55 protein-coding genes, 3 tRNA genes and 1 pseudogene (1 of these 59 cut by a window edge) are annotated in these 56,461 nt (G+C 70.5%); 28 read left to right on the forward strand and 31 right to left on the reverse strand.

The window, feature by feature from the left end:
• Positions 1-418 (reverse strand): single-stranded DNA-binding protein (locus RS86_RS01930; RefSeq protein ID WP_152642037.1); only part of this gene is annotated, 418 nt, incomplete at its 3' end.
• 154 nt (positions 419-572) lie between these two features.
• A complete protein-coding gene (locus RS86_RS01935) occupies positions 573-1,199 on the reverse strand; it encodes a LysE family transporter (protein ID WP_045270576.1) in 627 nt (208 codons plus the stop codon).
• Between the two features lie 94 nt (positions 1,200-1,293).
• Here RS86_RS01935 and RS86_RS01940 point away from each other — a divergent pair, with 94 nt between their 5' ends.
• Together RS86_RS01940 and RS86_RS01945 are read left to right on the forward strand one after the other, a co-directional pair.
• The gene (locus tag RS86_RS01940; RefSeq protein WP_052680011.1) at positions 1,294-1,557 is read left to right on the forward strand and encodes a hypothetical protein; all 264 of its coding nucleotides are present in this window, start codon (positions 1,294-1,296) and stop codon (positions 1,555-1,557) included.
• Between the two features lie 148 nt (positions 1,558-1,705).
• Positions 1,706-2,401, forward strand: a complete 696-nt coding sequence (locus tag RS86_RS01945; protein WP_045270533.1) for a phosphatase PAP2 family protein — start codon at positions 1,706-1,708, stop codon at positions 2,399-2,401.
• Positions 2,402-2,417: 16 nt separating this feature from the next.
• Here RS86_RS01945 and RS86_RS01950 read toward each other — a convergent pair.
• Positions 2,418-2,490: transfer RNA gene (locus RS86_RS01950), tRNA-Arg, on the reverse strand.
• A gap of 45 nt (positions 2,491-2,535) precedes the next feature.
• On the opposite strand from RS86_RS01950, the gene orn reads away from it, so the two are divergent.
• On the forward strand, positions 2,536-3,162 hold the full coding sequence (gene orn / locus RS86_RS01955) for an oligoribonuclease (protein WP_045270534.1): 627 nt from the start codon (positions 2,536-2,538) through the stop codon (positions 3,160-3,162).
• 36 nt (positions 3,163-3,198) lie between these two features.
• A tRNA-His gene (locus tag RS86_RS01960) sits at positions 3,199-3,274 on the forward strand.
• Positions 3,275-3,377: 103 nt separating this feature from the next.
• On the opposite strand, the gene RS86_RS01965 is transcribed toward RS86_RS01960, so the two are convergent.
• On the reverse strand, positions 3,378-3,782 hold the full coding sequence (locus RS86_RS01965; RefSeq protein WP_045270535.1) for a carboxymuconolactone decarboxylase family protein: 405 nt from the start codon (positions 3,780-3,782) through the stop codon (positions 3,378-3,380).
• Between the two features lie 55 nt (positions 3,783-3,837).
• Between RS86_RS01965 and RS86_RS01970 the strand changes: the two genes are divergently transcribed.
• Together RS86_RS01970 and RS86_RS01975 are read left to right on the forward strand one after the other, a co-directional pair.
• Positions 3,838-4,395: a TetR/AcrR family transcriptional regulator gene (locus RS86_RS01970; protein ID WP_045270536.1), complete on the forward strand. Its 558-nt coding sequence runs from the start codon at positions 3,838-3,840 to the stop codon at positions 4,393-4,395.
• A 105-nt stretch (positions 4,396-4,500) separates the two neighbouring features.
• Entirely contained in the window at positions 4,501-5,877 is a 1,377-nt protein-coding gene (locus tag RS86_RS01975; RefSeq protein ID WP_045270537.1) for a PLP-dependent aminotransferase family protein, read from the forward strand.
• Positions 5,878-5,893: 16 nt separating this feature from the next.
• Here RS86_RS01975 and RS86_RS01980 read toward each other — a convergent pair whose 3' ends face one another.
• Positions 5,894-6,523: a LysE family translocator gene (locus RS86_RS01980; RefSeq protein ID WP_045270538.1), complete on the reverse strand. Its 630-nt coding sequence runs from the start codon at positions 6,521-6,523 to the stop codon at positions 5,894-5,896.
• 245 nt (positions 6,524-6,768) lie between these two features.
• On the opposite strand from RS86_RS01980, the pseudogene RS86_RS20885 reads away from it, so the two are divergent.
• From RS86_RS20885 to RS86_RS02000, 4 genes and pseudogenes are all read left to right on the forward strand, one after another.
• Positions 6,769-7,167: pseudogene (locus tag RS86_RS20885) on the forward strand (GNAT family N-acetyltransferase); the annotation flags it as partial.
• 114 nt (positions 7,168-7,281) lie between these two features.
• A complete protein-coding gene (locus RS86_RS20890; RefSeq protein WP_045270579.1) occupies positions 7,282-7,629 on the forward strand; it encodes a metallopeptidase family protein in 348 nt (115 codons plus the stop codon).
• Positions 7,626-7,922, forward strand: coding sequence for an ATP-dependent Clp protease adapter ClpS (gene clpS / locus RS86_RS01995; protein WP_082076505.1), 297 nt, complete (start codon positions 7,626-7,628; stop codon positions 7,920-7,922). Before RS86_RS20890 ends, clpS begins: the two co-directional genes overlap by 4 nt.
• A gap of 5 nt (positions 7,923-7,927) precedes the next feature.
• Positions 7,928-8,401 carry a DUF2017 family protein gene (locus tag RS86_RS02000; RefSeq protein WP_045270540.1) on the forward strand — a complete coding sequence of 158 codons (474 nt, stop codon included), beginning with the start codon at positions 7,928-7,930 and terminating at the stop codon, positions 8,399-8,401.
• Positions 8,402-8,405: 4 nt separating this feature from the next.
• Here RS86_RS02000 and RS86_RS02005 read toward each other — a convergent pair whose 3' ends face one another.
• From RS86_RS02005 to dinB, 3 genes are all read right to left on the reverse strand, one after another.
• Positions 8,406-8,987, reverse strand: a complete 582-nt coding sequence (locus tag RS86_RS02005) for an aminobenzoate synthetase (protein ID WP_052680012.1) — start codon at positions 8,985-8,987, stop codon at positions 8,406-8,408.
• Positions 8,971-9,303 carry a hypothetical protein gene (locus tag RS86_RS02010; protein ID WP_045270541.1) on the reverse strand — a complete coding sequence of 111 codons (333 nt, stop codon included), beginning with the start codon at positions 9,301-9,303 and terminating at the stop codon, positions 8,971-8,973. The genes RS86_RS02005 and RS86_RS02010 overlap by 17 nt, the downstream gene beginning before the upstream one ends.
• A gap of 79 nt (positions 9,304-9,382) precedes the next feature.
• Complete coding sequence (gene dinB / locus RS86_RS02015; RefSeq protein ID WP_045270542.1) at positions 9,383-10,636, reverse strand: DNA polymerase IV; 1,254 nt, start codon at positions 10,634-10,636, stop codon at positions 9,383-9,385.
• Positions 10,637-10,760: 124 nt separating this feature from the next.
• Between dinB and RS86_RS02020 the strand changes: the two genes are divergently transcribed.
• On the forward strand, positions 10,761-11,135 hold the full coding sequence (locus tag RS86_RS02020; protein ID WP_045270543.1) for an SPW repeat protein: 375 nt from the start codon (positions 10,761-10,763) through the stop codon (positions 11,133-11,135).
• A 67-nt stretch (positions 11,136-11,202) separates the two neighbouring features.
• Entirely contained in the window at positions 11,203-11,823 is a 621-nt protein-coding gene (locus RS86_RS02025) for a TetR/AcrR family transcriptional regulator (protein ID WP_045270544.1), read from the forward strand.
• A 37-nt stretch (positions 11,824-11,860) separates the two neighbouring features.
• Here the strand turns inward: RS86_RS02025 and gatB are convergent, their stop codons facing one another.
• The 5 genes from gatB to RS86_RS02050 form a co-directional block, all read right to left on the reverse strand.
• Positions 11,861-13,375, reverse strand: coding sequence for an Asp-tRNA(Asn)/Glu-tRNA(Gln) amidotransferase subunit GatB (gene gatB, locus RS86_RS02030; RefSeq protein ID WP_045270545.1), 1,515 nt, complete (start codon positions 13,373-13,375; stop codon positions 11,861-11,863).
• On the reverse strand, positions 13,375-14,910 hold the full coding sequence (gatA, locus tag RS86_RS02035; RefSeq protein WP_045270546.1) for an Asp-tRNA(Asn)/Glu-tRNA(Gln) amidotransferase subunit GatA: 1,536 nt from the start codon (positions 14,908-14,910) through the stop codon (positions 13,375-13,377). The genes gatB and gatA overlap by 1 nt, the downstream gene beginning before the upstream one ends.
• Positions 14,907-15,206, reverse strand: a complete 300-nt coding sequence (gene gatC, locus RS86_RS02040; protein WP_045270547.1) for an Asp-tRNA(Asn)/Glu-tRNA(Gln) amidotransferase subunit GatC — start codon at positions 15,204-15,206, stop codon at positions 14,907-14,909. Before gatC ends, gatA begins: the two co-directional genes overlap by 4 nt.
• 65 nt (positions 15,207-15,271) lie before the next feature.
• On the reverse strand, positions 15,272-16,060 hold the full coding sequence (locus RS86_RS02045) for a hypothetical protein (RefSeq protein WP_052680013.1): 789 nt from the start codon (positions 16,058-16,060) through the stop codon (positions 15,272-15,274).
• 26 nt (positions 16,061-16,086) lie between these two features.
• Entirely contained in the window at positions 16,087-16,863 is a 777-nt protein-coding gene (locus tag RS86_RS02050; RefSeq protein WP_052680014.1) for a FadR/GntR family transcriptional regulator, read from the reverse strand.
• A 120-nt stretch (positions 16,864-16,983) separates the two neighbouring features.
• Between RS86_RS02050 and RS86_RS02055 the strand changes: the two genes are divergently transcribed.
• The 6 genes from RS86_RS02055 to RS86_RS02080 all read left to right on the forward strand — a co-directional run bounded on the left by RS86_RS02055 (position 16,984) and on the right by RS86_RS02080 (position 24,926).
• Positions 16,984-18,066, forward strand: coding sequence for an ABC transporter ATP-binding protein (locus RS86_RS02055; protein WP_045270548.1), 1,083 nt, complete (start codon positions 16,984-16,986; stop codon positions 18,064-18,066).
• A 47-nt stretch (positions 18,067-18,113) separates the two neighbouring features.
• Positions 18,114-19,292 carry an ABC transporter substrate-binding protein gene (locus tag RS86_RS02060; RefSeq protein WP_045270549.1) on the forward strand — a complete coding sequence of 393 codons (1,179 nt, stop codon included), beginning with the start codon at positions 18,114-18,116 and terminating at the stop codon, positions 19,290-19,292.
• 64 nt (positions 19,293-19,356) lie between these two features.
• Positions 19,357-20,283: an ABC transporter permease gene (locus tag RS86_RS02065; protein WP_082076500.1), complete on the forward strand. Its 927-nt coding sequence runs from the start codon at positions 19,357-19,359 to the stop codon at positions 20,281-20,283.
• An 8-nt stretch (positions 20,284-20,291) separates the two neighbouring features.
• Positions 20,292-21,092 carry an ABC transporter permease gene (locus RS86_RS02070; protein ID WP_045270550.1) on the forward strand — a complete coding sequence of 267 codons (801 nt, stop codon included), beginning with the start codon at positions 20,292-20,294 and terminating at the stop codon, positions 21,090-21,092.
• A 75-nt stretch (positions 21,093-21,167) separates the two neighbouring features.
• On the forward strand, positions 21,168-22,868 hold the full coding sequence (locus tag RS86_RS02075) for a long-chain-fatty-acid--CoA ligase (protein ID WP_045270551.1): 1,701 nt from the start codon (positions 21,168-21,170) through the stop codon (positions 22,866-22,868).
• Positions 22,869-23,012: 144 nt separating this feature from the next.
• Positions 23,013-24,926, forward strand: coding sequence for a DEAD/DEAH box helicase (locus RS86_RS02080; RefSeq protein ID WP_045270584.1), 1,914 nt, complete (start codon positions 23,013-23,015; stop codon positions 24,924-24,926).
• A gap of 486 nt (positions 24,927-25,412) precedes the next feature.
• Here the strand turns inward: RS86_RS02080 and RS86_RS02085 are convergent, their stop codons facing one another.
• Genes RS86_RS02085 through RS86_RS02105 form a run of 5 tightly spaced genes read right to left on the reverse strand, consistent with a single transcriptional unit; the run spans position 25,413 to position 31,167 of the window.
• A complete protein-coding gene (locus RS86_RS02085) occupies positions 25,413-25,820 on the reverse strand; it encodes a YybH family protein (RefSeq protein ID WP_045270552.1) in 408 nt (135 codons plus the stop codon).
• Between the two features lie 49 nt (positions 25,821-25,869).
• On the reverse strand, positions 25,870-26,619 hold the full coding sequence (locus tag RS86_RS02090) for an ABC transporter permease (RefSeq protein ID WP_045270553.1): 750 nt from the start codon (positions 26,617-26,619) through the stop codon (positions 25,870-25,872).
• Positions 26,620-26,647: 28 nt separating this feature from the next.
• A complete protein-coding gene (gene ligA, locus RS86_RS02095) occupies positions 26,648-28,966 on the reverse strand; it encodes an NAD-dependent DNA ligase LigA (protein ID WP_045270554.1) in 2,319 nt (772 codons plus the stop codon).
• A gap of 54 nt (positions 28,967-29,020) precedes the next feature.
• Complete coding sequence (locus RS86_RS02100; RefSeq protein WP_045270555.1) at positions 29,021-30,391, reverse strand: FtsX-like permease family protein; 1,371 nt, start codon at positions 30,389-30,391, stop codon at positions 29,021-29,023.
• Positions 30,388-31,167: an ABC transporter ATP-binding protein gene (locus tag RS86_RS02105; protein WP_045270556.1), complete on the reverse strand. Its 780-nt coding sequence runs from the start codon at positions 31,165-31,167 to the stop codon at positions 30,388-30,390. The genes RS86_RS02100 and RS86_RS02105 overlap by 4 nt, the downstream gene beginning before the upstream one ends.
• Positions 31,168-31,291: 124 nt before the next feature.
• Here RS86_RS02105 and RS86_RS02110 point away from each other — a divergent pair, with 124 nt between their 5' ends.
• Together RS86_RS02110 and RS86_RS02115 are read left to right on the forward strand one after the other, a co-directional pair.
• Positions 31,292-32,590 (forward strand): sensor histidine kinase, encoded by a 1,299-nt coding sequence (locus RS86_RS02110; RefSeq protein WP_045270557.1) that lies wholly within the window; start codon positions 31,292-31,294, stop codon positions 32,588-32,590.
• Positions 32,571-33,215: a response regulator transcription factor gene (locus tag RS86_RS02115; RefSeq protein WP_045270558.1), complete on the forward strand. Its 645-nt coding sequence runs from the start codon at positions 32,571-32,573 to the stop codon at positions 33,213-33,215. Before RS86_RS02110 ends, RS86_RS02115 begins: the two co-directional genes overlap by 20 nt.
• A gap of 63 nt (positions 33,216-33,278) precedes the next feature.
• On the opposite strand, the gene RS86_RS02120 is transcribed toward RS86_RS02115, so the two are convergent.
• From RS86_RS02120 to RS86_RS02130, 3 genes are all read right to left on the reverse strand, one after another.
• On the reverse strand, positions 33,279-34,550 hold the full coding sequence (locus RS86_RS02120) for an ATP-binding protein (RefSeq protein ID WP_045270559.1): 1,272 nt from the start codon (positions 34,548-34,550) through the stop codon (positions 33,279-33,281).
• A gap of 85 nt (positions 34,551-34,635) precedes the next feature.
• Positions 34,636-35,733: a tRNA 2-thiouridine(34) synthase MnmA gene (mnmA, locus tag RS86_RS02125; protein ID WP_082076501.1), complete on the reverse strand. Its 1,098-nt coding sequence runs from the start codon at positions 35,731-35,733 to the stop codon at positions 34,636-34,638.
• A 43-nt stretch (positions 35,734-35,776) separates the two neighbouring features.
• Positions 35,777-36,949 (reverse strand): cysteine desulfurase family protein, encoded by a 1,173-nt coding sequence (locus tag RS86_RS02130; protein ID WP_045270560.1) that lies wholly within the window; start codon positions 36,947-36,949, stop codon positions 35,777-35,779.
• Between the two features lie 100 nt (positions 36,950-37,049).
• On the opposite strand from RS86_RS02130, the gene glgX reads away from it, so the two are divergent.
• The 5 genes from glgX to RS86_RS02155 all read left to right on the forward strand — a co-directional run bounded on the left by glgX (position 37,050) and on the right by RS86_RS02155 (position 45,215).
• Positions 37,050-39,149, forward strand: a complete 2,100-nt coding sequence (glgX, locus tag RS86_RS02135) for a glycogen debranching protein GlgX (RefSeq protein WP_082076503.1) — start codon at positions 37,050-37,052, stop codon at positions 39,147-39,149.
• Positions 39,150-39,258: 109 nt separating this feature from the next.
• Positions 39,259-41,277, forward strand: a complete 2,019-nt coding sequence (locus tag RS86_RS02140) for a maltotransferase domain-containing protein (protein WP_082076506.1) — start codon at positions 39,259-39,261, stop codon at positions 41,275-41,277.
• Entirely contained in the window at positions 41,274-43,472 is a 2,199-nt protein-coding gene (glgB, locus tag RS86_RS02145) for a 1,4-alpha-glucan branching protein GlgB (RefSeq protein WP_045270561.1), read from the forward strand. Before RS86_RS02140 ends, glgB begins: the two co-directional genes overlap by 4 nt.
• Positions 43,473-43,527: 55 nt before the next feature.
• Positions 43,528-44,088, forward strand: a complete 561-nt coding sequence (locus tag RS86_RS02150; protein WP_045270562.1) for an RNA polymerase sigma factor — start codon at positions 43,528-43,530, stop codon at positions 44,086-44,088.
• The gene (locus tag RS86_RS02155) at positions 44,085-45,215 is read left to right on the forward strand and encodes a DUF4349 domain-containing protein (RefSeq protein WP_045270563.1); all 1,131 of its coding nucleotides are present in this window, start codon (positions 44,085-44,087) and stop codon (positions 45,213-45,215) included. The genes RS86_RS02150 and RS86_RS02155 overlap by 4 nt, the downstream gene beginning before the upstream one ends.
• Here RS86_RS02155 and trpS read toward each other — a convergent pair.
• A complete protein-coding gene (gene trpS, locus RS86_RS02160) occupies positions 45,203-46,243 on the reverse strand; it encodes a tryptophan--tRNA ligase (protein ID WP_045270564.1) in 1,041 nt (346 codons plus the stop codon). The two genes, RS86_RS02155 and trpS, sit on opposite strands and share 13 nt — an antisense overlap.
• A 230-nt stretch (positions 46,244-46,473) precedes the next feature.
• Between trpS and RS86_RS02165 the strand changes: the two genes are divergently transcribed.
• Entirely contained in the window at positions 46,474-47,814 is a 1,341-nt protein-coding gene (locus RS86_RS02165) for an acyltransferase family protein (protein ID WP_045270565.1), read from the forward strand.
• On the opposite strand, the gene RS86_RS02170 is transcribed toward RS86_RS02165, so the two are convergent.
• The 7 genes from RS86_RS02170 to RS86_RS02200 form a co-directional block, all read right to left on the reverse strand.
• The gene (locus tag RS86_RS02170; protein ID WP_045270566.1) at positions 47,780-48,577 is read right to left on the reverse strand and encodes an ABC transporter ATP-binding protein; all 798 of its coding nucleotides are present in this window, start codon (positions 48,575-48,577) and stop codon (positions 47,780-47,782) included. The two genes, RS86_RS02165 and RS86_RS02170, sit on opposite strands and share 35 nt — an antisense overlap.
• Positions 48,574-49,404: an ABC transporter ATP-binding protein gene (locus RS86_RS02175; RefSeq protein ID WP_045270567.1), complete on the reverse strand. Its 831-nt coding sequence runs from the start codon at positions 49,402-49,404 to the stop codon at positions 48,574-48,576. The genes RS86_RS02170 and RS86_RS02175 overlap by 4 nt, the downstream gene beginning before the upstream one ends.
• Positions 49,404-50,231, reverse strand: coding sequence for an ABC transporter permease (locus tag RS86_RS02180; protein WP_045270568.1), 828 nt, complete (start codon positions 50,229-50,231; stop codon positions 49,404-49,406). The genes RS86_RS02175 and RS86_RS02180 overlap by 1 nt, the downstream gene beginning before the upstream one ends.
• On the reverse strand, positions 50,228-51,199 hold the full coding sequence (locus RS86_RS02185) for an ABC transporter permease (RefSeq protein ID WP_105688775.1): 972 nt from the start codon (positions 51,197-51,199) through the stop codon (positions 50,228-50,230). Before RS86_RS02185 ends, RS86_RS02180 begins: the two co-directional genes overlap by 4 nt.
• A 37-nt stretch (positions 51,200-51,236) precedes the next feature.
• Positions 51,237-52,742, reverse strand: a complete 1,506-nt coding sequence (locus RS86_RS02190) for an ABC transporter substrate-binding protein (RefSeq protein WP_045270569.1) — start codon at positions 52,740-52,742, stop codon at positions 51,237-51,239.
• 46 nt (positions 52,743-52,788) lie between these two features.
• Positions 52,789-53,529 carry a DUF1684 domain-containing protein gene (locus tag RS86_RS02195; RefSeq protein WP_045270570.1) on the reverse strand — a complete coding sequence of 247 codons (741 nt, stop codon included), beginning with the start codon at positions 53,527-53,529 and terminating at the stop codon, positions 52,789-52,791.
• 147 nt (positions 53,530-53,676) lie between these two features.
• Positions 53,677-53,749, reverse strand: a tRNA-Glu gene (locus RS86_RS02200).
• A 128-nt stretch (positions 53,750-53,877) separates the two neighbouring features.
• Between RS86_RS02200 and RS86_RS02205 the strand changes: the two genes are divergently transcribed.
• Both RS86_RS02205 and RS86_RS02210 read left to right on the forward strand, forming a co-directional pair.
• Positions 53,878-54,516 (forward strand): MBL fold metallo-hydrolase, encoded by a 639-nt coding sequence (locus RS86_RS02205; RefSeq protein ID WP_045270571.1) that lies wholly within the window; start codon positions 53,878-53,880, stop codon positions 54,514-54,516.
• 1 nt (position 54,517) lies between these two features.
• On the forward strand, positions 54,518-55,045 hold the full coding sequence (locus tag RS86_RS02210) for a GNAT family N-acetyltransferase (RefSeq protein ID WP_235281566.1): 528 nt from the start codon (positions 54,518-54,520) through the stop codon (positions 55,043-55,045).
• Here the strand turns inward: RS86_RS02210 and RS86_RS02215 are convergent.
• Complete coding sequence (locus RS86_RS02215; RefSeq protein WP_045270572.1) at positions 55,014-56,183, reverse strand: cation:proton antiporter; 1,170 nt, start codon at positions 56,181-56,183, stop codon at positions 55,014-55,016. The genes RS86_RS02210 and RS86_RS02215 overlap by 32 nt on opposite strands.
• 79 nt (positions 56,184-56,262) lie before the next feature.
• Positions 56,263-56,461, reverse strand: partial view of an aminopeptidase N gene (gene pepN, locus RS86_RS02220; protein WP_045270573.1) — the 3' portion only. Its footprint extends 2,297 nt past the window's final position; only the last 199 of its 2,496 coding nucleotides appear in the window; its start codon lies beyond the right edge, outside the window; its stop codon occupies positions 56,263-56,265.

Genomic DNA, 56,461 nt, shown 5'->3' on the forward strand with positions numbered 1-56,461 from the left:
CTCCCCCTCCGCCCACCGCGCCGTCTCCGCGGGGCGGTGTCTGATGCGACACCCGGTGATACACGCTGCGCCCGCGCCGCAGATCAGGCCCGATGCTCTCGGCCTCGATCTCCACGTTCATCCGCTTGCCGTCCTTGGCGTCCCACTCGCGCAGCTTCAACCGCCCCACGACCACCACAGCATCGCCCTTCGCGAGAGAGGCCTCGGCGTTCTCGGCCAGAGCGCGGTACGCCCTGATCTCGAACCAGTTCGTCCCCGCGTCGATCCAGCCGCCCGCACCATCCGGGCGGCGATGGTTGGTGGCCATCCGGAAGCTCAGCGTGGGGATGCCGGTCGCCGTCGCGCCCCGATCCGGGTCGGACGCGACGTTGCCCAGCACGGTGATGGTGTCGGCCATGATCTGCTCTTCTCTGCTCATGTGGAGCTCGAATCGGCTCCGTTCCTGCAGACAGCGTCATGCCCCGGCCCCGACCGTGGAGACGGCGATGCGCAATCGGTGCCGAAACCGTCCGTCGGTCCGTCTGTGGAGGAGGATCGCGTGCCGGCGTGAAGAGGGCCCCAGAACAGCGGGATCAGTGCACGAAGAGCAGAAGCGCCGCGACGGCGATGAACAGTGCGCCGAAGACGATGTTGAGGGTGCGCTGGCCTCGCGTGCTGGACGTGAGCCGTCGGAAGCTCTGCGCCGTCGCGGCGAACACGAACCACATCACGATCACGTCGATGACCACCGTCGTCCCGATGAGGATCAGATACTGCGGCCAGGGATCGCGGTCCAGGCGGATGAACTGCGGCACGAACGCGAGGAAGAACACGATCGCCTTCGGGTTGAGCAGATTGACCCAGAATCCTCGACGCAGCATCGGCCACCGCCCCTCGGCGGGACGCAGGGCCTCGGCTTCCGCGACGGCTTCGGGGACCCGCGCGATGATCAGCCGGATCCCGAGGTAGACGAGGTACGCGGCTCCGACGTACCGGACCGTCTCGAACAGCCACGGAACCCGTGCCACGAGCAGGCCCACCCCCGCAGCGACGATCGCGACGTGCACGACCAGCGCGAGCTGCTGCCCGACGATCCCCCAGATCGAGCGCCGCCATCCCTCGTTCAGAGAGTTGGTCATGGTGTTGATCGCGCCCGCGCCCGGCGTGAGGCTGATCACCAGGCACGCCACCACCAGCGAGAGCCATACAGTCACGGTCACCAGCACAGTGTAGGGACTATCCGGGCGCACGGAATTCCGGCCTCTCGGACGAATGTCGGTGGCCGTCCTTATGTTCGAAGGAGAAGGAGGAACAATGACCACGAACACCACCCCCGCGCCGACCATCCGCTGGGCGACACCCGTTCTCACCCGCTCCATCGAGACGCTGCAGCCGGCCGGCGAATGCCTCTGGCGCGTGCTGGATCGCCGCGGCGCGATCCGCGGGCACCTGCGGATCATGCCGCACGACCTCGGCCTGCGCTACCGCGCAGAGCGCCTGCACCTCCCCTCCGGCGTGTTCCGCATCGTCGGCGACTTCTGGAGCGCCGACGACGCCGTCGCCGCGCTGCGCTTCTGACCCCGCCGGCGCAACACGAGCCGACGGAACCCGCGTTTCTTGGCCAATCCTTAGGCGATGCATCGGAACATGGATCCGGCGCGCGTGAACCCGCGGGTGCCCGCCTCCGATGCCGCCATCGCGAGGAACGCGACGGATGAGGATCCCCATGACTGAGCTGCGACGCACCCGTACCCGGCCGCTCACCGGCATCGAGCGCACCACCCGGCGTCCCCTGGTCGCCGTGGCCGTCGCGGTCATCGGCGCCGTCGCCGTGATCGCCCTCGGGTTCGCGATGAAGGCGACACAGGCCGATCAGAGCCTCGTCGTCGCCCTCAACAAGACCCACACGGGCCTCTGGGGCACGATCGGCAACGCGATCTATCGCGGCATCGAGCCGGTCCCCGCCGTGGTGATCACGCTCGTGATCGCCGGAATCGTGTGGGCGGTCTCCCGCTCGCTGCGCACCGCGATCCTGTTCGGGCTCACCGTCGCGCTCACCTGGCTGCCCGTCGCGGCCGTCAAGATCCTGGTGGACCGACCGCGCCCCGACGCATCGCTGCTCGTCCACCCGTTCTCGCCGCTGCAGACCGACGGCTCGTTCCCCAGCGGTCACACCGCCTACGTCGTCGCCCTGGCGATCGCGTTCTGGTTCCTGCTCCGCGACACCCGGCACGCATGGCTGCCCATCGTGCTCGGTGTCGTCGCCACCGCGGTGATCGGCCTCGCCGTGGTCAGCGACGGCCTGCACTTCCCCACCGACGTGCTCGGATCCGTCGTCTGGGCGCTGACCACGGCCGCCGCCGTGCGCTGGCTCATCGTCGACGTGGTCGCCTCGCGGATCGGGCGGCGATCCGCCGCCTGAACCGGCGCAGAACAAGTGCCCCCTGCAGGATTCGAACCTGCGACCGACGGATTAGAAGGCCGTTGCTCTATCCACTGAGCTAAGGAGGCGCTCCTCCAGGCTAGCGCGTCGGTGCCGCTCAGTAGGATGGCCGCATGGTTTCTTCGTCCGAGAACGATCGTCTGGTCTGGATCGACTGCGAGATGACGGGGCTCGATCTCGCGATCGATGAACTCGTGGAGATCGCCGTCGTGATCACCGACTTCGAGTTGCGCCTGGTGGATCCCGGGTTCCAGGTGGTCATCCGCGCGAGCGACGCCGCACTGGAGCAGATGAACGATTTCGTCACGAACATGCACCGCACCTCTGGCCTGTACGAGGAGATCCCGACCGGCGTCTCCCTCGCTGAGGCGCAGGAGCAGACGCTCGCCTACATCCGGCGATTCGTGCCGCAGGAGCGCAAGGCGCCGCTCGCCGGCAACACGATCGGCACCGACCGCATGTTCCTCGCGAAGTACATGCCGGATGTCGACCACTACCTGCACTACCGCAACGTCGACGTCTCGAGCATCAAAGAGCTGTCGCGCCGCTGGTATCCGCGCGTCTTCTTCCACGCCCCGTCGAAGGACGGCGGTCACCGCGCCCTCGCGGACATCCTGGAGTCGATCCGCGAGCTGGAGTACTACCGCCGCGCGGTGTTCATCGACCAGCCCGGACCGACGACCGAAGAGGTCCAGGCGACGTCGGACGCCGTCGTGTCAGAGTTCGCCTCAAACCTGTAATACACTTGTCAGGTTGCCCGCTCCGGCAGGCACATGGTGGCTATAGCTCAGTTGGTAGAGCACCGCGTTGTGGTCGCGGGGGCCGCGGGTTCAAGTCCCGTTAGCCACCCCAAGCAGCGAGGCCCGGATTCAGTCTTCGGACAGAATCCGGGCCTCGCTTTTCTCTTCGCATGGGTGGGCGGTCATGGGCCTGAACCTGCGGACCGCAGATCACGTCATCGCGGCTCGTCCTCGTCCGAGCGCTGTCCGAGAACCTCACGAGCGACCGCCAGCCCATTGCCCGCGCGCGGGTGGCCCGCATAGAGGGCTGTGTGGAAGACCGTCTCGACGATCTTCTCCGCCGTGACACCTACGTTCAGCGCCGCCCGCATGTGCAAGGCGAGCTGTGGTTCCGCACCGCCGATCGCCGTCAGGACTGCGATGTTGATCAGCTGCCGTTCGGGCAGCGACAGCCCCTCCCGTCCGTAGACGTCGGCGAAGCCCGCTTCGACCACGTACTTTCCGAAGTCCGAGCTGATCTCATCGAATCCTGCCAGCGTCCGTTCCGCGGTCTCCGGACCGAGAATCCGATCCATCAGTTCACGGCCGCGTTCGTACCGTTCGCCCTCGTGTGCTGCCATGAGCGTGACGCTACGCTACGTAGCGTCGTCAGACAACTCCCGATACTCTGTTGCGATGCCGGAATCGCCACGCACCCGCACCTCCGCCCGGATCCAAGATGCGGCCTGGGAGATCTTCTCCGAGCGCGGGCTGCCGGGAGTGACGATGGAGGCGATCGCGATCCGGGCCGGTGTCGCGAAGACCACGGTGTACCGTCGGTGGCCCACCAAGTCCGCCATCCTGATCGATGCCTTGAAGGAGAGACTCGCACCGCTGGTGAAGTTCCCGCAGGAAGGGACCGTCCGCGACGATGTCGTTGCGCAGATCGAGGCAGTCATCGATCTGTTCGGCAGCAGGACAGGCCGGGCCTACCTCGCCTTGATCGCGGAGAGCGTGCACGATCCCGACGTGGGCACAGCGCTGCGCGAGCGATACATCGCGGACCAGCGGGAAGCCGCCATCCTTCGACTCCGCATCGGCATCGACCACGGGGAGCTGGCATCCCGCACCGACCCCGAGATCCTCATCGACAGCCTCTACGGCGCCCTCTATTACCGGGTGCTGGTGGCGCACGTTCCGCTCGACCGGGCCTACGCGACACGACTGGTCGACAGCATCTGGCCGGTCGCCTGACCGCCCCTTCCGCTGCGGCCGCGCCGCTGAGACGTTGTTCTACCGGTCGCGGTCGAGACATCCGCATCGCGGGTCGCGGGGACGCCCGATAGGCTCCCCAGTCAGATGACCGGATCCGATTTCCTCCGACTGGACCCGCGCGACGCGCCGTCCCGCGGTCGCACCGCGTGGCTCACCGCGCAGATCCGCGCCGCGGTCGCCGACGCGACCCTCGGTGCCGGCACGCGGGTGCCGCCGAGCCGCGAACTCGCCGAGGAGCTCTCGTTCTCCCGTGGCGTCGTGGTCGAGGCCTACCGTCGCCTGACCGAGGAGGGGCTACTCGTCACGAATCGCGGAGCGGGCACGCGGATCGCGGAGGTGGCTCCTCCTGCCGCTCGTCCACGCCGGCTCGCCGAGCCGCTCGAGGCGGTGGAGCCGCTCCAGATCTCGGAGGGAGCCCCCGATCTGAGCGCGTTCCCCCGCGCCGCCTGGCTGCAGGCCGAGCGCCGGGTCCTCGCGACCGCGACCGCTCGTGACCTCGGCTACGCGGATCCCCAGGGCGTACCCGCGCTGCGCGGGGCGCTGGCGGGATGGCTGGCACGCCGGCGCGGCATCGTCGCGCCCCCGGATCGCATCATCGTCACGGCGGGCGTGACGGGCGCTCTCAGCCTGATCGCCCAGACCATGCGTGAACGCGGCGCGACCACGTGCGGCATCGAAGACCCGAGCGCGGATGGGAACCGTCGCATCCTCGGGTACTGGCTGGACGAACTGCGCCCCGTTCCGGTGGACCGCGAAGGCATCGACGTGACCGCGCTCGATGCGACCGGCGTCCGAGTCGTCCTGACCACACCGGCGCATCAGTTCCCCACCGGCGTGGTGCTCTCCCCCACGCGCCGCCGGGAGCTCATCGCCTGGGCGGAGCGCACGGACGGCGTGATCGTCGAGGACGACTACGACTCCGAGTATCGCTACGACCGCGCGCCCATCCCCGCCCTGCAGGCGAGTGCGCCGGAGCGGATCCTGCACATCTCGAGCCTGTCCAAGGTGCTCGCCCCTGCGCTGCGGATCGGCTGGATGATCGCTCCCGAGGGCTGGTCCGACGATCTCATCCGCAGGCGCTGGGCCACCGATCTCGGCTCGCCCGCCCTGCCGCAGCTCGTCCTGGCCGAGCTCATCGGAACCGGCGTTCTCGAGCGACAGGTGCGACGTCTGCGGCTGCGACACCGCCAGCGCCGAGATGACGCGGTCGCAGCGATCCGAGAGCACATGCCGGGGTGTCACGTCGAAGGCATCGCCGCCGGACTCCACATCCAGGTGATGCTGCCGAACGGCATGGACGACGCAGACCTCGCGCGGCGGGCCGCCTCCGAAGGCATCTCGGTCAAGCCGCTTTCGGACTACCGCTTCTCCCCCGGCCCGCCGGGCCTCGTGATCGGCTACGGCCCCCACTCGAGCGCCCGGCTCGCCGGCGCGATCGCGACGCTCGGCCGCCTCCTCTGATCCCGCCGGATCGCTCTCACCGCGGAGTGATCGCGAGGAGCACCGCGAGCACGACGAAGGTCAGCGCGAATCCTCGGCCGAGGAGCCGGTTCACCGCGGGACGCGCACGCGCGAAGTCCCGCACCCGTGCGGCCCCCGCGCCATAGGCCGCGAAGATGACGAACGTGATCCCCATGAAGGCCGCACCCAGGCCCGCCATCCTCAGCACGCCGTCGGCCGCCTCGACGTCCACGAACATCGGCAGGAACACGAGGAAGAAGATCGTGAGCTTCGGATTCAGCAGATTGACGAGCACCGCATCGCGGATCACCCGGCCGAAAGACATCCTCGGTACGGGAGAACCGTCCTGCGTCTCCGCGTCCGCGGCGAACCCGCGTTCGTCGCTCCACATGCCCCAGGCCATGAACAGGAGATACGCCACGCCCATCCAGCGGATGACGTCGAACAGGACGGGATTCGCCGCCATCACGGCGGCGGCGCCCGACAACGCCAGCGCCAGGTGCGGCAGGACCCCCAGCGTGCACCCGACGGCCGCGACGATCCCCGCGCGGACGCCCCGCGACAGCCCCGCGGCGATCGTGAACAGGGCGCCGCTGCCAGGGGTCGCCGTGATCACGATCGATGTCACCAGGAAGCTCGTATCCATGCCTCCAGGCTGGATGGCTTCTGGATCGCACAGAAGATCCAAGAACGCACGGCTGTCGGGGACCAATCGTCGATCCTGCTGCTGGGCCTCGCCCCCGCACCGGATGCAGCGACGGCCTCCGCGCATGCGCGCGAAGCGCTGCGCAGTCTCGGCCTCGGCACCCCGGGGCGCTGACCGCTCCGAGGCCGGATCCAAGAGCCGCACCGCCGCAGCCGCCCCTTCCGCAGGCCGGATAGCATCGAGGCATGGCTTCTTTCGTCCGCACCGCGACCGATGCCGACCTCGCGAAGCTGGCCGGGATCGAGGACGAGGCCGACGCGCTCTTCACCCCGCTGTTCGGCGCCGCGCTCGCCGGCGAGACCCCCTCGGGCGCCTCCCGCGCGGCGGAGCCGGGCTTCGTCCTCGTCATCGCGGAGGAGGAGGGCGGCGCGCCCGTGGGCTTCGTGCATGTGCTCGAGGAGGACGGCCACGCGCACCTCGAACAGCTCTCCGTGCTGCCCTCGCACGCGCGCCGCGGGCACGGACGCGAACTGGTCGAGGCGGCTCTCGACGAGGCGGCCGACCGCGGCTACCGCGCCGTCACCCTGCGCACCTTCGCCGACGTGCCGTGGAACGCGCCGTTCTACGCGACGCTCGGTTTCACGGAGGAGGACTCCCCCGACCATCCGTTCTATCGCACGCTCCTCGACACCGAGCGGCGGATCGGGCTGAACGACCTCGGACGCCGTGTGCACATGACGTTCGAGCTCTCCGGTGGCATGGAGATGGATCCGGGGCCGTTCGAAGAGCTCGTCGCGGACGAACTGGACCGTCTGCCGGACGAGATGGTCGAGGGCCTCGAGAACCTGGTCTTCGTCGTCGAGGACCGTCCGGAGGACGGCTCGCTCGACCTGCTCGGGCTCTACGACGGCCTCGCAGTCACGGAGCGCGGGAACTACGGCATGGGAGAACTTCCCGACCGGATCATCGTCTACCGCGAGCCGCACCTGGCCCAGTGCGCCGACGAGGAGGAGCTCCGTGCCGAGGTGCACACCACCCTCGTGCACGAGATCGCGCACTATTACGGGATCGACGATGCGCAGCTGCACGAGCTGGGGTGGGCATGAGCTCTCCTCTCCTCACCCCCGACGTCGACGAGCAGCTCGACCTGCAGGCCGCGCCCGCCGTGCCGTGGGAGCTCGTCGTCTGGGACGACCCGGTCAACCTGATGAGCTACGTGGTGCGCGTCTTCCGAACCTACTTCGGCTATCCGAAGGATCGGGCGACCCGCCTCATGATGGCGGTGCACAACGAGGGTCACGCGGTCGTCGCGATCGGCCCGCGCGAGACCATGGAGGTGCACGCCCAGGCGATGCACGACTACGGGCTGTGGGCGACCGTGCGCCGGGCGGGAGAGTGAGCAGGATGACCGGATCCGGGATCCACGTGCCGATGCAGTCGATCGAGGCCCAGCATCTCGCCGAGCTCGTCGAGCAGTTCCTCGACCTGCTCCGTGAGACCGAGATCGGCGCGGACGCCGCCCTGAGCCGCCTCACCCCCGCGGTGTACCCGGAGGACGCCGACGCGTCGGCCGAGTTCGCGGATGCGACGAGCGCCGATCTGCTCGACCGGCGCGCCGCCGACGCCCGCGTGGTGCAGACCGGCCTCGGCTCTGTGGGCGAGGGCACGGAGGCGCCGGAAGAACTGGTGCTCGCCCCCTCCGAGGTGGACGCATGGCTGCGCACACTCGCCGCACTGCGGCTCGTCATCGCCTCGCGGCTCGGCATCGAGGACGACCCCGCTCCCGATCCGGAGGATCCCCGGCTCGGCGTCTACGAATGGCTGGGCTACCGGCTGGATCTGCTCGTCGAGGCCGCGGACGAGCTCGACGGCGTCTGAGCGGTCACGGGATCGAGACCACCAGCGTGGCGAAACCGATCGGGTCGTCCCGTCGGATGTGCACCACCTCCTGCTTGGCCCAGCGCTCCCAGTGCGGCCGGAAGAGCTCGCCGTCCCGATCCAGCGCACGGCGCTTGCGGCTCGGTTCGGGCGACTCCACCCACACCCGCACGTCGGCGATGCGCGCCGCCCTGGGCGTGAGCGCGCCGCAGCCTTCGAGGATCACGCCGCGCGAGGGATCCACCGCATAGCTCTCCGCGTACTCGCCGGCGTCCCAGTCGTAGCGCTGCCACGTGCCGACCAGGTCGCGTCCGTGCGGGCGGAGGATCTGCTCATAGGCGCGCTCGGCGCCGGCGTCCATGCCGTCCCAGCCCGGATAGATCGAGTCCAGTGCGATCAGCTGAGGATCCGTGCGCAGCGGCCAGTGCTCCGCGAGCAGCCGAGCGAGCGTGGACTTCCCCGCGCCGCTGCGGCCGTCCACGAGCACGACCGGATTCGACGCCTGCACGGCGCGCACGGCGTCCGCGATCCGGGAGACCGCCTCGCTCAGCGCGCGTGCGACCGGATCGTCACTTCTTGAGGGCACGGATGATGCGGGAGATCGCGCGCCCGGCCACCCACACGAAGGGCACGGCCACGGCCAGCAGCGAGACCAGGTTCGGCTCGAACCGCAGCCCCTCCTCGCGCCGCACGTACACGCCGAGCGGGATCGCGATGCCGCCGCCACCGCCGCCCTCACCCTCGGCCGTGCCCTCGGCACCGCCGGAGCCTCCGCCGAAGCCGGAGAAGGTCAGGGCGACCGGAGTGAAGGACGCGCCGTCCACCTCCTGCGTCTCGCCGAAGGCGCTCTTGACGCCGAAGGACGCGGAATTCTTGCCAAGCTCGAGTGCGATGTGCGGCATGCGTCCACGCTAGCCCACCCGCGCGAGCTCGACCACCGGCCGCTGCCGCTCAGGGGGTCCGCCCGGCATCGCGCCGGGATCAGTCCAGCCCGTGCGCGCGGGGATGCGGTGCCGCTCCTCGTCCGGCCCGCGCGCCCAGATGCCGGGCGCGCGTGACCATCCCGGATCCGAACTTCGCCTGCGCGCTGTCGAGCGCATCCTCCACCCGACGCCACTCGGCGTCGTCGTCCCACAGCCCCAGCGCGCCGCCGGCATCCGTCAGCCGCTCGGCGCGCACGCCCACCAGCCGCACCGGGTCCCGCCGGTCGATCGCCTCGAAGAGCGTACGAGCCACCTCGCCGATGCGCTGGCCGACCGAGGTCGGCTCAGGAAGAGTCTGGGACCGGCTCAGGGTCGTGAAGTCCGAGAAGCGGATCTTGATCGCCACGGTCCCGGCCTCCCAGCCCGCCCTCCGCAGTCGCGCGGCGACCCGGTCGGCGAGGCGCAGCAGTTCGGAGCGGAGCGCCTCGCGGTCGGAGACGTCGATGTCGAACGTCTCCTCGTGCCCGACGCTCTTCTCCACGCGGTTCGTCTCGATGCCCCGCGGATCCCGCCCCTCGGCGAGGTCGCCCAGGCGCTGCGCGAGCGCTGGACCGACCGCCCGCTCGAGGGCGGACGCGGGAGTGGCGCGGATGTCTCGGATCAGCCGGATGCCGCGCGATTCCAGGGCCTCCGCCGTCTTCGGTCCGACGCCCCACATCGCGCGCACCGGCTTGGTGGCGAGGAAGTCGAGCGTGTCGGCCGCGGCGACGATGAGCAGTCCGTCGGGCTTGGACATGGTCGAGGCCATCTTGGCGACGTGCTTGGTGGCGGCGACCCCCACGCTGCAGCTGATCCCCACCTCATCCTGCACGCGCTCGCGGATCATGGCGCCGATGCGCCCTGGGCTCCCCCAGAGCCGCCGGACGCCCCGCACATCGAGGAAGGCCTCGTCGATCGAGAGCGGCTCGACGAGAGGGGTGACCTGCTCGAAGATCGACATGACCTTCTGCGACACGTCGCGGTACTTCGTGAAGTCGGGCGGAACGATCCGCGCCGTCGGGCAGAGCCGGATCGCCTGCGCCACCGGCATCGCGGAGCGCACGCCGTAGCGCCGCGCCTCGTAAGAGGCGCTGGAGACCACCGAGCGCCCATCCGGGGCACCGATGATCAGCGGGAGTCCGCGCAGCGAAGGATCGTGCAGCACCTCGACGGCGGCGTAGAACGCGTCCATGTCGACGTGCAGGATCCCCGTCCCGCTGTCATCGGCGCCGGGCGCCGAGACGATCCGCCCTGACCCGTCGCCTCGTCCCATGCATCCATTCTCGCGGAGGCCGCCGACATCGGATTCGCACACTTTGACCGGTCGGTCAATCAAAGCGGTAGAATCGTGGCGACCCCCATTCGGGAGCCATCTGACTGCAAGGAGGATGAGTTCTATGAAGAAGTGGACACGCTGGCAGGACTGGGTGGCCGTCGCCGCCGGACTGGTCGCGGTCGTGGCGGGCATCATGATGACGCCCGGCATGGGCATGTCGATGACCATGATGATCGTCCTGGGCGTCTTGATGATCGCTGCCGGGGTATGGAGCCTCGCAGCTCCCGGTCTCGTGTCGATGGAGTGGATCCTCGCCGCGATCGGCGCGCTGCTTTTCATCTCCCCATGGATCGGCTCCTACGCCGGAGATGCGGGGCCCGCCTGGACCTCGTGGATCTGCGGAGCCGTCTGTGCGGCCGCAGGGCTCTGGGCACTGGTGCCCGCTGAGAAGGCCCACCGCGCTTCGCACGGCGGCCCCACGGCGGCTCACGCGTGACCTGCACGGTCGCACAGGGTGCGGGACGCGGGGAAACCCCCGTCCCGCACCGTCGCGAGGGGGCACGATGACCGAGAACTCCGATGCCGGCGACACCCGCACCCGGATCCTCGATGCCGCCGAGACCCTGTTCGCCCGCCTCGGCTTCGACGGCACATCCACGGCCAGGATCGCGCACGCCGCCGCGGTGCCCAAGGGCCTGCTCTTCTACTACTTCCCGGCCAAGCCCGACATCCTCGCCGCCCTCATCGATGAGCGCCTCCGCACCGCCGCCCTCGATGCGGGACCGCTCGCGGTGCGCGGAGACCCCGTTCAGACGCTGATGAACGTGGGCGAGCGGGTTCTGCGCGACCGGGAGGCGTCGGATGTGCTGCGCGAGATCCTCTGGCACGAGTCCCATGTGCGCCCCGAGGTCGCAAAAGCACTCTCCCGCTACCGCCGCGCGCTGCACGACACGGTCGAGCGCGCGCTGACGGCGTGCCTGCCCGCCGGAACGGATCGCGGCGCCGTCCGGGCCGCCGCCGACGCCTGGTCGGCGACGATCACCGCCCGGCCCCTCGATGCCGCCTCCGACGAGAGCCCGGAGGAACAGCGCCGCAGGCTGCACGAACCGGCCAGTCTGCGGGCGATCGCCCGCGTGCTCGGCGCCGGCCTTCAGGCCGCAACGCTCAAGGGCGCCGCACTCTGAGTGCGGCGCCCTTGAGCGTGTACTGGGCGGGTCGTCGCTACTGCGCGGCGCGCTCCAGGATGAGCTCGCGCACGCGGGCGGCATCCGCCTGCCCCTTCATCGCCTTCATCACGGCGCCGATCACGGCGCCGGCGGCCTGCACCTTGCCGTCCTTGATCTTGGCCATCACGTCGGGCTGGGCGGCGAGGGCCTCGTCGATCGCGGCGATGAGCGCGCCGTCGTCGGAGACGACCGCGAGCCCACGGGCGTCGACGACCTGCTGCGGGGTGCCCTCGCCGGCGATGACGCCCTCGAGCACCTGGCGCGCGAGCTTGTCCGTCAGCGTGCCGGCGTCGACGAGCTGCTGGAGCGCGGCGACCGATGCCGGGGCGATCAGCGATCCGGCGTCGACCTCGCGCTCGTTGGCGATACGGCTGATCTCACCCGTCCACCACTTCCGCGCGGCGTCGGCGGTCGTGCCCGCGGCGATGGTCGCCTCGACCTCGTCGAGCAGGCCGGCGTTCACCACTCCCTGGAACTCGATGTCGCCGAAGCCCCAGTCGGCCTTCAGGCGACGGCGACGCGCGACGGGCTGCTCTGGCAGCACGGCACGCAGCTCCTCGACGAGAGCAGGGTCCGGTCGGACCGGAAGCAGATCGGGCTCCGGGAAGTACCGGTAGTCATCCGCGTCGGACTTGGGGCGTCCCGGCGACGTGGTGCCGGTGTCCTCGTGCCAGTGCCGGGTCTCCTGCGTGATCGTGCCGCCGTCGGCGAGGATCGCCGCCTGCCGCTGGATCTCGTAGCGCACGGCGCGTTCGACGGAGCGCATCGAGTTGACGTTCTTCGTCTCGGTGCGGGTGCCGAGCTTCTCCTGGCCGCGAGGACGCAGGGACACGTTCGCATCGCAGCGCAGGTTGCCGCGCTCGAGGCGCGCCTCGGAGATGCCGAGGCCCCGCACGATGTCGCGGATCGTGGCGACGTACGCCTTCGCGATCTCGGGGGCGCGGTGCTCGGCGCCGAAGATCGGCTTGGTCACGATCTCGACGAGCGGCACGCCGGCGCGGTTGTAATCGACGAGCGAGTACTCCGCGCCCTGGATGCGACCGGTCGCGCCGCCCATGTGCGTGAGCTTGCCGGCGTCCTCCTCCATGTGCGCGCGCTCGATCGGGATCGTCACGAGCGTCCCGTCCTCGAGCTCGACCTCGACGGATCCCTCGAACGCGATCGGCTCGTCGTACTGCGAGATCTGATAGTTCTTGCCGAGGTCGGGGTAGAAGTAGTTCTTCCGCGCGAACCGGCAGGACTCGGCGATCGAGCAGCCGAGCGCGAGGCCCAGGCTGATCGACGAGCGCACGGCCGTCTCGTTCACGACAGGGAGGGATCCGGGAAGTCCCAGATCCACCGGCGCGATGAGCGTGTTCGGCTCCGCGTCGTGGTTGCGCTCGTTCGCCGGGTTCGGGGCGTCGGAGAACATCTTGGTCTCGGTGTTGAGCTCGACGTGCACCTCGAAGCCGAGCACCGGCTCGAACAGCTCGAGCGCCTTGTCGAAGTCCATGAGCTTCACGGCGGCCATCAGATGCCCTCTCCCATCGGTCCCTGAGCTTGTCGAAGGGTCGGGGCACGGTCGAGCAGCGGCCCGCCCCAGGCGTCGACGAGCAATGTCTCCAGTGCGGCGCCGACCCGGTACAGGCGGGCGTCCTCGCGGGCGGGGGCGAGGAACTGGATGCCGACCGGCAGGCCGTCCTCCTCCGCCAGGCCCGACGGGATCGAGATCCCGGGCACGCCGGCGAGGTTCGCCGGGATCGTGGTGAGGTCGTTGAGGTACATCTGCAGCGGGTCGTCGATCTTCTCGCCGAGCTTGAACGCCGTGGTCGGCGCGGACGGCGTCGCGATGACGTCGACCTGCGCGAACGCGGCGTCGAAGTCCTGCTGGATGAGCGTGCGCACCTTCTGCGCGCTCCCGTAGTAGGCGTCGTAGTAGCCGGCCGACAGGGCGTAGGTGCCGAGGATGATGCGGCGCTTCACCTCGGGACCGAAGCCGACCTCGCGGGTGAGCGACATGACGTCCTCGACCGTGCCGCCGCCGTCGGGCGTGACGCGGAGGCCGAAGCGCACCGAGTCGAACTTCGCCAGGTTGCTGGAGGCCTCGGCGGGCAGGATCAGGTAGTAGGCGGCGACGCCGTACTCGAAGTGCGGGGCCGAGATCTCGACGATCTCCGCACCCTGCGCCTCCATCTGCTTCAGCGCGGCGTGGAACGAGCTCGCGACTCCCGCCTGGAAGCCGGAGTCGGGCAACTCCTTGATGACGCCGACCTTGAGTCCCTTGAGGACCTGCCCGGTCGCGCCCTCGCGCGCCGCCTCGGCGAACGACGGCCACGCGTCGGGGAGGGACGTCGAGTCCTTCGGGTCGTGACCGCCGATCACGTCGTGCAGCAGGCCGGCGTCGAGGACGGTGCGGCTCACGGGGCCGACCTGGTCGAGGCTCGACGCGAGGGCGATCGCGCCGTACCGGCTGACGCCGCCGTAGGTCGGCTTGATGCCGACCGTGCCGGTGACGTGCGCGGGCTGGCGGATGGAACCGCCGGTGTCGGAGCCGAGGGCGATCGGCGCCTCGAAGGCGGCGACGGCCGCAGCCGAGCCTCCGCCGGATCCGCCGGGGATCCGGTCCAGGTCCCACGGGTTGTGCGTGGGACCGTACGCGGAGTGCTCGGTGGAGGATCCCATCGCGAACTCGTCCATGTTGGTCTTGCCGATGCCGACCAGGCCGGCGGCGCGCGCCCGGGCGACGACCGTCGCGTCGAACGGCGAGCGGTAGCCCTCGAGGATCCGGGAGCCGCTCGTGGAGGGCTGGTCGGTCGTGACGAGCACGTCCTTGATGGCGAGCGGCACGCCGGCCAGTTCGCCCAGGCTCTCCCCCGCCGCGCGGCGGCGGTCGATGTCGGCGGCCGCGTCGAGCGCGTGCTCGTTGATGTGCAGGAAGGCGTGCACATCGCCGTCGACGGCGGCGATGCGGTCGAGGTGGGCCTGCGTCGCCTCGACGCTCGACACCTCGCCCGCGGCCAGCTTGGCGCCGAGTTCGGCGGCGGTCCAGCGGATGATCTCGCTCACTGCTCTTCTCCCAGGATCGCGGTCACGCGGAAGCGGTCGCCGTCGGCGTCCGGCGCGTTCTGCAGCGCCTGCGCGGTGGTGAGGGTCTGACCCACGACGTCCTCGCGGAAGACGTTGTGCATCGCGATCGGGTGGCTCGTCGCGGCGATGTCGGGCGTCGCCACCTCCGAGACCTTCGCGATGTTGTCGACGATGGCGTCCAGCTGACCGGTCAGCTGCGTCACCTCGTCGTCGGAGAGCTGGATGCGCGCGAGCACGCCGAGATGGCGTACGAGATCAGGGGTGATTTCAGACACCAGGACAGTCTAGCCAGCGGGCTGTCGCTCCCCGCCCGCTGAGCCGCTGCCCTGCCGCCAGGGCCTCAGCCCTGCAGCACGAGGATCAGGGCGGTGTCGCCGCAGCGCGAGACGCGCACCCCCTCAGCGCCGCTTGCGGGCTCGGCCCCCGAGCGCAGGGCGGCGAGCGCGCTCTGCACGTCGTCGCCGCGCAGCAGCGTCCCCGTCACGCGGTGCGAATCGCTCGAGGCCACCACTCGGCCCGACGCGTTCACGATGGTTCCGGTGCCGGCGGCATCACGCAGGATCGGCAGGATCACGCGCTCCAGGCGCGACACGTGCACGTCGATGCCGACCACGCCGACCATGCGCCCCTCGTGCACGACCGGCGTCGTCACCGTGACCGTGTAGTCGTCGGTGCACAGGTAGTCGACGTAGGGGCCTGTGACGTGACGCTGGCCGGTGCGCTCCGGCACCTTCCACCACTCCAGCTGGCGGTAGTCGCGGAACTGGTCGGAATCCGGATCGTTCACCGCCTCCAACCGGCGCACGCCGCCGCGGTCGCCGCGGTCGAGGCCGTGGATCTCCCGGAGCCACCAGGCCAGATGCCAGGGCGCGTCGGCCAAGACGCCGGGTGTCGCGACGAAGCCGGCCCCGGTGACGAGCCCGCCTGGCGCTTCGAGCGCGGGTCTCGCCAGCGCCTCCATGAAGGGATCCAGCACGGAAGCGGCAGGGGCGGCCCCGTGCTCTGCGAAGGCGCTGAACTCGTCCTGCACCGCGGTGCGCCATCCCTCCACGAGCGCGAACAGAGGCGCGAACGTGGCCTCGATGCGGTCGGCGATGCGTGCGTCATGCTCGGCGACAGTGCCGGTCATCTCGCGCTCCTTCTGTGTGTTCGATCTCACGCCCGTGAGGATGCGACGGCCTCTGCCGCCGTCTCCAGTCGGGACTTCTCATCCAGCAGCCACTCGACGCCGCCCGCGATGCGGCGGACGGCGATGGCTCTCGCAGCCTCGGTGTCGGCCGCGCCGATCGCATCGACCTCCGCCTGCCGTGCGGCGCGGCTGCGCATACGGTTGCCCTCCTCGCGCAGTCCCAGCCAGATCAGCGATCCGATCTCCGCCTGCAGACGCAGTTCCTCGCGCACGAGCCGCGGCGACTGGCTGAGAGCTGCGACCTCGAGCTGGAACCGCGCAACCGCGCGCCGCGCCCCGCCCGCCGTGGAGAGGTCCTCCTGCTCCTCGAGCTCGCGCAGGCCCTGCACATCGTCCTCTCCGGCGCGGTCTGCCGCGAGCTCCGCGGCCATGCCCGCGATCGCCGCGTAGTGCATGGACGCATCGCGCAGCTCGACCCGGCTGACCGCGCGGATCCGCTCGTCGGTGAAACGCCGGGCGGTATCGGGATCGAACGTGACGAAGCTGCCGCCGTCGCGACCCCGCCTGGTCTCGATGAGGCCGGCGTCGCGCAGCGCTTCGAGCGCCTCTCGCGCGGTGACCACGGCGACGCCGAGTCGCCGCCCCAGCTGCGACTCGCTGGGCAGCCGTTCCCCGTCGTGCAGAACGCCGGAGGTGATCGCATCCTGCAGCCGGCGCTCCACGATCTCGGCCCGCCCGATGTCCGACAGAGGCGCGAAGACGGCCGACCGCGCGGGATCCACACCTGCCGACACCTGTGCCACGCCGCTCTCCTCTCGGGGCTGTGAGACGACGGTAACACGAGTGTTGACAAAATCCTCTGTTCCCATATGATTCCAAACATCTACTAACAGAGGATTAGTCCTCGCATCGAAGGAGATGTGATGGCCGACAAGCCCGTCGCGATCAGACTCACCGGACTCACCCGTGCATTCGGATCCGTCACCGCCGTCGACGGCGTGGATCTGGAGATCGCCGAGGGAGAGTTCTTCTCCATGCTCGGACCGTCCGGATCCGGCAAGACCACCGTGCTGCGCCTCATCGCCGGTTTCGAGCAGCCCACCTCCGGCACGGTCGAGCTGTTCGGGGAGGACGTGACGACGAAGGCGCCGTTCGACCGCGACGTCAACACGGTGTTCCAGGACTACGCGCTGTTCCCGCACATGACGGTGCTCGACAACGTCGCCTACGGACTGCGCGTGCGCGGCGTCCGCGCGAAGGAACGCCGCGAGCGCGCCCGGAGAGCGCTCGCGAGCGTGCGGTTGGAGCACGTCGCGGATCGCAAGCCCAGCCAGCTCTCGGGCGGCCAGCGGCAGCGGGTGGCGCTCGCCCGCGCCACCGTCGTCGAGCCCAAGGTGCTGCTGCTGGACGAGCCGCTCGGTGCACTCGATCTGAAACTGCGCGAGCAGATGCAGGTCGAGCTGAAACAGATCCAGCGCGATCTCGGCATCACGTTCATCTTCGTGACCCACGACCAGGAAGAGGCGCTCACGCTCTCCGATCGGATCGCGGTCTTCAGCGCGGGACGGATCGAACAGCTGGGCACGCCGTTCGAGCTGTACGAGCGGCCGGCGTCACGGTTCGTCGCCGATTTCGTCGGCACCTCGAATCTCTTCGACGACGTCACCAGCGAGCTCGTGCTCGGCCGCGCGGGGCACCACTCCCTCCGTCCGGAGAAGCTGGTGGTCTCGCCCGCGGCTTCGACCGAGCCCGGATCCCGGTCCGCCGCGGGCGTTGTCGCGGAGGCCATCTACCTCGGCTCCGGCGTGCGTCTCGTGGTCGACCTCGACCAGGGGCCTCGGATCACGGTCCTGCAGCAGAACGTGGGTGGACACGCGCACGGCGACCACGGCGACCGCGTCTTCGTCTCCTGGCGGGAGGCCGATGTGGTCGCGCTCGGCGACGCCCCGATCGCCGCGCAGAACGACACCCCGTCCCGCACCATCCGCACGGTCGGCGCCCGCTGACCGGCATCCCTCGCATCCACGCACGCAGAAGAACGAAGGAGTATCCCATGCGAAAGAACACACTCAAGGCCCTCGCGGCCATCGGCCTGGCATCGGCGGTGATCGCCGCCCTGACCGGCTGCGGCACCGCAGGATCCGGCGGGGGCGGCGCCGCCGCCGGACCGGCCGACAAGCTCGGCAAGACCGAGGGCGCGGTGAAGATCCTCGCCTGGCCCGGGTACGTGGAGGACGGCTCGAACGATCCGAACGTCGATTGGGTCTCGGACTTCACCAAGGCGACCGGCTGCAAGGTCGAGGCGAAGACGTTCGGCACGTCGGACGAGGCTCTGAACCTCATGAAGACGGGCGACTACGACGTGATCTCCGCCTCCGGCGACGCCTCGCTGCGCCTCGTCGCCTCGGAGGACGTAGCCGAGGTCAACACGAAGCTGCTGAAGAACTACGACGGGATCTTCCCGTTCCTCAAGGATCGCGCGTGGAACACGGTCGACGGGAAGCACTACGGCGTCCCGCACGGCTACGGCGCCAACCTGCTCATGTACAGCACCGAGGCGTTCCCGACTGCACCGACCTCGTGGGATGTCGTCTTCGACAAGGCCTCGGCGCATCAGGGCAAGATCACCGCCTACGACTCCCCCATCTACATCGCGGACGCGGCGGTCTACCTCATGGCGCACAAGCCGGAGCTCAAGATCAAGAACCCCTACGCGCTGGACCAGAAGCAGTTCGACGCCGCGGTGTCCCTGCTCAAGGAGCAGCGTCCGAACATCAGCGAGTACTGGGGCGACTACCTCAAGGAGGTGCAGTCCTTCCAGTCCGGCGACAGCGTCGCCGGCACCACCTGGCAGGTCATCCAGAACACGCTCGAGGGCGAAGGCGCCAAGACCGCCGTCGTGCTGCCCAGCGAGGGAGCCACGGGCTGGAGCGACACCTGGATGATCTCCTCCAAGGCGAAGAACCCGAACTGCGCGTACGCATGGCTGGACTACATCTCGAGCCCCAAGGCGAATGCCCAGGCCACCGCGTTCTTCGGCGAGGCCCCGTCGAGCGAGAAGGCCTGCGACTTCCGTGACGACTGCGCGTCGTATCACGCGGGTGACGCCGACTACGCGAGCAAGATCTGGTACTGGACCACCCCGATCGCGAAGTGCCTGGACGGCCGCACCGATGTGAAGTGCATCGACTACGCGGGCTGGACCACGGCCTGGCAGCAGATCAGGAACTGACCGGATCCGGTCGCCCGGGGCCTCGCGCTCCGGGCGACCGGGACCGGGATTCGAAAGGCCCGTCATGACCACCATCGCACCGGCGAAGACACCGCCACGCACCACGATCCCCTCCCCGCGCCGTTCCGCGGCGCGACGCGGATCCGCCTACCTCTCCGCGCACCCTCGCGCCCGTCTCGCCCTGCTCCTGTCGGCCCCGCTGTTCTGGCTGGGAGCCGTGTACGTCGTCGCTCTGGCGTTGCTGCTCGTCACCGCGTTCTGGACCACCGACACCTACACGGGGCAGATCCGCACCGAGTTCACCCTCGACAACGTGGTGACCGTCGTCACCGACGCGTTCTACCAGGGCATCACGCTGCGCACGGTCGGGATCGCGCTCGCTGTGACCCTGATCGACGTCGCCCTCGCGCTGCCGATCGCCTACTTCATGGCGATGGTGGCCTCCCCCGCCCTGCAGCGCACCCTGGTCGTGCTCGTGCTGACCCCGCTCTGGGCCTCGTACCTCGTCAAGGCCTTCGCCTGGCGCTCCGTGCTCTCCAGCGACGGCATCCTGGACTGGCTGCTTCGCCCCTTCGGCGGGAGCACTCCCGGCTACGGCATCACGGCGACGATCATCACGCTCTCGTACCTGTGGCTGCCGTACGTCATCCTGCCCATCTACGCCGGGCTGGAGCGGGTGCCGAGCTCGCTGCTCGAGGCCTCCGGCGATCTGGGAGGGCGCAGCTGGGCGACCCTGCGCCTGGTGGTCTGGCCGATGGCGCTGCCCGCGATCATCGCCGGCACCATCTTCAGCTTCTCGCTGTCGCTCGGCGACTACATCACGATCGGCATCGTGGGCGGAGGCGCGCAGATGCTCGGCACGCTCGTCTATCAGGACATCGGCGCGGCGAACAACCTGCCGCTCGCGAGCGCGATCGCCCTCATCCCGATCGTCATCATCTTCGGCTACCTGTTCCTCGTGCGCCGCACCGGCGCCCTGGACAACCTGTAGGAGTCATCGTGCGCATCTCCCTCGGAACCAGAGTCACCCTCGGCGTCGTCACCACGGTGATCCTCGCGGTCGTGTACGTGCCGCTGCTGGTCGTCCTGGTCAACTCGTTCTCCACGTCGTCCTCGCTCACCTGGCCTCCCCCCGGCTTCACGCTGGAGTGGTGGGGCCGGGCGTTCCGCAGCGACGGCGCGCTGGAGGCCGTCGGCACCAGCGCCCTGGTCGCGCTGATCTCGTCGGCGCTCGCGCTCGTCCTCGGCACGATGCTGTCCTTCGCGCTGCAGCGGTTCTCGTTCTTCGGCCGCAATACGGTGAACCTGCTCGTGATCCTCCCGATCGCGCTGCCCGGCATCATCACCGGCATCGCGCTGAACAACCTGTTCCGTACGATCCTCGGCGTGCCACTGTCGATCTGGACCGTGATCATCGCGCACACCACGTTCTGCATCGTCACCGTGTTCAACAACGCGGTGGCCCGGCTGCGGCGCATGGGCACCTCGTTGGAAGAGGCCTCGGCCGACCTCGGCGCCGGAGTCTGGACGACGTTCCGGCTCGTGACCTTCCCGCAGCTGCGCTCCGCCCTGCTCACCGGCGGACTGCTCGCCTTCGCGCTGTCCTTCGACGAGATCGTGGTGACGACCTTCACGGCCGGATCCGGGGTGCGGACGCTGCCGATGTTCATCATCGACAACGTCGCCCGCCCCAACCAGGCGCCGATCGTCTCCGTCATCGCCGTCGTGCTGGTCGTCGTCTCGATCGTACCGATCGCCCTGGCGCAGAAGCTCTCCGGCAGCGAGCAGCAGCGCCGGTGAGGTGCTCCGGGCGGCGCGGAGGGGGTGGCGTCGCCCGGAGCGCGATCGCTGCGGCCTCAGGCATAGGCTGAGCAGGTGACGACGTTCGTTCCTCCGCGCCCCTGGACCGCCAGCTACGCCGAGGGGGTGCCGGAGGATCTCGACGAGGTATCCGGATCCCTCGTCGACATCGTCGAGGCATCGGCCCGCGACTATCCGGACGCCCCGGCGCTGCAGTTCTTCGGGCGGACCACGTCGTACCGCGACCTGCAGGCCGCGATCGATCGAGCGGCCGCGGGGCTGAAGGCGCTCGGCGTGAAGGCCGGGGATCCGGTCGCGATCGTGCTGCCGAACTGTCCGCAGCACATCATCGCGTTCTACGCCGTCCTGCGCCTGGGCGCCGTGGCCGTGGAGCACAACCCGCTGTACACGCCGCGCGAGCTGCGCAAGCAGTTCGAGGACCACGGCGCGAAGCACGCGATCGTCTGGAACAAGGTCGTCGCGTCCGTGCAGGAGTTCCCTGCGGACCTCGCCGTCACGAACCTCATCTCGGTCGACGTCACGCGCGCGATGCCCGCGCTCACGCGGTTCGCGCTGCGTCTGCCGGTCGCGAAGGCGCGCGAGTCCAGGGAGGCGCTCACCACCCGGGTCCGGGGCACCGTCACCTGGGAGTCCGTCGTCGGGTACTCCCCGCTCCCCTCGTCGCACCCCCGTCCCGCAACGGACGACCTGGCGATCATCCAGTACACGTCCGGCACCACGGGCACCCCTAAGGGCGCCTCGTTGACGCACCGCAACCTGCTCGCCAATGCGGCGCAGGCCCAGGCCTGGGTTCCTTCGATCACGCGCGGGAACGGCTGCGTCGTGTACGCGGTGCTGCCGATGTTCCACGCCTACGGGCTCACGCTCTGCCTCACGTTCGCGATGTCCATCGGGGCACGCCTCGTGCTGTTCCCCAAGTTCGACCCCGATCTCGTACTCGACGTGGTGAAGAAGCATCCCGCGACCTTCCTGCCGCTCGTGCCGCCGATCGCGGACCGCCTGCTCAAGGCTGCGACCGCCCAGGGCGTGTCGCTCGCCGGCATCGAGGTGGCGATCTCGGGCGCGATGGCGCTGCCGCACGAGCTCGTGGTCCCGTTCGAGCGGGCCACGGGCGGCTATCTCGTCGAGGGGTACGGCCTGAGCGAGTGCTCGCCCGTGCTCATGGCGAACCCGGTCGCGGACAACCGCGTGCCCGGCACGGTGGGTCTCCCGCTGCCCGGCACCGAGTGCCGCGTGGTGGATCCGGACGAGCCGACGAAGGACGTCGAGCCGGGGCAGCCCGGCGAGCTCGTCGTCCGCGGTCCGCAGGTGTTCTCCGGCTACTACGGCAAGCCGGAGGAGACGGAAGCCGTGTTCGCCGACGGCTGGTTCCGGACCGGCGACATCGTCACGATCGACGAAGGCGGGTTCGTGCGCATCGTCGACCGGATCAAGGAGCTCATCATCACCGGCGGCTTCAACGTCGCCCCCACCGAGGTCGAGGGTGCGCTGCGCCAGCACCCGGACGTCCTCGATGCCGCGGTCGTCGGGCTCCCCAGCGAGCACTCCGGCGAGGAGGTCGTCGCGGCGATCGTCGTGGATCCAGGTACGAACATCGACGTCGAGGCGATCCGCGAGTTCGCCCGCGGGATCCTCACGCCCTACAAGGTGCCGCGCCGCATCTTCGTCGTCGACGAGCTGCCGACCTCGCTCATCGGCAAGGTGCTGCGGCGCCAGGTCAAGGAGCGCCTGGTCGCGCTGACCTCCGGGAGCTGACCCGTCCGCCTGTTTCAGAGCGCGCAATCGGCTCGATTCCGCCCTCGGATCGAACCATTCGCGCGCTCTGGACTGCGATCTCCCAGGCCTGGGACGGTACTCTGAGTTGTGACCCGAGAAGACGCGACGCCGACCGAGACCCCTATCGACCCCGCTGCGGAGGGCGACGGAGCGACCGAAACGGAAGCGCCGGCCGGTCCCGGCTTCGAAGAACTCGGCATCAGCGGGCCCGTCCTCGCCGCTGTCAAGGCGCTCGGGTACGAGACCCCGTCCGCGATCCAGCGCGAGACGATCCCGCTGCTGCTCGGCGGGCGCGACGTGCTGGGCACGGCGCAGACCGGAACGGGAAAGACCGCGGCGTTCGCCCTGCCGATCCTGGAGAACCTGGATCTGCAGCAGCAGAAGCCGCAGGCGCTCGTGCTCGCCCCGACCCGTGAGCTCGCGCTTCAGGTCGCCGAGGCCTTCGAGGCGTACGCCGCCCAGATGCCGGGCGTGCACCTGCTGCCCGTCTACGGCGGCCAGGGCTACGGCGTGCAGCTGTCGGCGCTCCGCCGAGGCGTGCACATCGTCGTCGGCACGCCGGGCCGCATCATGGACCACCTCGCCAAGGGCACCCTCGACCTGTCCGAGCTGAAGAACCTCGTGCTCGACGAGGCCGACGAGATGCTCAAGATGGGCTTCGCGGAGGACGTGGAGCAGATCCTCGCGCAGACCCCGGAGGACAAGCAGGTCGCGCTGTTCTCGGCGACCATGCCCGCCACGATCCGCCGGCTCGCGCAGCAGTACCTGCACGACCCCGAGGAGATCTCGGTCAAGGGCAAGACCACGACCAACGCGAACATCACCCAGCGCTACCTCGTGGTGTCGTACGCGCAGAAGGTGGATGCGCTCACCCGGATCCTCGAGGTCGAGAACTTCGAGGGCATGATCGTCTTCGTCCGCACCAAGAACGAGACCGAGACACTCGCCGAGAAGCTGCGCGCCCGGGGCTATTCCGCCGCCGCGATCAACGGCGACATCGCGCAGCCGATGCGCGAGCGCACGGTCGGCCAGCTCAAGGACGGCAAGCTCGACATCCTCGTCGCCACCGACGTCGCCGCGCGCGGCCTCGATGTCGAGCGGATCAGCCACGTCGTCAACTTCGACATCCCCACGGACACCGAGTCCTACGTGCACCGCATCGGCCGCACCGGTCGCGCGGGCCGTTCCGGCGACGCGATCAGCTTCATCACCCCGCGCGAGCGCTACCTGCTCAAGCACATCGAGCGCGCCACGCGCCAGCAGCCCGCGCAGATGGCGCTGCCGACGACCGAGGACGTGAACAGCACCCGTCTGACGCGCTTCGACGACGCGATCACCGCGGCGCTCGAGGAGACCGGCCGGATCGAGGGCTTCCGCGACATCATCGCCCACTACGTGCGCAACCACGACGTGCCGGAGGCCGACGTGGCCGCGGCCCTCGCCGTGGTCGCTCAGGGCGACACCCCGCTGCTGCTGGATCCGGCGAAGGACTCGCTCTCTGCGGCGATCGCGGCCGACAACCGGCCGCAGCGCGAGCGCACCGAGCGCTCGGGCGGGCGCGACGGCGCCCGTGACGACCGCGGCGCACGTCCGGAACGCCGCAGCCGCGGCGACTACACGCCCTACCGGATCGAGGTCGGTCGTCGTCACCGCGTCGAGCCGCGACAGATCGTCGGCGCACTCGCGAACGAGGGCGGCCTCGGCCGTGACGACTTCGGTGCGATCACGATCCGTCCGGACTTCTCGATCGTCGAGCTCCCCTCCAACCTGGACTCCTCGGTGCTGGACCGCCTGCGCGACACCCGCATCTCGGGCCGCCTCATCGAGATCCAGCGCGACTCCGGGCGCCCGAACCGCGGTCCGCGCCACGACGACCGGGGCCGTGACGACCGCGGCTACGGCGACCGCCCGCGCCGCTCGTACGACAGCGGATCCGCGGATCGCAGCTACGGCGACCGCCCGCGTCGCGACGACGCCCTGCGCGACGACCGCGGCAGCGACGACCGTCCCCCGCGCAAGCCGCGCCACAAGGACTGAGCATTCCCGTGCGCCCGGCGTTCTCGCCGGGCGCACGGCCTTTTGCCGAACGCACCGGAACTCGACACACGGATCCACCGAGCACACGGCCACTGGCCGAGTGCACGGGAACTCGACACACGGATCCACCGAGCACACGGCCAGTGGCCGAGTGCACGGGAACTCGACACACGGATCCGTCGAACGCACGGCTATTTGCCGAGTGCACGGGACGTCGACGCGAAGTACCCGTGCATTCGACTGCTTCCCGCACGCTCGACGAGCACTACGCCCGCAACACACAGGTCCACCGAGCACACGGCCTGTTCACCAGCGCACCGGAATTCGTCACGCGAGTCCACCGAGCACACGGCCACTTGCCGAACGCACCGGAACTCGACGCGAAGTATCCGTGCATTCGGCAGCTTCCCGTGCACTTGGCGCGCGAAGCACGTGCATTCGGCAGACCACCGGCTCACTCTCCTGCGCTCAGCGCGCTCAGCGCGCTCAGCGCGTCGAGCTCAGCTCCTCGTCGCCGTGGCGGTGCACGACCTTCCAGGTGCCCTCTTCACGCCGGTACACCTGCGTCACGCGCAGCACGTAGCTGCGCGGCCGGCCGTCGACGGCTGCCGCGGTGATCTCCCGGTGCGCGGTGTAGGCGAGGTCTCCCGACACCTCCGCCGCGAGCAGCTCGACGGTGCTGGTGGCGGTGTCGGAGAAGGACTCCCCGAGCTTCCGGAAGACCTCGCGCACGTCGTCGACACCCGACGCGCTGAACCAGGCGCCGAACAGCGTCACCGGCTCGATCGAGGACCAGGTGGAGAGCCGCGGACCGGCGTCGCCCGCGTGCAGCGCGGCTTCGGCCGCCTGCCAGGTCGTTCCGAACCAAGCGAGGAACTCGTCGCGATCGTCCATGGCGGTATTCAACCCCTCATGAGACGCCGTGGACAGACCGCGGAGCACGTCACGCCGCGATGACCGGCTTCGTGCGCACCGGGCCGAGCCACGTCGCGATCAGGACCGCGGTGAGGGATCCGGCCGCCATGATCGCGGCCAGCACCACGATCTGGAAGCGCCCGGCCTCCAGCGGCGACAGGCCGCCGAAGATCGCGCCGACGAACGCTCCCGGCAGTACCACGAGCCCGGTCGTCTTGGTCTGATCGATCGACGGGATGAGGGCCTCGCGCACCGCCCGGCGTGCGAGATCGAGCGTGGAGCGGCGCGGGGTCGCGCCGAGGGCGAGCCACCCCTCGACCTCCTCCCAACGGTCGGCCACCGACGCGGTGAACCGGCGCCCGGCGAGCGTGGCGATGCTCATGGAGTTACCGATGAGGATCGCCCCGATCGCGAGGAGGTAGCGCGGCGTGGGCTGCAGCGCCCCGGTCGCGAACACCGTGCCGATGGACACGACCGCGCCCGCGCCGATCGAGGTCGCCATGACGAGGACCATGTGCGCACCGCCGCCCGTCCGGCGCACGGCCACGCCCGTGGCGATGCCGAACATGACCAGCAGTGCGACGCCGATCCACGCCGGCTGCGAGACGATCCCGGTCAGGATGGCGCTGATCACCGCGAGCTGCACCGCGCCGCGCAGGACCGCGAGCGCCGGAGTCCACCGCCCCGGCACCCGGAAGGCGAGCAGGGCCGCAGTAGCGATCGCGGCCAGGACGAGCACTCCGATCACCGTCGGCAGCAGATCGATCCCGCCCGTCATGCGCAGCTCCTCCCCGGCGGTCGCGCTCTCAGGCGTCGAGCGCGTCGGGCCCCTGGGTCACGAGGAGGTGGAACTGCGCTGCGTCGAGGATCCGCAGGCCCAGCTCCTCCGCCTTGGCGAGCTTGGATCCGGCACCGGGACCCGCGGCCACGAAATCGGTCTTCTTCGAGACGCTCGACGCGGCCTTGCCTCCGGCCTTGATGATCGCCTCCTGCGCGCCTTCGCGGGTGTAGCCGTCGAGGGATCCGGTGGCGACGACAGTGAGCCCGTCGAGGACTCCGCCCTCCGCGGCCGCGGCTCCCGGCCCGGCGTGCCCTGGCGTCGCCCACTGCACACCGGCGTCGGCCCAGCGCTGCACGATGTCCTGATGCCAGTCGATGGTGAACCAGTCCAGGAGCGAGTCGGCGATGATCCCGCCGACTCCCTCGACAGCGGCGAGCTCCTCGCGGGACGCGGCACGGATCGCATCCAGGGATCCGAACCACTGCGCCAGGGCGCGTGCGGCGACCGGGCCGACATGGCGGATGTTCAGCGCGACCAGCAGGCGCCACAGGTCCTTGGTCTTCGCCTTCTCGAGCTCGGCGAGCAGCTTGACGGCCTGGGAGGACGGCTGAGACGCGTTGACGCCCTCCTTCTTCTCGGCCGCGGTCGGATTGCGGCGGAACGGTGCGCGGGTCTTCACGATCCCGTCCTCGTCCTCCTTCGGGAGCCCCGTCTCGGCGTCGCGGACGACGACCTCGATCGGCACGAGCTGCTCGAGCGTGAGCGTGAACAGTCCCGCCTCGGTCTCCAGCGGCGGGACCGCAGGGTGACTCGGCTGCGTGAGCGCGGCGGCGGTGACCTCGCCGAGCGCCTCGACGTCGAGGGCACCACGGGATCCGATGTGCTCGACACGGCCGCGCACCTGTGCCGGGCAGGATCGCGTGTTCGGGCAGCGCAGGTCGATGTCGCCCTCCTTGGCGGGCGCCAGGATCGAGCCGCACTCCGGGCAGCGCTCCGGCATCACGAACTCCCGCTCCGAGCCGTCGCGCCGCTCGACCACCGGGCCGAGCACCTCGGGGATCACATCGCCCGCCTTGCGCAGCACGACCGTGTCGCCGATCAGCACGCCCTTGGCCTTCACCACGTCCTTGTTGTGCAGCGTGGCCTGGCGCACGACGCTTCCGGCGACGTGTGCAGGAGCCATGACCGCGAACGGCGTCGCACGGCCCGTGCGGCCGACCGACACCACGATGTCGAGAAGGATGGTCTGCACCTCCTCCGGCGGGTACTTGTAGGCGATCGCCCAGCGGGGCGCGCGGCTCGTGGCGCCGAGTTCGGCGTGCAGATCGAGCTCGTCGACCTTCACGACGATGCCGTCCAGCTCGTGCTCGATGTCGTGCCGGTGCTCGCCGAAGTAGGCGACGAACTCGGCGACCTCATCGATCGTGGCGCAGACCTTCGTATGCGGACTCGTGGGCAGCCCCCACTCCGCGAGCAGCTCGTAGACCTCGCTCTGAGCGGAGACGGGCGGATCCGGCCACGCTCCGATGCCGTGCACGTACAGCGCGAGGGAGTCCACGCGGAGCAGACCCGCCTCGAGCTCCATGCCGTCCTTCTTGTCCAGCTGCTGGCGCAGGCCTCCGCTCGCGGCGTTGCGGGGATTCGCGAAAGAGGGGAAGCGTCGGGCGGCCGCCGTGCGGGCCTTCTCCTCGTCGAAGGGCTTCTTGGCGCCGCCACGGGCCTGGAAGCGCTCGAGCGCTTCGGCGTACGCGCGGTCGCGGAACGCGGCCTGCGCCGCATTCAGCCGCTCGAACGCGGCCACGGGGATGAACACCTCGCCGCGCACCTCGACGATCGCCGGGTGCCCTGAGCCGCTGAGCCGCTCGGGGATGCCCGCGACGCGCAGGGCGTTCTCGGTCACGATCTCGCCGACGCGGCCGTCGCCCCGCGTGGCGGCGGAGGTGAGCACGCCGTGCTCGTAACGCAGGTTGATCGCGAGGCCATCGATCTTCAGCTCGGTGAGCCAGGCGACGTCGCGAGCGGCCGCGGCACGGGTCTTGGCGGCCCACTCGCGCAGCTCGTCGAGCGAGAACACGTTGTCGAGGCTGAGCATGCGCTCGGCATGCTCGATGGTCTGCAGGCCCGTGGCGTCGGCCGCGCCGACCATCTGGGTCGGCGAATCCTGCCCCTGCAGCTCGGGGTGCACGCGCTCGAGCTCCTCGAGCCGGTGCATCCAGCCGTCGTAGGTGGCGTCGTCGACGAGCGAGGTGTCGCGGCCGTAGTACGCGTCCTTCGCCTCCAGGATGCGAGTCGTCAGCTCCTCGGCCTCGACGCGGGCGGCTTCCAGCGAGATGTTCTCCGGCACCCCTGAAGTCTACGAGCGGACACGGACATCCGCGGGGCGGCACCCGGATGGCGCTCACATCGCGCTGAGCGCCGTCGCCACCGATGCCCGCAGCCGCGACAGGACGGGGATCAGCACGGCCGCCGCGGTGAGCAGCGCACCCGCACCGACGAGGATCCCGGAGGATCCGACGTCGTACTGCGGCGCGACGGCGGGATAGAACGGGCGGAGCATCGCGGTGGTCAGCACGCCGGTCGCCGCGATCACGGCGCCGGACAGCAGCGCGGCTGTGCACACGTGGATGAGCGCCTGCAGCACAGCGGCTCGGAGGATCACGGTCGTCGTCGCGCCGCTCGCCGACAGCAGCGCCTGCTCCCGCGCCTGGGTGCGGTTGCTCATGAACACGACCACGGCCGCGCCGATCCCCGCGAGCAGCAGCGGCCCGCCCAGCAGCACGATCACCTGGCCGAGCTTGAGCCCCTCGAAGGGCTCGCCGGCGGCTCTCGCCGCCGCACCCCAGGTCGCGGTGACGGTGTAGAGACCGCCGAGCATCGCCGTTCCGGTGAGCAGCGGGGTGATCGAGGCCGTGCTGCGCCCGAGGTGGTAGCGCGCCTGATGCCGGGCGAGGAACCACGCCGACGAGGCCCTCGCCGGCAGCAGCGCGGTCCATGCCCGCAGCAGCGGCGCGTACAGCACCGGACCTCCCGCCACGATCACCATCGTGAGGAGCGGCGCGATGAGCGGCGTCTGCGAGATCAGGGTGCTGCGATCCTCGGGGGTGGCGGCGGCGGCCGAGGACATCCACGCCTGCACCGCGGCCACCATGCCCGCCGTCAGGACGGCGAACAGCGCCCATCGCCACCACCGCATCGCCGTGCCTTGGGGTTCCGACTCGCGGAGCGCCTCGAGCGCGGGGGTGCGCGCGGCACGGCGCGCGGCGGGCAGTCCGCCGAGCAGGGAGACGAGCAGCACGCCTCCGCCCAGGAGGATCGCGGTCAGCGGTCCGACGATCGCGGTCGTGGTCTCGTAGCCTCCGGACGCGCCGTCGAACGCGAGCCTCAGCACGAAGCGGGCGAGCAGCGCGGTCGCCCCGAGACCCAGTGCCGCCCCGGTCAGGCTCAGCACCACCACCTGACCCAGGACGACGGCAGCGGTCTGCCGAGGGGTGACCCCGCAGAGCTGCCATCGCGCATAGCCGGGCCTGCCGAGGTCGACCGCGAGACGGGCGACGGCGCTGGTGACCGCGATCGCACTCACACCGCTGAACACCAGGATCATCGAAGAGACGCCGCTGATCCCGTCCCCCCTCCGCCCGCCGACGTGAAGGCCGGTTTCGAGGAAGGATCCGCCGATCCCGATCGCGAGACCGGCAACGGCCGCGACGAGCACGAGGCCCGCCCAGGAGCGCCAGTCCGCACGCAGCTCGCCGAGCAGCAGCCGGATCATGCGCCGGCCTCGGCCGTGCGGAGCAGACGGCTTCCCGTACCGCGTCCGACCATGGTGAGCCCTTCGCTCGAGGCGTGCTGCGCGGCGAGGATCTGCGCGGCGCTCGGTCTCCGCAGCTCGGCCACGACGAGCCCGTCCCGGAGCACGATCGTGCGATCGGCACGCGCGGCGGCGTCCAGGTCGTGCGTCACCAGGACCACGGAGCGCTCCCCCTGCGCATATCCGCGCAGCAGATCGAGCACCACGCCGCCGGCCGCGGAGTCGAGCGCTCCGGTGGGCTCATCCGCGAAGAGCACGGCCGGCTGTGCGGCGAGCACCCGCGCGACCGCCACGCGCTGCTGCTGACCGCCGGAGAGCTGCCCTGGACGCTTGGCTCCGTGTTCCGCCAGCCCGACCGCGGCGAGCGCACCCTCGACGTCCGGCGCCGCACGACGGGCCAGCCGGGCGGGGAGCGCCACGTTCTCCCGGACGGACAGCGAAGGGATCAGGTTGTAGGACTGGAAGACGAAGCCGATCCGGTCGCGCCGCAGCGTCGCGAGCCTCGCCGCGGACGCACCGGTAAGCGCCTCCCCATGCACCCTGACCTCCCCCCGATCGGCGCGCTCGAGACCCGCGAGGCAGTACAGCAGGGTCGACTTGCCGGATCCGCTCGGGCCGACGATGCTCACCATCTCCCCGGCATCGACGGCGAGATCGATGCCGCGCAGCACCGGCACCTGCTCCCGGCCCGCGATGTACTGCTTCATGAGGCCCTCGGCCACCAGGATCTCTTCCATGCCTCCAGTCCAGCCGGATCCGGTCGTGCACGCAGGAGGCCACGAGCTCCCTCGCCGGTAGCGCCAGGTCTACTCTTCGCCGCAGCCGGGCTCGGCCGACCCGCCTCGTCCCTAGACTGACCGCATGAGCACGCGCCTTCTCTCTTCGCGCCGTGCGCACACCGTGACGCAGGCCCTGCAGCGGGCGCCCTGGGTCGTCCTGACCTCCTGGTGGCCGTGGCGGGCGCTCGGCTATCTCCTGATCTCGGCCGTGCTCGGCCTGCTGCTTCTGGTCCTCCTCCCCCTCACGCTTCTGCTGCTGCCGATCTGGGGGATCGCCATCGGGGCCCTCGAACGCCGGCGGCAGAGGCTGCTCGGCTTCGCGGCGATCCCGACCGGGCACGTCCGGGTGGCGGGCGAGGACCGGCACAACTGGCTGAACATCCGCCTCACCGAGCCCGCGACCTGGCGCGAGGCGCTCGTGCTGCTGCTGGATCTGGTCGCGGGGCTCCTCTCGCTCGGACTGCTCTTCTTCGAGGCGATGGCGCTGATCGTGGTCGTGGGCGTGCCGATCCATGCGCTGAGCCGCGGGGCCACCGAGATCCTGCTCTTCGGCGACGCCCGGATCCGCCTCGACGCAGGCACCTGGTGGCTCCCTCCGCTGGCGCTCGCGATCGTCCTGGTCGTCGCCGCGTATCTGAACCTCGCCCTGGCGACGGCGCAGAGCCTCACGATCTCCTGGCTGCTCGCCCCGCGCGGAGCCGAGATCGAGCAGCGGATGGAGCGGCTCACCCGCTCCCGCGCGGCGATCGTGACCGCGCACGAGGACGAGCGCCGGCGCATCGAACGAGACCTGCACGACGGCGTGCAGCAGGAACTCGTTGTGCTCGCGACCCGTCTCGGCGCGCTCGAGCTCGACCTCGCGCTCCTCGGCGACGAGGCGGATCCCGCCCGTCGGTCTCTCGCCGCGGCGCAGGATCAGGCTGATCGCGCCTCCGCGGCGCTACGGGAATCCGTGCGGGGGATCCACCCTGCGGTGCTCGCCGACCGCGGCCTCGGCGCCGCTCTCGAGGAGCTGGCGGGGCGATCACCGCTCCGTGTGGCCCTGCAGTGCGACGAGCTCGGGCACGCCGGCCCCGCGGTCGAGGCCGCGGCGTATTTCGTGGTGCGCGAAGCGCTCACGAATGCGGTCAAGCACACGGACGCGACGCGCGTCGACGTGATCGCACGCACGGACGGCGCCTCTCTCGAGGTGGTCGTGCGGGACGACGGCCGCGGCGGCGCGGACCCCGCAGCCGGCACGGGTCTCACCGGCCTGATCGCGCGCGCGGCGGCGCTCGACGGCGCGCTCGAGATCGACTCCCCCGCCGGCGGGCCCACGACGATCGCGCTGAGCGCGCCGCGCGGGCTCGAGGAGGTCGCGCATGCGCATCCTGCTCGCTGAGGATTCGGCGCTGCTGCGCGAGGCCTTCACCGACCTGCTGGTCCGGCTCGGGCACGAGATCGTCGGCACGGCCGCGGATGCGGATGAGCTCCGTGCGGCCTTCGCCGCTGCGGTCCCCGCTCCCGACCTCGTGATGACGGACGTGCGCATGCCACCGGACGGCACCGATGACGGCCTGAGGGCGGCCCTGGCGATACGACGGGGGCACCCGACGCAGCCGATCCTGGTGCTCTCGCAGTACGTCGCCGACCACTACGCACGCGAACTGCTGACGCTGCCCGAGGGCGGGATCGGGTATCTGCTCAAGGACAGGGTGAACCGGATCTCCGATTTCGAACGCGCGCTCCGCACGATCGCAGGCGGCGGCACCGTGATCGACCCCGAGGTCGCCCGCCACCTGCTGCGCAGCGGAGGCCCTGACGTGCTGGACGGTCTCACGCCCCGCGAGCGCGAGGTGCTGGAGCTGATGGCCGAGGGCTCATCCAACGGCGACATCTCCCGTGCCCTGCACCTCAGCGATGCCGCGGTGCGCAAGCACGTCGGCAACATCTTCACGGGTCTCGGCCTGTCCCCGACGCAGGAGAACCGGCGCGTCAGAGCGATCCTGCTCTTCCTGCAGAGATGAGCGGACGAGTCCCCGGCGGAAGCGAGGCCGGGTGCCAGGATCCGCCCGCCCTGCTCCGGATCCTCAGAGCCGGGCGATCGTCTCGATATCCGCCCTGAACTCGGCGATCTCGTCCGCCGACACCGTCGCCCGTGTGCTCCCGAGAGCCCGCGCGTAGTCATCCGTGTCGAGCGCGGATCCCTGCGCGCCATCGCTCAGCGCCCGCGCCAGCGCCTCCTGGGACGCACGCCGCGCGGCGTATTCGATGTCGGCCGGCGTCAGCCCCTCGCTCGCCGCGACCAGCCGATCCAGATCCACGTCACCGGCCGACTCGACCGGGATGTACCGCGCCCAGATCGCACGGCGGGCGTCGGGGTCCGGCAGACCGATCGGGATCACGTAGTCGAAGCGCCCATGTCGGAGGAACGCCGCATCGAGCGCGCGCACGAAGTTGGTCGCGCAGATCAGGATCCGGCCCTCCCTGTCGCGGAAGTCGGCGACGAGCTTCAGCAGCTCGTTCGTGACGCCCTGCGTGGGCGAGGGCGGCGTCCCGCCGCGGCGGGAGGCGATCTCCTCCACCTCGTCGATGAAGACGACCGCGTGCTCGAGCTCGTCGATGGTCTCGAACGATGCGCGCAGCCCGCCGGCGAGGCCCGTGCCCCCGTCGGCGAGGCGCGAAGGGAACAGCTCGACGAAGGGCCAGTCGAGCCGAGAGGCGACCGCCCGCGCGAACGTGGTCTTGCCCGTGCCTGGCGGGCCGAAGAGCATGACGGCGCGCGGGGGCACGACCCCGAACCGCTCGGCGAGCTCCGGGCGGGCGAGCGGAGTCACCAGGCGCTCCTCGAGGAGCGTCTTCTCGTGCGTCATCCCGGCGACACGATCCCACAGGTGCGGCGGGAGGATGCGTCCGCCCACCTCCTTGAGCGCGTCGATCTCACGCCGCTGGATGGGCATCGCGCGTTCGAGGTAGCGCACGGAATGGTGCACGTGGAAGCCGCTCTCGGTGAACGAGCCGAGCCCGTCGGCCTCGGGGATGAGCACCGAGAGCTTCGCGAGGCCGAGGGGCGCCATCTTTCGCTCGAGTGCGTGCAGGAGCGACGAGCTCACGTCGGATCCGGCGTCGTCGATCGTCCCGAAGAACACGATCCAGCCCTGCGCGTGCGCGCCCCGGCCGACAGCGGCGCCCACGAGCAGCTCGCCCTGGACCGCGACGACGGCGTGATCCTGCTGGCACGAGGCGATCACCTCGGCGAGCGAGTAGATGGGCCACTCGTTCTCGCGCGTGACCTGCCCCCACAACCGGACGATCTGGTCCAGATCGTCCCCGTGGAAATCGCGGATGTACGTCCTCGTCATGGCGCCTCCTCCGTCGGACCGTGCACCCATCATCACAGAGGCTGCGGCGGCCGCCGTCGACATGACGCCCGCGAGGGAGCAGGGCTCAGACCCCGGCCGGCACCGCCGACACCGTGCGGTCGATCGTGAACTGGCCGAGCACCCGCGTTCCGACGTACAGCACGGCGCTCTGGCCCGGTGCGACGCCGTCGAGCGGCTCGTCGGGGACGACCCTGACGCCGTCCTCCGCGATGAAGGCACGCGCGGGAACAGGATCGGCATGAGCGCGGATCTGGACCTCGCAGGCGAACTCCTCCGCGGCGGGTGCGGTACCCGCCCACGACCGGCGCTCGCCGGAGATCTCGGCGATCGCGAGCGCCTCCTTCGGGCCGACGACGACCGTGTTCGAGACCGGGCGGACCTCCAGCACGAACCGGGGCTTGCCGTCGGGTGCGGGCACGCCGAGGCGAAGCCCCTTGCGCTGACCCACGGTGAACGCGTGCGCGCCGTCGTGCGTGCCCACGACCTCGCCGTCGCGATCGAGGATCTCGCCCTGCTCGGCGCCGACCTTCTCCGCGAGCCAGCCGCGGGTGTCGCCGTCGGGGATGAAGCAGATGTCGTGGCTGTCCGGCTTCTGCGCGACGCTCAGCCCGCGCTCCGCCGCCTCCGCGCGCACGAGCGCCTTGGACGGCGTGGATCCGAGCGGGAAGTACGTGTGCGCGAGCTGCTCGGCGTTCAGCACGCCGAGCACGTAGGACTGGTCTTTGGCGGCGTCGGAGGCGCGATGCAGCTCCAGGCCGCCCTCGCCGTCGACGAGCGTCGCGTAGTGCCCGGTGCACACGGCGTCGAAGCCGAGTTCGATCGCGCGCTCCAGGAGCGCCGCGAACTTGATCTTCTCGTTGCAGCGCAAGCACGGGTTCGGCGTGCGGCCCGCGCGGTACTCCGCGACGAAGTCGTCGATCACGTCCTCGCGGAAGCGCTCGGAGAAGTCCCAGACGTAGAACGGGATGCCGAGCAGATCCGCGGCGCGCCGCGCGTCCATCGCGTCCTCGATCGTGCAGCAGCCGCGGCTTCCGGTGCGCAGGGTGCCACCCGCCCGGGAGAGCGCGAGATGCACGCCCACCACGTCGTGACCGGCCTCGACCGCGCGCGCCGCGGCCACGGCGGAGTCCACTCCCCCGCTCATCGCCGCCAGAACACGCATGGACCCAGTGTACGAGCGGACGGCTGGGCGGGGGCCGGGCGCGTCAGCGCACAGCGCCGGAGGCCCGTGCGTACGCGTCGCCGATCACCGCGAGCACGGCATCCACGTCGCCCTCGGTCGACGTGCGCCCGACCGTGAACCGGATCACGCTGCGCGCCTCGGTCTCGCTACGGCCGAGCGCCTGCACCACGTGCGAAGGTTCCGCGATGCCGGCCTGGCAAGCGGATCCGGCCGACGCCGAGACCCCGGCCACATCGAGCAGGAACAGCAGGCTCTCGCTCGGCGCCCCGGGGAACAGCAGGTGAGCATTGCCCGGCAGGCGGCCGGCGGCGTCCGGATCCCCGAGGAGTTCGGCGGAGGGCACCCGCTCCAGGATCCCGGCGACGAGGCGGTCGCGCAGCGCGCCGAGCCGCGCCGATTCCGAGGCCCGCTCGGCGATGGTGAGCTCTGCGGCGACGGCGAACGCGGCGGCGCCGGCGACGTCCTGCGTGCCGGAGCGGAGACCGCGCTGCTGACCGCCGCCGTGCAGCAGCGGCGCGAGGCGTGCGGTGCGGGCCACGACGAGCGCCCCCGTGCCCGTGGGGGCGCCGATCTTGTGCCCGGCGACGCTGAGCGCGACGAGACCTGCCCCGGCCGGCGCGTCGCCGCGGAGCACCGCGAACGAGAGCGGCAGGTGGCCGAAGGCGGCGACGGCATCCAGGTGCAGGGGAACACGCGCGGCGGCCGCCGACGCGGCGAGCGCGGCGGCGTCGTTGACGGTGCCGACCTCGTTGTTCGCCATCAGCGCGGTGGCCACGCCCACGCCGTCCGACGCGACCTTCGCCGCGAAGGCGTCGACCGGGATCCGCCCGACGGCGTCGAGCCCGACGGCGATCACCCTGGCGCCGTCCGCGGCGAGCGCGGCGACCGTGTCGAGCGTCGCGTGGTGCTCCCCGTCGGGAAGCAGGATCGCATCGCTCCCCTCCGGGCGGGACCGCCACAGACCCTGCACGGCGAGGTTCACCGACTCCGTGCCGCCCGAGGTGAGGACGACCTCGATCGGGTCGCACCCCAGCATCGCCGCGAGCCGCTCCCTGGACTCCTCCAGGATGCGGCGCGCCTGCTGCCCCGCGCCGTGCGTCGAGGAGGCGTTGCCCGTCGCCCTGGCGACGCGCAGCCACTCGTCGGCGGCCTCCGGCCGCAGGTCCGTCGTGGCGGCATGATCCAGGTAATGCACCCCACCACTCTCGCACTTCGCGCGGGGATGGGACTCGGTGGCACGGATCGCGGTACGCCGTGGCAGCCCGACCGGCCGGCACCGCGATATTCTTTCCCTCATGTGTCCGCACGCGATAGAGGTCGAGACGCCGGTATCCGACGGCGAGGGCTGCGCCCTGTGCAGCGCGTCCCTGGACGACCTCGGCGTCCGCCTTCACGACGGGGTCGCCACGCTGCGCGTCTGGTCGCAGAACGCGTCCGCGATCGAGCTCGTGATCTTCGATGAGACCGATCTGGACTGGGAGACCGCTCAGCTCGCGCTCGAGCGCCGCCCCGGCGGCGTGTGGGAGATCACCACGGAGCTCCTCAAGCCCGGGACCCGTTACGCGCTGCGCGTCGACGGCGCGCACAGCCCCGGCAACACGTTCAACCCGGAGACCCTGCTGCTGGATCCCTATGCCAGGGGCCTCGCGCAGGGCGACGGCTACGAGGAGTGGCGCTCTGTCGTCATCGAGGACGGCTTCGACTGGGGCGGCGTCGCCAAGCCGCAGACGTCCCTCGACCGCTCCGTGATCTACGAGGGTCACGTCAAGGGACTCACCAAGCGCCACCCCGGAGTGCCGCCGGCGCTGCACGGCACATACGCCGGCGTCGCGCACCCCGCGATGATCGAGTACTACCGCGAACTCGGGATCACCGCCGTCGAGCTGCTGCCCGTGCAGGCGTTCGCCTCCGAGCCGCGGCTGCTGGACAGGGGCCTGTCGAACTACTGGGGCTACAACACCCTGAACTTCTTCACGCCGCATGCGGCGTACGCGACCGAGGATTCGCGCAAGGAGGGCCCGGAGGCGGTCCTGCGCGAGTTCAAGGGCATGGTGAAGCTGCTGCACGAGGCCGGCCTCGAGGTGATCCTCGACGTCGTGTACAACCACACGAACGAGGAGGGCATCGGCGGCCCTCGGACCAGCCTGCGCGGGATCGACAACGCCCTCTACTACCGCCAGCAGGAGGACGGCAGCTACATCGACACGACGGGCTGCGGGAACACCCTGGACACCGCGACGCCCGCCGCCGCGCGCCTCGTGCTGGACTCGCTGCGCTACTGGACCACGGAGATGCAGATCGACGGGTTCCGCTTCGATCTCGCCACCGCGCTCGGCCGTGACGCCGCGAACTCGTACGACCCGCAGCATCCGCTGCTGCACGCGATCAGGACGGATCCGGTCCTCGCCGACGCGAAGATCATCGCGGAGCCCTGGGACGTGGGCTTCGGTGGCTGGCAGACGGGGAACTTCCCGACCGGCTGGAGCGAGTGGAACGATCGCTATCGCGACCGCGTCCGCAACTTCTGGCTCAGCGACATCGACTATGCCCGCCGCGCCTCGGCGCCGACCGGCATCGGCGGGTTCGCGAATCGGCTCGCCGGATCGGCGAACACCTTCAGCGACGAGCGGGGCCCGCTCGCGAGCATCAACTTCGTCACCGCGCACGACGGCTTCACCCTGAGCGACCTGGTCTCCTACGACGTCAAGCACAACGAGGCCAACGGCGAGGGAAACCACGACGGCGCCGACATGAACCGCTCGTTCAACCACGGCGCAGAGGGGCCGACGGACGATCCGGTCATCCTCGCGGCGCGGCGCAAGGCCATGCGCAACCTTCTCGGCACGCTCCTGTTCTCGGCCGGGGTGCCGATGCTCACCGCGGGCGACGAGTTCGGGCGCACCCAGCGCGGCAACAACAACGCGTACTGCCAGGACTCCGCGATCAGCTGGCTCAACTGGGATCACGAGCCGTGGCAGCAGGACCTGTTCGCGCATGCCTCGCTGCTGACTCGGCTGCGCGAGGAGAACCCTGCTCTGCGCCCGCTCCGCTACGCCCGGCTCGGCGAGCACATCCCGAACGCCTCGGTCATGGACTGGTACGACCAGGACGGCGAGACGATGGAGGTCGAGCAGTGGAACGACCCCCGCAACCGCACCCTGCAGTACGTCGCATCGTCGACGCCGGACAAAGAGGCCTTCAACCGGATCCTGCTCGTCGTGCACGGCACCGAATCGCCGATCGACGTCCGGCTGCCGGAGATCGACGGCGTGTCGCGCTACGTCGCGCTGTGGTCGAGCGCGGAGGAGCGCCCCTCGCCGGTCGAGACGGTGCATCGGCCGGGCGACGTGCTCGCCCTTCCCGGCACCTCGATGCGACTGTTCCGCGCGGAGTGACCCGCCCGTTACCTCTTCCGACCTCGGAGAGCGGTAGGTTCAGGGTGTGTCCGAACGAACCGCCGCACAGCCCTCGTCCGATGCTCTCCGCAGCACCGCCCAGATCCCGGTGCGCGCACTGCCCGACGTCGATGCGGCGGACGCGCAGACCACCCGCATCCCGCTCGCGGATCCTTCCCCCGCGGCCCCTGAGGGCTTCCACCCGAAGGCCTTCTCCGGCGAGGTGATCCCGTTCCGGGTCGTGGCCTTCCGCGAGGGGCACGACCTCATCGGCGTGCACCTGCGGCTGCGCACCCCGAACCATCAGGAGAGCCTGCACCGGCTGACCCCGCTCGGCGACGGCACCGATCGCTGGCAGGTCGATGTCGCGCTCGACGAGACCAACGCGTGGACGTTCCGCTTCGAGGCGTTCGCGGACGAGTTCGCCACCTGGGCCCACGCCGCAGAGCTGAAGATCGCCGCCGGTGTGGACGTCGAGGTGATGCGCGCCCTCGGTGCGGACCTGCTCGGACGCGCCGCGAAGGACAAGTCCCGTCCCAAGCCGGAGCGCAAGCGGCTCGCGGCGGTGGCGGAGGGACTGCGCTCCCCCGACGGGACCGCGGAGGATGCGCTCGCCGTCGCGACCGACCAGGAGCTCGCCGCCCTCTTCGCGGACCGCCCGCTCACCGCACTCGACTCCGCCACGGCGTGGCAGACGGTCCTGGTCGAGCGCACGATCGCCGGCGCCGCGGCCTGGTACGAGTTCTTCCCGCGCTCGGAGGGCGCGGTGCGCGAGACGGACGGCACGATCGCGAGCGGCACCTTCGAGACCGCCGCCGAGCGTCTCCCCGCTGTCGCGGCGATGGGCTTCGACGTGCTGTACCTCCCGCCGATCCACCCGATCGGACGGCTCAACCGCAAGGGACCGAACAACACGCTCACCGCCGGCCCCGCCGATCCCGGATCGCCGTGGGCGGTCGGCGCCGCGGAGGGCGGGCACGACGCCGTGCATCCCGACCTCGGGACCCTCGCCGACTTCCGCGCCTTCGTGAAGAAGGCGAACGCGCTCGGCCTCGAGGTGGCCCTCGACCTCGCGCTGCAGGCGGCCCCGGACCACCCCTGGGTCATCACGCACCCGGAGTGGTTCACGGAGCTCCCGGACGGCACGATCGCGTACGCGGAGAACCCGCCGAAGAAGTACCAGGATATCTACCCGCTGAACTTCGACCGGGATCCGGTGGGCCTCTACACCGAGGTGCTGCGGATCGTCGAGCACTGGATCGCGCAGGGCGTGTCGATCTTCCGCGTCGACAACCCGCACACCAAGCCGCTGCGGTTCTGGGAGTGGCTGATCCGCACCGTCAACACCAAGCATCCCGACGTGGTCTTCCTGGCCGAGGCGTTCACCCGCCCCGCGCCGATGCGGGGGCTCGCCGCGGTCGGGTTCCAGCAGAGCTACAGCTACTTCACCTGGCGCAACACCAAGGCGGAGCTCGAGGAGTTCCTGCTCTCCGTGTCGCAGGAGACGGCCGACTACATGCGCCCGAACCTGTTCGTGAACACCCCGGACATCCTCACCGAGTACCTGCAGTTCGGCGGGCGCGCGGCGTACCGGATCCGGGCCGCCATCGCCGCGACGGGTGCGCCGCTCTACGGCGTCTACGCCGGCTACGAGCTGTACGAGAACGTGGCCCGTCCCGGTTCCGAGGAGAACATCGACAACGAGAAGTACGAGTACAAGCTGCGCGACTGGGCGAAGGCCGAGGCGGAGGGGCGCTCGCTCGCTCCCTACCTCACCCGCCTCAACGAGATCCGCCGCGCGCACCCTGCACTGCGGCAGCTGCGCAACCTGCAGCTGCACTGGAGCGACGACGACGCGGTCCTGGTGTTCTCCAAGCACCTGGACGCGCCCTTCACCGGCACGGACTCCGGCGACACGATCATCGTCGTCGCGAACGTCGACCCGCACTCGGTGCGGCAGACCACCGTGCATCTCGACACCCTCGCGTGGGGCATCGAGCCCGGAACGGCGTACGAGGTCGAGGACCTCGTCACCGGATCCGTCTGGACCTGGACGGATCACAATTTCGTGCGCCTGGACGCCTTCACGGAGCCGGTGCACATCCTCCATGTGAAGGGGCAGCCATGATCACCACTGCGATCGACCCGGCTGTGCTCGAGGCCGTGGCCTCGGGCTCGCACCACGACCCGCACTCCGTGCTCGGAGCGCATCCGCAGCCCGAGTCGGGCGGCAGACGCGTGACGATCGTGCGCGCGCTGCGACCGCTCGCGAAGGGCGTGTCGGTGCTGCTCGACGGCGGTGTCGACGTGCCCCTGACCCATCTCGCGGGAGGCGTCTGGGAGGGCGAGGTCACGGGCCCCGCCGGCGCCTACCGGATCAAGGCGACGTACGGCGACGCGCCAGACTGGATCTCCCCCGATCCGTACCGGCACGCCCCCACGATCGGCGAGCTCGACCTGCACCTCATCCGCGAGGGCCGCCACGAGCGCCTCTGGGACGCGCTCGGCGCGCACCCGCGATTCATCGACGGCGACCAGGGCACGGCGTTCGCCGTGTGGGCGCCGCATGCGAAGGCCGTGCGCGTGGTCGGCGACCACAACGGGTGGGATGGCCGTCTTGACGCGATGCGCTCGATGGGCTCGAGCGGCGTGTGGGAGCTGTTCGTGCCCGGCGTCGACGCCGGCGCGCACTACAAGTACGAGATCCTCACCCCGCACGGATCCTGGATCCTCAAGGCGGATCCGATGGCGCAGCTCGCCGAGGTCCCGCCCGCGACGGCCTCGATCGTCACGCGGTCGGAGTACTCCTGGGGAGATGGCGCCTGGATGACCCGTCGTGCGGCGACGCACGCGGTCGCCCAGCCGATGAGCGTCTACGAGCTGCACCTCGGCTCGTGGCGACCCGGCCTCGGCTATCGCGACATCGCCGACGAGCTCATCGAGCACGTCACCGCCACCGGGTTCACGCATGTCGAGTTCATGCCCGTGGCCGAGCACCCGTTCAACGGATCCTGGGGCTACCAGGTGACCGGCTACTACGCCGCGACGCACCGCTACGGCGAGCCCGACGACTTGAAGCACCTCATCGACCGGCTGCACCAGGCCGGCATCGGCGTGATCATCGACTGGGTGCCGGGACACTTCCCGAAGGACGCCTTCGCCCTCGCCCGCTTCGACGGCGAGGCCGTCTACGAGCACCCGGATCCGCGCCGCGGCGAGCACCGCGACTGGGGCACGCTCATCTTCGACTACGGGCGCAATGAGGTGCGCAACTTCCTCGTCGCGAACGCGCTGTTCTGGCTGGACGAGTTCCATGCCGACGGCCTGCGCGTCGATGCCGTCGCCTCCATGCTCTACCTGGACTACTCGCGGGACGACGGCGAGTGGGAGCCCAACGTGCACGGCGGACGGGAGAACCTGGAGGCGATCCGGTTCCTCCAGGAGGTCAACGCGACCGCGTACCGCAAGCACCCCGGCATCGTCATGGTCGCCGAGGAGTCGACGAGCTTCCCCGGCGTGACGGCGCCCACCGATCACAACGGGCTCGGCTTCGGTTTCAAATGGAACATGGGCTGGATGAACGACTCCCTCGTCTATATCGAGCGCGACCCGCTGTACCGCTCGCACCACCAGGGCGAGATGACGTTCTCCTTCGTCTACGCGTTCGGCGAGAACTACATCCTGCCGATCAGCCATGACGAGGTCGTGCACGGCAAGGGCAGCCTGCTCTCGAAGATGCCGGGCGACCACGCCGCGAAGCTCGCGAACGTGCGGGCGTACCTCGGCTACATGTGGGGGCATCCGGGCAAGAACCTGCTGTTCATGGGGCAGGAGTTCGGCCAGCTCTCCGAGTGGTCCGTCGACCGGGGTCTGGACTGGTGGCTGCTCGACCAGCCGTCGCACCGGCAGCTCCAGGACTTCGTCGGCGCCCTGAACAGCACCTACCGGCAGAACGCGCCGCTGTGGGAGCGCGATCACGACAGCAGCTCGTTCACGCGGATCGGCGCCCCCGACTGGGATCCGACCATCGTCGCGTTCGTGCGCCGCGACGCGCACGGCGGGCATCTCGCGGTGATCAGCAACTTCGCCGGCACGACCCGGCACGGCGTCCGGCTCGATCTGCCGCTCGCCGGCGGCTGGACCGAGGTGCTGAACACCGATGCGGCCGAGTTCGGCGGGCACGGCGAGGGCAACCTCGGACTCGTGTACGCGACCGATGTCGAGAACGGCTCCCCGCAGGCGACCCTGACGATCCCGGCGCTGTCCACGATCTGGCTGCGCCACCAGAAGGATCCGCACGTGCCGATCGTCAGCAAGGGCTGAGACGATTCCGCCGGTGCCGACACTCATAGGGTGAGAGACACCGAACGGAGCCGGCATGGCACACGATGCACACGACAGGACGCTCGTCGCGCGCGCTGCGGCGGGGAGCGAGAGCGCCTTCCGCACGCTGTACCGCGCCTACGTCCGCCCGGTCTACTGGATTGCGTACGGCATCCTCGGGGATGCCGGCGACGCCGAGGATGTGACCCAGGAGGCCTTCGTAGTCGCCTGGCGGAAGCTTCCCGGCCTGGAGCTCGCGAGCGATTCGCTGCTGCCCTGGCTGGCGACGATCTGCCGGTTCCAGGCGGCCAACCGCCTGCGCCGCCGCCAGCGCGATGCGGCGCACACCGCCGAGGGCGTCGACGAGCTGCTCCCCGCACTGATCGATGTCGAGCAGCAGGTGATCGCCACCGAGCTCGCCGACAGGATCGCCGCAGAGCTCGACGGGATGACCGTGCTCGACCGGGAGATCTTCCGGTTGTGCGCGACCGAGGGCTGGGACTACCGGGCCGCGGCCGCAGAGCTCGGCGTCGGGCACGGCGTCGTCCGCAACCGTCTCTCCCGCGTGCGCACCCGCCTGCGCGGCGCTGTGACCGAAACGGAGCCCGCATCATGACCACGACCCCCACGGGCCTTCCCCCGCTGAGCGACGACACGGTCGACCGCATCGAGGAGGCCGTCTTCGCGCAGATCGCCGAGGAGCGCGACACGGAGCGCGCCCACACCGCACTCACCCGCCGGCGCGCGCGCCGACGCGGCTGGCTGACCGCGGGCGGCGTCGCGGCGGCGTTCGCGGTGGGAGTGCTGGTCACGCCGGCGATCCTGAACGCCACCGGTGCCGCGTCCTCCGGTTCCTCGGCCGCCAGTGCGCCCTACGACACGACGCCGAGACCGCAGTCGCTCTCCGGGGTGGCGAAGGACATGGCGCCGAGCTCCGGCGGCGCCGCGTCCTCCGCGGGCGGCTCTGCGCCGTCGACGAACGAGGCGCGGGACGTGATCCGCACCGGATCCGCCACCGTGCAGGTCGACGACGTGCGCAAGGCCGCCGATGCCCTGGCCGCTCTCGCCAAGAAGCATGGCGGTTTCGTGGAGAGCCAGCAGATCGGCTCCGCCCAGGGACCTGTGGCGACCGATGGCGGGATCGTCCCTCCGCCGTCCGGAGACGGCTGGGTGACCCTGCGGGTCCCTGTCGCGGACCTCGACGCCGTGATGGACGCGCTGCGGGAACAGGGCACGGTGCTGGCGACCTCGATCGGCACGAACGACGTGACCACGGCGACGACCGATCTGCGCGCGCAGATCGACTCGCTGACGGCGTCCGTCACGCGCCTGACCCAGCTGATGTCCCAGGCCACCTCGGTCTCGGATCTGCTCACGGCCGAGACGGCGCTCACCGACCGCCAGTCCCAGCTGCAGTCGGCGCAGCAGCAGCTGAAGGACCTCGAGTCCCAGGTCGCGATGTCCTCCGTGCAGGTGACGCTCGTGCGCGAGGCTCCGGCGGCGGCTGATCCGGCAGGCTTCGGCGACGGTCTCGCCGCAGGCTGGAAGGGACTCATCGTGTCCCTCAACGCCCTCGTGATCGCCCTCGGATTCCTGCTTCCCTGGCTGGCTCTCGCGCTCGTCGTGGCGCTCATCGTGTGGGCGATCGTGCGGACGCGCCGTGCTCGGCGCACCCGCCGTGCCATCGCCGGGAGCATGCAGGCCGCGGAGACCGAGCCCGAGCCCGAGCCTCAGAAACCGTAGCGCATCCCCATCGCGGCGCGGACCTCGTCGAGGGTGTCGACGGCGATCCCGCGGGCGCGCGCATTGCCCGCGCGGATCGCCGCGGCGGCGTCCTCCGCCGAGATCCGCGCTCGGCGCTCCCTGTGCGCGCGCAGGAAGTCGTTGACGGCGGTCGTGGTGACGCGCTTCAGCTCGGCCGACCCTCCCGCGCCGATCCGGGTCGCGACCTCCTCCGGGGCGACGCCCAGACAGGTGGCGGCCGTCGTGAGGAGGCCGGCGACCCCGGGACGGCGCTCGGGGTCGTACGCGATGAGCCGTTCCGAGTCCGTGCGTGCGCGACGGATCGCGAGCGCCGTCTCCTCCTCGCTCATCCCGAGGGCGATCCCGTTCCCGTGGCTCTTCGACATCTTCCTGCCGTCCAGCCCCGGCAGCTCTGGCGAGTCCGTCACGAGCCCTTCCGGCACCGGGAAGACCGCCCCGTACCGCTCGTTGAAGCGTCGGGCCACGGTGCGGGTCATCTCGACGTGCGGGAGGTTGTCCTTGCCGACCGGCACGAGCGTCCCCTTGCAGAACAGGATGTCGGCCGCCTGATGCACGGGGTAGGTCAGCAGCAGTCCGCCGAGCGCTCGCCCCGAGTCCTGCGCCTCCGCCTTCACCGTGGGGTTTCGGTGGAGCTCGGCCTCGGTCACGAGGCTGAGGAACGGCAGCAGCAGCTGATTCAGCTCCGGGATCGACGAGTGCGTGAAGAACACCGTGCGCTCAGGATCGAGGCCCGCCGCGAGGTTGTCGCGCACGGCCTCGACGATGTTCTCGCGGACCTCTCCCGGGCTCTCCCGGTCCGTGATCACCTGATAGTCGGCGAGCACGACGAAGGTCTCGACACCTGCGGTCTGCAGGCGCACGCGCTCGAGGATCGTGCCGAACAGGTGGCCGAGATGCAGGCGCCCGGTGGGGCGCTCCCCCGTCAGGATCCGATGCTGTTCCGGGTGCGCGGCGATCTCGGATCGCAGCCGCATCATGCGGGCGGTCGTCGCGGTGAAGGTGTCCATGTCTGCTCCAGGGGTCGGGAGCCGCACGGATGCACTGCGCACATGAGGAACGCGGGCCGCCATGCAGCCCGCGTGAATGAGAGGTCGTCCGTTGCGCGTGCGGCTGCTAGAGCAGCCACCACCAGGAGTTCTTCACGCGCATGGGACCATCGTACGCCGGTCCCCGACCGCGGCTCGCCGACCTCGTTCGATGCCACGCGCGGCATGCGGGCGCCGCTAGGGTCATCGCCATGAGCAACGCCGCCGTCTCCGCAGCCAGCGTCGTCCGCGATGGGCGGGATCTGACGCTGGACCTCACCCGCGTCGCGTGCGTCGTGCTGGTGGTGTTCGTGCACATCCTGTTCACCGGCGTCGGCCGGCGCCCTGACGGCTCCCTGCTCATCGAGCGCACCGTCGAGGGCCAGGTCTGGTTCGACGCGGTCAGCTGGATCCTGAACATCATGCCGTTGTTCTTCGTCGTCGGCGGCTATGCGGCCCGCGCGGGCTGGCGATCTGCACAGCGTCGCGGCGACGACGCCGTCGGCTTCGTCCGCCTGCGCCTGGCGCGGCTGGCCCGTCCGGCGATCCCCGTGTTGGTCTTCTTCTCCGTCGCCCTGGCGGCGACCCGCATGCTCGGCGTGGATCCCGCGCTCGTCGACACGATCGCGATCGGTGTCGGCTCGCCCCTGTGGTTCCTCGCCGCGTACCTGCTCGTGCAGGCTCTGGCTCCCTGGATGATCGGACTGCATGCCCGTTTCGGCATGATCGTGCCGCTCGTGCTGCTGGCCGGTGCCGCTGCGACCGACGCGCTCCGCTTCCTCGTCGCCGGCGGGCTCTTCGGACTCGGCCACGTCCCCTCGACCGGCTACGGCATCGGCGCCGAGCTCTTCGGCATCCCCAACGTGGTCTTCGTCTGGCTGTTCGCCCAGCAGGTCGGCTTCTTCCTGTTCGACGGCTGGTTCTCCCGTCGCAGGTTCTGGCAGCTGCTCGGGCTCATCGCCGCCGGGTATCTCGCGATCTGGGGCCTCGTCTCCCTCGGTGGCTACTCCTGGAACATGCTCAGCAATCAGTGGCCGCCGACGACGCCCCTCGCGATCCTCGCCGTCGTCCAGGCGGCGGCGCTCACCGTGCTGCACCGCCCGCTCACGGCGCTCATGCGCACCCGCGCCGCACAGGGCGCGGTGCTGCTCATCGGCTCGCGCCTCATGACGGTGTACCTCTGGCACCTGCCGATGATCATGGTCCTGATCGGGGTGCAGCTGCTGCTCCCCGTGCCGATGCCCGCGCCGGGCAGCGCGCTCTGGTGGTGGACGCGGGTGCCGTTCCTGATCGTCGTGCTCGCGGCGGTGTGGCTCCTGTCGCTCTGGCTCGTGCGCTTCGAGAAGGCGCCGGCCATGGGCGAGAAGCCGTCCCGCGGCGTGACGGCCACGGCCGTCGTCGTCTTCCTGCTGCCGATCCTCGCGATCACGGCCTACGGCCTGGATCTCCCGCTCGCCGTCTGCGCGCTGATCGCCTCCGCGCTCGCGCTCCGGCTCGTCGGTGCGTACCGTGCGCCGCTCACGCCTGCGGGAGCCTCGGCACCGCGTCGATGAGAGCACGCGTGTAGGCGCTCCGCGGGTTCGCGAGCACATCGGCGGTGCGCCCGGCATCGACCACGCGTCCGCCCTGCAGCACCACGACGTCCGCGCACAGCTCGGCGACGATCGAGAGGTCGTGCGAGACCATCACGAGCGTCATGCCGTGCTCGGCCTGGAGGCGCGCGAGCAGCCGCACGATGTCGAGTCGGGTGGACAGGTCGAGCGCGCTCACGGGCTCGTCCGCGAGCAGCACTCGAGGGCGCGTGATCAGGGCGCGCGCGATCGCGATGCGCTGCCGCTGACCTCCGGAGAACTCGTGCGGGTAGCGCAGCAGGGCGTCGTCCTCGAGCTCCACTTCCCGCAGCGCCTCGACCAGCCGATCCCGGCGGGAGGCACGCGCGTCCCGGTCGCCGCGCTCGGCGTCACGGTCGCGGTCGCCGAGCCACCGCAGCGGCTCGGCGAGGACGGAGTCGACGCGCTGGCGCGGATCCAGCGAGGCGAAGGGGTCCTGGTAGACGGGCTGCACCGCACGCCGGAAGGCCCGCACGGCGGCGCGAGACCCCGACGCCGGAGCCTCGCCCTCGAACAGCACCTTTCCCGCGGTCGGGCGCCGCAGGCCGAGCATGAGCGAGAGCGCGGTGGTCTTGCCCGAGCCGGACTCGCCGACCAGCCCCAGGCTGTGCCCCTCCTCGACCGCGAAGGTCACATCCTGCAGGGCCGCGGGGGCGGATCGACGGTAGTGATGCGAGACCCCGTCGAGCGTGAACAGGGCGCTCATGCGCGGCCTCCCTCTCCGCCGGTACCGGTGCCGCTCAAGCGGTCCAGCGCCGACTCCAGCTCACGGGCCGCCCCCACCAGGCGACGGGTGTACTCATGCTCGGGCGCGGTCACGATGCGCCGCGCGGGGCCCTCCTCGACGGCCTCGCCGCGGCGCAGCACGATCGCGCGCTCGGCGATCCCGGCGACGACGGCGAGATCGTGCGAGACGAAAACGAGCGAGGTGCCGTGCCGCCGCACCGCGTCGTCGAGCAGCTCCAGCACGGTGGCCTGGACGGTCACGTCGAGCGCGGTGGTCGGCTCGTCCGCGAGGAGGACGTCGGGACGGCAGGCCAGAGCCATGGCGATCGCGACCCGCTGACGCTGTCCGCCGGAGAGCTCGAAGGGGTAGCGCTGCAGCAGTCGCTCGGGATCCGGCAGGCGCACCTCCTCCGCGGCCGCACGCACGGCTGCGCGCAGCGCCGCGCCCTGCAGACCGCGGTGCCGGCGCAGCGGCCGGGCGATCTGGTCGCCCACCCGCATGAGGGGGTCGAGCGCGGACGAGGGATCCTGGAACACCGCGGCGATCCGCGATCCGCGGACGCGCTGCAGCACGCGCTCGCCGGCGCCGATCAGCTCGGTGTCGTCGAGCCGGATCGATCCGCTCGCCGTGAGCCCCGATGGCAGGAGGCCCAGCAGCGCGAGTCCGGTGAGCGTCTTGCCGGATCCGGACTCGCCGACGAGTCCCAGCCGCTCGCCCGGAGCGAGATCGAGATCGAGGTCTCGGACCAGCTCCGCTCCCGCGCTCGTGACGATGCGGAGTCCCCGCACCTGCAGCGTCGCACCCATCAGCTCCTCCCCCGCCTGGTCGGATCGAACCGCTCCCGAAGACCATCCGCGACCGCGTTCGCGCCCAGCACGAGCAGAGCGATCACGGCGCCGGGGATGACGGCGCCCCAGGGCGAGGTCAGCACGGTGCCCTGCGCCTCCTGCAGCAGCCGTCCGAGCGACGAGTTGGGCGGCGGCACGCCGAGGCCCAGATAGGACAGTGAGGCCTCCGCCATGATCGCGGCGCCGAAGAGGACCGCGAGGTTCACCACCAGCGCGGGCCAGATGTTCGGCAGCACGTGCCGCACGAGCACGCCCAGGGTCGGCGCGCCCGACGTGCGCGCGGCGGTCACGAAGCTCCGCGACAGCACGCTCTTGACCAGGATCCGCGTGAAGCGCGACACGATCGCGGATCCGGCGATCCCGATGGCGACGATCGCGGTGTCCAGGCCGGGGCCCCTGGCAGCGACGATCAGCATCGCGAGCAGGAGGGTCGGGAAGGCGATCAGCACATCGAGGAGCGAGGAGACCGCGTCGTCCACCCACCCCGGCAGCAGCGCCGCGGCCGTGCCGACCACGAAGCCGATGACGCCGGCGAGGGCGACGGCGCCGAGCCCGACCAGCATCGCGATCCGCGTGCCGGCGAGCACCTGGCTGAACAGATCGCGCCCGAGCTTGTCGGTGCCGAACAGGTGCGCGCCGCCCGGCGGCACGAGCCGTCCACCGGACGTGTCGTCGAGCGGGAACGGCGTCCAGAACACCGAGACGACCGCCGCGAGGGCGAGCACCGCGAGGATCGCGATCCCGATCGTGAGGGTGATGTCCCGGCGCCGGAAGGATCGGGTCATGCCTGGCCGCCTCTCGCCGAGATGCTGCCCCGCAGGCGCGGGTCGACGAGCCGCTGGGCGACGTCGGCCAGGAAGCCGATGAGCAGGACGAGTGCGGTGGTGACCACGAGCACGCCCTGGATGCTCGGGTAGTCGTGCTCGCCGACGGCCTTGACCAGCAGCGCGCCGAGGCCGGGGAGCGTGAAGACCGACTCGACCACCACCGCGCCGAGCAGCGTGGACGCCAGTTCGATGCCGAGGATCGAGATCACCGGGACGGCCGCGTTGCGCACCCCGTGCGCGAAGAACGCTCCGGCGCGGCTCTCCCCCAGCGCGCGGGCCGTGCGCAGGTAGTCGGAGTCGAGGACGTCGAGCGTCGCCGAGCGCACGTAGCGCGCGAGCGAGGCGCTCATCACGATGACGATCGTGATGACCGGCAGCGCGAGGGCGCTGAGCGCCGCACCCGGATCGGCCCAATCGTCCCGCGGGAAGCCGCCCGAGGGCAGCAGTCTCAGCGTCAGCGCGAACAGCCAGACCACGAGGAGCCCGACCCAGAACACCGGCACGGCGATGCCCAGCTGAGTGATGGCGCCCAGCAGCGCGCCGTACCAGGTCCTGGCCCGCGCCGCCGCGACCACTCCGATCACGGAGCCCAGCAGGGTCGCGATCACGAACGAGATGAGAGCGAGCGGCAGCGTCACCGCGAGCCGGGCGGCGATGTCGCCCGCGACGGGAGCGCCCGAGGTGAACGACGTGCCCAGATCGCCGCGGAGCAGGCCGGAGAGCCACGATCCCAGTTGCACGATCACCGGCTGGTCGGATCCGACCTGCGCCCTCGCCGCCGCGATCTGCTCCGGCGTCGCGTTCACCGAGATGAGCGCGTTCGCCGGGTCGCCGGGGAGCACCCGCAGCAGGAGGAAGACGACGAGCATCCCCACCAGGAACGAGAGCACCAGGAAGAGCAGGCGGCGGACGAGGTATCGGGTCACCGCTCTCCTGTCCGACGTTTCCGCTCGACGGCTGCGATCATTGCGTCTTCTCGATGTCCGCCACGAAGAACTGCGAGTTCAGGCCGTGCAGGGGGTAGCCCTTGACCGAGCTCGACGCGACGACGATCTGCGGCGCGAGGAACAGCCAGTCGCTCGCGGCGTCCTCCGCGATCTGCGTGTTGACCTTCTTGAGGATCGCGGTCTGCTCGTCGGTGCTGCTCGCCTGCTCGGCGTCGGCGACCCACTGCACGACCTGCGGGTTGTTGTAGCCCCAGTAGAAGTCGGGGTTTCCGTACCAGACCAGGTCGCGGTCGTTGACGTGCTCCTGCAGCGTCGCCGCGAAGTCCTTCTTCTGGAAGACGTTCGTGTACCACTGGTCCTCGGAGATCGTGTTGATCTTCACCGTGACGCCGACCTTGGCCAGCTCCGACTTGATGAACTCCGCGACCGCGGGGTGCGGGTCGTAGGACGGGGTGTCGAGCGTGAACGAGAGGGAGGACTGCCCGGCCTCGGCGAGCAGCGACTTCGCCGCTGCGGGGTCGTACGGGTTCACCGCGGTGAGGTCCTCGTACCAGGGGTCCGTCGGCGGGACCATGGATCCGATCAGCGTGCCACGGCCGTCCCAGATCGAATCCAGCAGCTTCTTGTTGTCGATCGCCTGCGTGATCGCCTTGCGCACGCGCTTGTCGTCGAAAGGCGCGACCTTGTCGTTGAAGGCCAGCAGTTCCTTGGTCGTGGAGGTGTTCTCGGAGACCGTGAAGTCCTTGTTGCCCGTGAACTGCGTGAGCGCGTCGGGGCTCTGCACCTGGGTGACGATGTCGACCGCATTGGTCAGCAGCGCGTTGGAGAGCGCGGACGCGTCGGTGAAGTAGGTGAAGTCGACCTCCTTGCTCTTCGCTGCGGTGCCCCAGTAGTCGGAGAAGCGCTTCAGCGTGAGCGAGGAGCCGCGCTTGAACTGGTCGACCGTGTACGGACCCGTGCCGTCCTCGGCCGTCTTCAGATCCTTCGCGTCGGTGTTCACGATCCACACGTACGTGAGGTTGTACGGGAACGAGATCGAGCGCGACTTCAGGTGGAAGACGACGGTCTCCGGGTCGGGCGTCTCGACGCTGTCCACGACCGCGAGCTGCGACTTGCGCGCGGACTGCGAGCTGTCGGCGAGCACCCGCTCGAGCGAGGACTTCACGTCGGCGCTGGTCAGCGCCTTGCCGGAGTGGAAGGTCACGCCGCTGCGCAGCTTCACCGTGTACGCGAGGCCGTCGGGGCTGACCGAGTAGTCGGTGGCGAGGCGGTTGACCACCTTGCCGTCGTCGCTGAGCTGGAACAGGCCCTCGTAGACGTTGCCGTTCAGCGCCTCGGTGACGCCCTGTCCGCCCGCGTCGACGTTGGACAGGTTCAGCGGTGCCGAGAGCGAGCCGATCCGGATTGTCGCGTTCGCGTCGGGAGTGCCGCCGGCGGTGCCGGCCCCGCCGGAGCACGCGGTGGCGAGCACGGCCACCACGGTCAGGGAGGCGGCGAGTGCCGCGATGCGGGAGAACTTCATGGATCGTCCTTGCTGGTCGGGAGACTTCAGTGCTGTTCGGGCTGCGTCAGTGCTGGTCGGGAAGAGGGAGGCGCTCGCCGGCGCGCACCGGCGTCGTCAGCCGGTTGGAGAGCGGCGGCAGCGGGCAGTTGTACTGGTCGGAGAAGCCGCAGGGCGGCACGAAGGCGCGGTTGAAGTCGAGCACGACATCGCGGGTTCCGTCGAGACCGGAGTCGTCCTGCACGAACAGGAACCGTCCAGGACCGTAGGTGCGGGACTCAGGATCCTCGGTGCGGTTCGTCGGGTCCGCGAACACGAGCAGCAGAGTGCCGCCGTCGTCGAACGCGTCGAGCGAGTAGTCGGTGCCGTCGATCGTGACGGCGAGGTCGCCTGGTACGGGCAGCTCGCGGCTGAGGCCGTTGTCACGGAGGTGCTCGTACGGCACGGCACGGCCGCCGTCGACCGGCGTGAACGTGCCGGTCAGCCGCCAGGCGGGGTCGTAGTCGAACGTCGCAATGCCTTCGAATTCGCGATTGCGCGCGGACGCCGCGTCCCAGAACCGCAGACCACGCTCGGGCTCGCCCGTGGTGAGGTGGCGGCGGGTCAGTTCGGTCACGACGACCGTGTCGGGCAGGCCTGCGGACGCCTCCTCGGGCGTCGTCCCGTCCTCGGAATCCAGCCATCGCGTCTCGATGAGGGCGAGGTTTCCCTGCGGTGCCGTCACCGCGACGAGCCGGCCGGCCTTCCACTCGTCGTGGGCGGCGCGCGCCGCCGTGGAATCGGCGTCGGTCGTAGCATTCACAGGCATCTCTCCAGCCTAGGTCGAGGGTTTCCCCCGCTCCTCAACGCGCGTCATCGTTCGTCGTATTCCCGGCGGCGCGTATCGACTTCGCGGCGATGCCTTCCGGGAACGACGAAAGCCCTCGGCGAACCGAGGGCTTTCGTGTGTTGTCTGTGACCCCAGCGGGATTCGAACCCGCGTTACCGCCGTGAGAGGGCAGCGTACTAGGCCGCTATACGATGGGGCCTTCTTGGCGATCCGTTTCCGTCTCGCGACAACCGTTCAAGTATGACATGACCCCCAGCGGCCGCCAAATCGAGCCCGGCTCGATGCGAACCCCGGGTGTGTCGCGCCCCGCAGGATTACGCTCGGGGAATGCGCATCACCAAGCATGAGCACGCGGCGCTCCGCGTCGAGGACCACGGCCAGACCCTGCTCATCGACCCGGGAAGCTTCACGCTCCCCCTCGACGAACTGCACCGCCTGGTGGGCGTCGTGATCACTCACGAGCATGCGGACCACTGGACGCCGGAGCACCTGGACAGGATCCTGCGCGCTGCCGCAGGCACCCCGATCTTCGCTCCGGCCGGCGTGGTCCGCGCCGCCGAGGGGTACGAGATCACCGAGGTCGCTCCCGGCGACACCGTCACGGCAGGTGACTTCACACTGCGCTTCTTCGGGGGCGTGCACGCCGAGATCCATTCCTCGATCCCGCTCATCGACAACGTCGGGGTGCTGGTGGACGACGAGCTGTACTACCCGGGCGACTCCTATGCCGTGCCGGAGGGCGTCGAGGTCGGCACGCTCGCCGCGCCGCTGGGCGCCCCGTGGCTGAAGATCGGCGACGCGATCGACTTCGTGCTGGCGGTGAAGCCCCGCCGAGCGTTCGGCACGCACGACATGACGCTCTCCGTGATCGGCTCGAACATGCACCGCGGACGCCTGAAGTGGGCGACCGAGCAGAACGGCGGGGAGTTCTTCGAGCTGGATCCCGGCGACGACCTCGAGGCCTGAGGTGGCCGCCGCACGCCTCCTCCCCTCGCCGACCCTCCGGATCCGCTTCCGCGAGATGAACGACGGCGACCTCGATCCGATGGCCGCGCTCCTCGGGGATCCCGAGGTCATGGCGTTCTATCCGGCCCCGAAGACGAGGGACGAGAGCGCCGAGTGGATCGCGAACCAGCGCCGGCGCTATGAGCAGGACGGCCACGGCCTCTGGATCATCGAAACCGCGGAGGGTGAGTTCCTGGGCGATTGCGGGATCACCTGGCAGACGTACAACGGCATCGCCGTCCGCGAAGTCGGCTACCACGTGCGCGCGGACCGGCAGGGCGAGGGCTTCGCCACCGAGGCCGCACAGGCCTGCGTCGAGCTGGTGCGCGGCGTGTTCGCCCCGACCCCGCTGACCGCCATCATCCATCCGCAGAACGCCGCATCACTGCGGGTGGCGGCCAAGCTCGGCATGACGCACATCGCCGACGACCACTCTCATCCGTGGATCGTGCGCACGGTCATGGGGATGCAGGTCGCTCCTCGGGGCTAGCCGGCGGCGACGATGCGGCATTCCGTCGCGAGACGACGGCGACCGCGGCGGAGGACGCGACCACGGCCACGAGGGCCCCGAGCAGGATCGCGGCCCCCTCTCCGGGCAGCAGCGCCTTGGTCTCGACGCCCAGGGCCACCGCCGCGACGGGCACGCCGAGCTGCCCCGCCGACGCCACCGCCTGCGCCCAGGGCAGGCCGGTGATGCGCCCCGCGAGGTGCGCGACGACCGCCGCGGCGCCCAGCGCGAGTCCGAGCAGGATCATCTCGGGGTGCGATCCCAGATCCCGCAGATTGATCGAGGCGCCGAGCCACACGAAGAACAGCGGCCCGAAGAAGCCTTCGGTCATCCCGAACAGCTGACGGGCGAGGCGCCGCGGCTGGCCCACCGCCGAGAGCACCAGCCCGAGAGTGAAGCCCGCCATCATCACCGAGACGTGCGTGAACTGGGCGATCCCCGCCAGCCCGAACAGCGCCAGCAGGCTGAACCGCAGCTCGAGCGCGAACTGCCGGGACTCCGAGAGTTCGTGCAGCACGCGCAGCCGATGGGTGCCGACGCGTCGGAGGACCAGCACGAGCACCACCCCCACCACGGCGATGCCGACCCCGCCGAGCGCGACGAGCGGCACGCGCTCCGGCTGCAGCACGAGCGGGAGCGCGACGATGCAGGCCACGTCTGCGATCGCGATCTGCGCGATGAGCTGCGCCGCGGAATCGGCCGAGACATCAAGGGACCGCAGCATGGGCAGCACGAGCGCGGCCGACGACGAGGCGATGAGCACGGAGTAGACCGCCCCGTGCGAGGTGCCGAACAGCAGAGCGGTGCCCACGCCGAGCGCCACGGCGACCGCGGCCACGATCGCGGCGCCCGCCGCGCCGCGCCCTACCGCGGCGCGCACAGCGGTGTCCCGGATCGGGATGTGCGAGCCGATCACGAGCATGATGAGGCCGAACCCGAGTTGTGCGAGCAGCGTGAACGTCGGCTCCGCCGCGTCCACCCAGCCGAACTCCGTCGACCCGATCGCGAGCCCCGCCCCGAGCTCGCCGGCGATCACGGGGATCCGCCAGGCTCGCCGGGCGGAGAGCACGGGGCCGGCGAGTCCCACCAGCACCAGCAGCGCCAGGGTCGCGAACGTCATGCGCACACTCTAGATCCGCCGGTCCGCGTCCTGCCGGATCCCGGGCTCTCGGTTCCGTGCCGTCGCGCGCGCCGCAGGCTCAGCCGGCGAGGCCTCCCTGTGCCCGGCGCACCCGGATCGCACGCTGCTGGTGGTCGCGCTGCTCGAGCACGAGCCGGCGGAGCGCAGCGGGGGCGTCAGGATGCGCATCGAGCCAGGCGTCGACGAGATCAGTGGTCTGCGCGTCCGGATACAGCCCGATCACCAGGCGCCGGGCGATCTCGATCGACCGATCCGCC

This window comes from Microbacterium azadirachtae, from assembly GCF_000956505.1.
Classification (GTDB): domain Bacteria; phylum Actinomycetota; class Actinomycetes; order Actinomycetales; family Microbacteriaceae; genus Microbacterium; species Microbacterium azadirachtae_A.

Coding starts and splice junctions, on each gene's coding strand:
- RS86_RS01940 (WP_052680011.1), top strand. CDS start 1,294: ATGACCACGAACACCACCCCCGCGCCGACCATCCGCTGGGCGACACCC.
- RS86_RS01945 (WP_045270533.1), top strand. CDS start 1,706: ATGACTGAGCTGCGACGCACCCGTACCCGGCCGCTCACCGGCATCGAG.
- orn (WP_045270534.1), top strand. CDS start 2,536: ATGGTTTCTTCGTCCGAGAACGATCGTCTGGTCTGGATCGACTGCGAG.
- RS86_RS01965 (WP_045270535.1), bottom strand. CDS start 3,782: ATGGCAGCACACGAGGGCGAACGGTACGAACGCGGCCGTGAACTGATG.
- RS86_RS01970 (WP_045270536.1), top strand. CDS start 3,838: ATGCCGGAATCGCCACGCACCCGCACCTCCGCCCGGATCCAAGATGCG.
- RS86_RS01975 (WP_045270537.1), top strand. CDS start 4,501: ATGACCGGATCCGATTTCCTCCGACTGGACCCGCGCGACGCGCCGTCC.
- RS86_RS01980 (WP_045270538.1), bottom strand. CDS start 6,523: ATGGATACGAGCTTCCTGGTGACATCGATCGTGATCACGGCGACCCCT.
- RS86_RS20890 (WP_045270579.1), top strand. CDS start 7,282: ATGGAGATGGATCCGGGGCCGTTCGAAGAGCTCGTCGCGGACGAACTG.
- clpS (WP_082076505.1), top strand. CDS start 7,626: ATGAGCTCTCCTCTCCTCACCCCCGACGTCGACGAGCAGCTCGACCTG.
- RS86_RS02000 (WP_045270540.1), top strand. CDS start 7,928: ATGACCGGATCCGGGATCCACGTGCCGATGCAGTCGATCGAGGCCCAG.
- RS86_RS02010 (WP_045270541.1), bottom strand. CDS start 9,303: ATGCCGCACATCGCACTCGAGCTTGGCAAGAATTCCGCGTCCTTCGGC.
- dinB (WP_045270542.1), bottom strand. CDS start 10,636: ATGGGACGAGGCGACGGGTCAGGGCGGATCGTCTCGGCGCCCGGCGCC.
- RS86_RS02020 (WP_045270543.1), top strand. CDS start 10,761: ATGAAGAAGTGGACACGCTGGCAGGACTGGGTGGCCGTCGCCGCCGGA.
- RS86_RS02025 (WP_045270544.1), top strand. CDS start 11,203: ATGACCGAGAACTCCGATGCCGGCGACACCCGCACCCGGATCCTCGAT.
- gatB (WP_045270545.1), bottom strand. CDS start 13,375: ATGGCCGCCGTGAAGCTCATGGACTTCGACAAGGCGCTCGAGCTGTTC.
- RS86_RS02045 (WP_052680013.1), bottom strand. CDS start 16,060: ATGACCGGCACTGTCGCCGAGCATGACGCACGCATCGCCGACCGCATC.
- RS86_RS02055 (WP_045270548.1), top strand. CDS start 16,984: ATGGCCGACAAGCCCGTCGCGATCAGACTCACCGGACTCACCCGTGCA.
- RS86_RS02060 (WP_045270549.1), top strand. CDS start 18,114: ATGCGAAAGAACACACTCAAGGCCCTCGCGGCCATCGGCCTGGCATCG.
- RS86_RS02065 (WP_082076500.1), top strand. CDS start 19,357: ATGACCACCATCGCACCGGCGAAGACACCGCCACGCACCACGATCCCC.
- RS86_RS02085 (WP_045270552.1), bottom strand. CDS start 25,820: ATGGACGATCGCGACGAGTTCCTCGCTTGGTTCGGAACGACCTGGCAG.
- RS86_RS02090 (WP_045270553.1), bottom strand. CDS start 26,619: ATGACGGGCGGGATCGATCTGCTGCCGACGGTGATCGGAGTGCTCGTC.
- RS86_RS02100 (WP_045270555.1), bottom strand. CDS start 30,391: ATGATCCGGCTGCTGCTCGGCGAGCTGCGTGCGGACTGGCGCTCCTGG.
- RS86_RS02105 (WP_045270556.1), bottom strand. CDS start 31,167: ATGGAAGAGATCCTGGTGGCCGAGGGCCTCATGAAGCAGTACATCGCG.
- RS86_RS02110 (WP_045270557.1), top strand. CDS start 31,292: ATGAGCACGCGCCTTCTCTCTTCGCGCCGTGCGCACACCGTGACGCAG.
- RS86_RS02115 (WP_045270558.1), top strand. CDS start 32,571: ATGCGCATCCTGCTCGCTGAGGATTCGGCGCTGCTGCGCGAGGCCTTC.
- RS86_RS02120 (WP_045270559.1), bottom strand. CDS start 34,550: ATGACGAGGACGTACATCCGCGATTTCCACGGGGACGATCTGGACCAG.
- mnmA (WP_082076501.1), bottom strand. CDS start 35,733: ATGCGTGTTCTGGCGGCGATGAGCGGGGGAGTGGACTCCGCCGTGGCC.
- glgX (WP_082076503.1), top strand. CDS start 37,050: ATGTGTCCGCACGCGATAGAGGTCGAGACGCCGGTATCCGACGGCGAG.
- glgB (WP_045270561.1), top strand. CDS start 41,274: ATGATCACCACTGCGATCGACCCGGCTGTGCTCGAGGCCGTGGCCTCG.
- RS86_RS02150 (WP_045270562.1), top strand. CDS start 43,528: ATGGCACACGATGCACACGACAGGACGCTCGTCGCGCGCGCTGCGGCG.
- RS86_RS02155 (WP_045270563.1), top strand. CDS start 44,085: ATGACCACGACCCCCACGGGCCTTCCCCCGCTGAGCGACGACACGGTC.
- trpS (WP_045270564.1), bottom strand. CDS start 46,243: ATGGACACCTTCACCGCGACGACCGCCCGCATGATGCGGCTGCGATCC.
- RS86_RS02165 (WP_045270565.1), top strand. CDS start 46,474: ATGAGCAACGCCGCCGTCTCCGCAGCCAGCGTCGTCCGCGATGGGCGG.
- RS86_RS02170 (WP_045270566.1), bottom strand. CDS start 48,577: ATGAGCGCCCTGTTCACGCTCGACGGGGTCTCGCATCACTACCGTCGA.
- RS86_RS02175 (WP_045270567.1), bottom strand. CDS start 49,404: ATGGGTGCGACGCTGCAGGTGCGGGGACTCCGCATCGTCACGAGCGCG.
- RS86_RS02180 (WP_045270568.1), bottom strand. CDS start 50,231: ATGACCCGATCCTTCCGGCGCCGGGACATCACCCTCACGATCGGGATC.
- RS86_RS02190 (WP_045270569.1), bottom strand. CDS start 52,742: ATGAAGTTCTCCCGCATCGCGGCACTCGCCGCCTCCCTGACCGTGGTG.
- RS86_RS02195 (WP_045270570.1), bottom strand. CDS start 53,529: ATGCCTGTGAATGCTACGACCGACGCCGATTCCACGGCGGCGCGCGCC.
- RS86_RS02205 (WP_045270571.1), top strand. CDS start 53,878: ATGCGCATCACCAAGCATGAGCACGCGGCGCTCCGCGTCGAGGACCAC.
- RS86_RS02215 (WP_045270572.1), bottom strand. CDS start 56,183: ATGACGTTCGCGACCCTGGCGCTGCTGGTGCTGGTGGGACTCGCCGGC.